The organism is Salinarimonas sp. (genome assembly GCF_040111675.1).
GTDB lineage: Bacteria > Pseudomonadota > Alphaproteobacteria > Rhizobiales > Beijerinckiaceae > Salinarimonas.
In genome coordinates this window covers 1,067,382-1,120,218 of sequence record NZ_CP157794.1, presented here as the reverse complement: position 1 = coordinate 1,120,218, position 52,837 = coordinate 1,067,382, and the positions used below count along the sequence as shown (strand labels likewise).

60 protein-coding genes (1 of these 60 running past the window's edge) are annotated in these 52,837 nt (G+C 72.1%); 27 read left to right on the top strand and 33 right to left on the bottom strand.

The window, feature by feature from the left end; genetic code table 11:
- Positions 1 to 48: 48 nt before the first annotated feature.
- From ABL310_RS05220 to ABL310_RS05205, 4 genes are all read right to left on the bottom strand, one after another.
- Positions 49 to 849 (bottom strand): inositol monophosphatase family protein, encoded by an 801-nt coding sequence (locus tag ABL310_RS05220; protein WP_349370642.1) that lies wholly within the window; start codon positions 847 to 849, stop codon positions 49 to 51.
- 174 nt (positions 850 to 1,023) lie between these two features.
- Entirely contained in the window at positions 1,024 to 1,875 is an 852-nt protein-coding gene (gene speE, locus ABL310_RS05215) for a polyamine aminopropyltransferase (protein ID WP_349370641.1), read from the bottom strand.
- Positions 1,869 to 2,423, bottom strand: a complete 555-nt coding sequence (gene speD / locus ABL310_RS05210; RefSeq protein WP_349370640.1) for an adenosylmethionine decarboxylase — start codon at positions 2,421 to 2,423, stop codon at positions 1,869 to 1,871. The genes speE and speD overlap by 7 nt, the downstream gene beginning before the upstream one ends.
- A gap of 160 nt (positions 2,424 to 2,583) precedes the next feature.
- Complete coding sequence (locus ABL310_RS05205) at positions 2,584 to 3,120, bottom strand: DNA-binding protein (RefSeq protein WP_349370639.1); 537 nt, start codon at positions 3,118 to 3,120, stop codon at positions 2,584 to 2,586.
- A gap of 410 nt (positions 3,121 to 3,530) precedes the next feature.
- Here ABL310_RS05205 and xdhA point away from each other — a divergent pair, with 410 nt between their 5' ends.
- The 4 genes from xdhA to ABL310_RS05185 are packed head-to-tail and all read left to right on the top strand — an operon-like array spanning position 3,531 to position 8,951.
- A complete protein-coding gene (gene xdhA / locus ABL310_RS05200) occupies positions 3,531 to 5,003 on the top strand; it encodes a xanthine dehydrogenase small subunit (protein WP_349370638.1) in 1,473 nt (490 codons plus the stop codon).
- Positions 5,004 to 5,038: 35 nt separating this feature from the next.
- The gene (xdhB, locus tag ABL310_RS05195; protein ID WP_349370637.1) at positions 5,039 to 7,396 is read left to right on the top strand and encodes a xanthine dehydrogenase molybdopterin binding subunit; all 2,358 of its coding nucleotides are present in this window, start codon (positions 5,039 to 5,041) and stop codon (positions 7,394 to 7,396) included.
- On the top strand, positions 7,393 to 8,472 hold the full coding sequence (gene xdhC, locus ABL310_RS05190; protein WP_349370636.1) for a xanthine dehydrogenase accessory protein XdhC: 1,080 nt from the start codon (positions 7,393 to 7,395) through the stop codon (positions 8,470 to 8,472). The genes xdhB and xdhC overlap by 4 nt, the downstream gene beginning before the upstream one ends.
- A complete protein-coding gene (locus ABL310_RS05185; RefSeq protein WP_349370635.1) occupies positions 8,469 to 8,951 on the top strand; it encodes a nucleoside deaminase in 483 nt (160 codons plus the stop codon). Before xdhC ends, ABL310_RS05185 begins: the two co-directional genes overlap by 4 nt.
- A 4-nt stretch (positions 8,952 to 8,955) precedes the next feature.
- Here the strand turns inward: ABL310_RS05185 and ABL310_RS05180 are convergent, their stop codons facing one another.
- Positions 8,956 to 10,155, bottom strand: a complete 1,200-nt coding sequence (locus ABL310_RS05180; RefSeq protein WP_349370634.1) for an MFS transporter — start codon at positions 10,153 to 10,155, stop codon at positions 8,956 to 8,958.
- A 172-nt stretch (positions 10,156 to 10,327) separates the two neighbouring features.
- Between ABL310_RS05180 and ABL310_RS05175 the strand changes: the two genes are divergently transcribed.
- On the top strand, positions 10,328 to 10,750 hold the full coding sequence (locus ABL310_RS05175; protein ID WP_349370633.1) for a universal stress protein: 423 nt from the start codon (positions 10,328 to 10,330) through the stop codon (positions 10,748 to 10,750).
- A 30-nt stretch (positions 10,751 to 10,780) separates the two neighbouring features.
- On the opposite strand, the gene ABL310_RS05170 is transcribed toward ABL310_RS05175, so the two are convergent.
- From ABL310_RS05170 to yihA, 6 genes are all read right to left on the bottom strand, one after another.
- Entirely contained in the window at positions 10,781 to 11,407 is a 627-nt protein-coding gene (locus ABL310_RS05170) for a hypothetical protein (RefSeq protein ID WP_349370632.1), read from the bottom strand.
- Positions 11,408 to 11,465: 58 nt separating this feature from the next.
- The gene (locus ABL310_RS05165; protein WP_349370631.1) at positions 11,466 to 12,440 is read right to left on the bottom strand and encodes an alpha/beta hydrolase; all 975 of its coding nucleotides are present in this window, start codon (positions 12,438 to 12,440) and stop codon (positions 11,466 to 11,468) included.
- Positions 12,437 to 13,189: a pyrimidine 5'-nucleotidase gene (locus ABL310_RS05160; protein ID WP_349370630.1), complete on the bottom strand. Its 753-nt coding sequence runs from the start codon at positions 13,187 to 13,189 to the stop codon at positions 12,437 to 12,439. Before ABL310_RS05160 ends, ABL310_RS05165 begins: the two co-directional genes overlap by 4 nt.
- A gap of 105 nt (positions 13,190 to 13,294) precedes the next feature.
- Positions 13,295 to 14,224 (bottom strand): acetylglutamate kinase, encoded by a 930-nt coding sequence (gene argB / locus ABL310_RS05155; RefSeq protein WP_349370629.1) that lies wholly within the window; start codon positions 14,222 to 14,224, stop codon positions 13,295 to 13,297.
- A gap of 74 nt (positions 14,225 to 14,298) precedes the next feature.
- A complete protein-coding gene (locus ABL310_RS05150) occupies positions 14,299 to 14,658 on the bottom strand; it encodes a DUF423 domain-containing protein (protein ID WP_349370628.1) in 360 nt (119 codons plus the stop codon).
- A gap of 6 nt (positions 14,659 to 14,664) precedes the next feature.
- The gene (gene yihA / locus ABL310_RS05145; protein WP_349370627.1) at positions 14,665 to 15,372 is read right to left on the bottom strand and encodes a ribosome biogenesis GTP-binding protein YihA/YsxC; all 708 of its coding nucleotides are present in this window, start codon (positions 15,370 to 15,372) and stop codon (positions 14,665 to 14,667) included.
- 154 nt (positions 15,373 to 15,526) lie between these two features.
- On the opposite strand from yihA, the gene ABL310_RS05140 reads away from it, so the two are divergent.
- Complete coding sequence (locus tag ABL310_RS05140) at positions 15,527 to 16,627, top strand: AbrB family transcriptional regulator (RefSeq protein ID WP_349370626.1); 1,101 nt, start codon at positions 15,527 to 15,529, stop codon at positions 16,625 to 16,627.
- Positions 16,628 to 16,664: 37 nt separating this feature from the next.
- On the top strand, positions 16,665 to 17,453 hold the full coding sequence (locus ABL310_RS05135; protein ID WP_374730368.1) for an SDR family oxidoreductase: 789 nt from the start codon (positions 16,665 to 16,667) through the stop codon (positions 17,451 to 17,453).
- Here ABL310_RS05135 and pgeF read toward each other — a convergent pair.
- Genes pgeF through lgt form a run of 3 tightly spaced genes read right to left on the bottom strand, consistent with a single transcriptional unit; the run spans position 17,443 to position 20,166 of the window.
- Positions 17,443 to 18,213, bottom strand: coding sequence for a peptidoglycan editing factor PgeF (gene pgeF, locus ABL310_RS05130; RefSeq protein ID WP_349370624.1), 771 nt, complete (start codon positions 18,211 to 18,213; stop codon positions 17,443 to 17,445). The two genes, ABL310_RS05135 and pgeF, sit on opposite strands and share 11 nt — an antisense overlap.
- Positions 18,214 to 18,229: 16 nt before the next feature.
- Positions 18,230 to 19,306 carry an SAM-dependent methyltransferase gene (locus ABL310_RS05125; protein ID WP_349370623.1) on the bottom strand — a complete coding sequence of 359 codons (1,077 nt, stop codon included), beginning with the start codon at positions 19,304 to 19,306 and terminating at the stop codon, positions 18,230 to 18,232.
- Positions 19,303 to 20,166: a prolipoprotein diacylglyceryl transferase gene (gene lgt, locus ABL310_RS05120; RefSeq protein WP_349370622.1), complete on the bottom strand. Its 864-nt coding sequence runs from the start codon at positions 20,164 to 20,166 to the stop codon at positions 19,303 to 19,305. Before lgt ends, ABL310_RS05125 begins: the two co-directional genes overlap by 4 nt.
- A gap of 211 nt (positions 20,167 to 20,377) precedes the next feature.
- Here lgt and ABL310_RS05115 point away from each other — a divergent pair, with 211 nt between their 5' ends.
- The 6 genes from ABL310_RS05115 to ABL310_RS05090 all read left to right on the top strand — a co-directional run bounded on the left by ABL310_RS05115 (position 20,378) and on the right by ABL310_RS05090 (position 26,033).
- Positions 20,378 to 20,641, top strand: coding sequence for an accessory factor UbiK family protein (locus ABL310_RS05115; RefSeq protein WP_349370621.1), 264 nt, complete (start codon positions 20,378 to 20,380; stop codon positions 20,639 to 20,641).
- A 311-nt stretch (positions 20,642 to 20,952) separates the two neighbouring features.
- A complete protein-coding gene (locus tag ABL310_RS05110; protein ID WP_349370620.1) occupies positions 20,953 to 21,456 on the top strand; it encodes a YbjN domain-containing protein in 504 nt (167 codons plus the stop codon).
- A gap of 25 nt (positions 21,457 to 21,481) precedes the next feature.
- Positions 21,482 to 22,309 carry a pyrroline-5-carboxylate reductase gene (gene proC / locus ABL310_RS05105; RefSeq protein ID WP_349370619.1) on the top strand — a complete coding sequence of 276 codons (828 nt, stop codon included), beginning with the start codon at positions 21,482 to 21,484 and terminating at the stop codon, positions 22,307 to 22,309.
- A 104-nt stretch (positions 22,310 to 22,413) separates the two neighbouring features.
- On the top strand, positions 22,414 to 23,649 hold the full coding sequence (locus tag ABL310_RS05100; protein ID WP_349370618.1) for an ABC transporter substrate-binding protein: 1,236 nt from the start codon (positions 22,414 to 22,416) through the stop codon (positions 23,647 to 23,649).
- A gap of 57 nt (positions 23,650 to 23,706) precedes the next feature.
- Positions 23,707 to 25,401: an ABC transporter permease gene (locus tag ABL310_RS05095; RefSeq protein ID WP_349370617.1), complete on the top strand. Its 1,695-nt coding sequence runs from the start codon at positions 23,707 to 23,709 to the stop codon at positions 25,399 to 25,401.
- Positions 25,398 to 26,033, top strand: a complete 636-nt coding sequence (locus tag ABL310_RS05090; RefSeq protein WP_349370616.1) for an ATP-binding cassette domain-containing protein — start codon at positions 25,398 to 25,400, stop codon at positions 26,031 to 26,033. Before ABL310_RS05095 ends, ABL310_RS05090 begins: the two co-directional genes overlap by 4 nt.
- 119 nt (positions 26,034 to 26,152) lie before the next feature.
- Here the strand turns inward: ABL310_RS05090 and ABL310_RS05085 are convergent, their stop codons facing one another.
- Positions 26,153 to 26,707 (bottom strand): exonuclease domain-containing protein, encoded by a 555-nt coding sequence (locus tag ABL310_RS05085; RefSeq protein WP_349370615.1) that lies wholly within the window; start codon positions 26,705 to 26,707, stop codon positions 26,153 to 26,155.
- Positions 26,708 to 26,805: 98 nt separating this feature from the next.
- Positions 26,806 to 27,300, bottom strand: coding sequence for a pyridoxamine 5'-phosphate oxidase family protein (locus ABL310_RS05080; RefSeq protein WP_349370614.1), 495 nt, complete (start codon positions 27,298 to 27,300; stop codon positions 26,806 to 26,808).
- Between the two features lie 147 nt (positions 27,301 to 27,447).
- Here ABL310_RS05080 and ABL310_RS05075 point away from each other — a divergent pair, with 147 nt between their 5' ends.
- Both ABL310_RS05075 and ABL310_RS05070 read left to right on the top strand, forming a co-directional pair.
- Positions 27,448 to 28,578: an Mrp/NBP35 family ATP-binding protein gene (locus ABL310_RS05075; RefSeq protein ID WP_349370613.1), complete on the top strand. Its 1,131-nt coding sequence runs from the start codon at positions 27,448 to 27,450 to the stop codon at positions 28,576 to 28,578.
- Between the two features lie 71 nt (positions 28,579 to 28,649).
- Positions 28,650 to 29,660 carry a hypothetical protein gene (locus ABL310_RS05070; protein WP_349370612.1) on the top strand — a complete coding sequence of 337 codons (1,011 nt, stop codon included), beginning with the start codon at positions 28,650 to 28,652 and terminating at the stop codon, positions 29,658 to 29,660.
- On the opposite strand, the gene ABL310_RS05065 is transcribed toward ABL310_RS05070, so the two are convergent.
- Entirely contained in the window at positions 29,657 to 30,031 is a 375-nt protein-coding gene (locus ABL310_RS05065; protein ID WP_349370611.1) for a hypothetical protein, read from the bottom strand. The genes ABL310_RS05070 and ABL310_RS05065 overlap by 4 nt on opposite strands.
- Before the next feature lie 82 nt (positions 30,032 to 30,113).
- Positions 30,114 to 31,559, bottom strand: a complete 1,446-nt coding sequence (locus tag ABL310_RS05060) for an NAD-dependent succinate-semialdehyde dehydrogenase (protein ID WP_349370610.1) — start codon at positions 31,557 to 31,559, stop codon at positions 30,114 to 30,116.
- Positions 31,560 to 31,750: 191 nt separating this feature from the next.
- Between ABL310_RS05060 and ABL310_RS05055 the strand changes: the two genes are divergently transcribed.
- A complete protein-coding gene (locus ABL310_RS05055) occupies positions 31,751 to 33,352 on the top strand; it encodes a gamma-glutamyltransferase family protein (protein ID WP_349370609.1) in 1,602 nt (533 codons plus the stop codon).
- 126 nt (positions 33,353 to 33,478) lie between these two features.
- On the opposite strand, the gene ABL310_RS05050 is transcribed toward ABL310_RS05055, so the two are convergent.
- The 6 genes from ABL310_RS05050 to ABL310_RS05025 all read right to left on the bottom strand — a co-directional run bounded on the left by ABL310_RS05050 (position 33,479) and on the right by ABL310_RS05025 (position 38,298).
- A complete protein-coding gene (locus tag ABL310_RS05050) occupies positions 33,479 to 33,880 on the bottom strand; it encodes a nitrile hydratase accessory protein (protein ID WP_349370608.1) in 402 nt (133 codons plus the stop codon).
- Positions 33,873 to 34,532 carry a nitrile hydratase subunit beta gene (gene nthB, locus ABL310_RS05045; RefSeq protein ID WP_349370607.1) on the bottom strand — a complete coding sequence of 220 codons (660 nt, stop codon included), beginning with the start codon at positions 34,530 to 34,532 and terminating at the stop codon, positions 33,873 to 33,875. The genes ABL310_RS05050 and nthB overlap by 8 nt, the downstream gene beginning before the upstream one ends.
- On the bottom strand, positions 34,529 to 35,170 hold the full coding sequence (gene nthA, locus ABL310_RS05040; protein ID WP_349370606.1) for a nitrile hydratase subunit alpha: 642 nt from the start codon (positions 35,168 to 35,170) through the stop codon (positions 34,529 to 34,531). Before nthA ends, nthB begins: the two co-directional genes overlap by 4 nt.
- 74 nt (positions 35,171 to 35,244) lie before the next feature.
- A complete protein-coding gene (locus ABL310_RS05035; RefSeq protein ID WP_349370605.1) occupies positions 35,245 to 36,243 on the bottom strand; it encodes a DUF2865 domain-containing protein in 999 nt (332 codons plus the stop codon).
- A 177-nt stretch (positions 36,244 to 36,420) separates the two neighbouring features.
- Positions 36,421 to 37,023 (bottom strand): hypothetical protein, encoded by a 603-nt coding sequence (locus ABL310_RS05030; RefSeq protein ID WP_349370604.1) that lies wholly within the window; start codon positions 37,021 to 37,023, stop codon positions 36,421 to 36,423.
- A 468-nt stretch (positions 37,024 to 37,491) separates the two neighbouring features.
- Complete coding sequence (locus ABL310_RS05025; RefSeq protein ID WP_349370603.1) at positions 37,492 to 38,298, bottom strand: response regulator; 807 nt, start codon at positions 38,296 to 38,298, stop codon at positions 37,492 to 37,494.
- Between the two features lie 169 nt (positions 38,299 to 38,467).
- Between ABL310_RS05025 and ABL310_RS05020 the strand changes: the two genes are divergently transcribed.
- The 3 genes from ABL310_RS05020 to ABL310_RS05010 all read left to right on the top strand — a co-directional run bounded on the left by ABL310_RS05020 (position 38,468) and on the right by ABL310_RS05010 (position 39,621).
- Entirely contained in the window at positions 38,468 to 38,701 is a 234-nt protein-coding gene (locus ABL310_RS05020) for a NepR family anti-sigma factor (RefSeq protein ID WP_349370602.1), read from the top strand.
- A complete protein-coding gene (locus ABL310_RS05015) occupies positions 38,698 to 39,249 on the top strand; it encodes a sigma-70 family RNA polymerase sigma factor (RefSeq protein ID WP_349370601.1) in 552 nt (183 codons plus the stop codon). The genes ABL310_RS05020 and ABL310_RS05015 overlap by 4 nt, the downstream gene beginning before the upstream one ends.
- Positions 39,250 to 39,399: 150 nt before the next feature.
- Positions 39,400 to 39,621: a hypothetical protein gene (locus ABL310_RS05010; protein WP_349370600.1), complete on the top strand. Its 222-nt coding sequence runs from the start codon at positions 39,400 to 39,402 to the stop codon at positions 39,619 to 39,621.
- 5 nt (positions 39,622 to 39,626) lie between these two features.
- Here the strand turns inward: ABL310_RS05010 and ABL310_RS05005 are convergent, their stop codons facing one another.
- Both ABL310_RS05005 and ABL310_RS05000 read right to left on the bottom strand, forming a co-directional pair.
- Positions 39,627 to 40,499, bottom strand: a complete 873-nt coding sequence (locus ABL310_RS05005; protein WP_349370599.1) for an SDR family oxidoreductase — start codon at positions 40,497 to 40,499, stop codon at positions 39,627 to 39,629.
- Complete coding sequence (locus tag ABL310_RS05000) at positions 40,496 to 40,789, bottom strand: hypothetical protein (RefSeq protein WP_349370598.1); 294 nt, start codon at positions 40,787 to 40,789, stop codon at positions 40,496 to 40,498. Before ABL310_RS05000 ends, ABL310_RS05005 begins: the two co-directional genes overlap by 4 nt.
- A gap of 418 nt (positions 40,790 to 41,207) precedes the next feature.
- On the opposite strand from ABL310_RS05000, the gene ABL310_RS04995 reads away from it, so the two are divergent.
- Together ABL310_RS04995 and ABL310_RS04990 are read left to right on the top strand one after the other, a co-directional pair.
- Positions 41,208 to 41,435, top strand: a complete 228-nt coding sequence (locus ABL310_RS04995) for a type II toxin-antitoxin system HicB family antitoxin (protein WP_349370597.1) — start codon at positions 41,208 to 41,210, stop codon at positions 41,433 to 41,435.
- A 6-nt stretch (positions 41,436 to 41,441) separates the two neighbouring features.
- The gene (locus ABL310_RS04990) at positions 41,442 to 41,891 is read left to right on the top strand and encodes a secondary thiamine-phosphate synthase enzyme YjbQ (RefSeq protein ID WP_349370596.1); all 450 of its coding nucleotides are present in this window, start codon (positions 41,442 to 41,444) and stop codon (positions 41,889 to 41,891) included.
- A gap of 71 nt (positions 41,892 to 41,962) precedes the next feature.
- Here ABL310_RS04990 and ABL310_RS04985 read toward each other — a convergent pair whose 3' ends face one another.
- The 4 genes from ABL310_RS04985 to ABL310_RS04970 form a co-directional block, all read right to left on the bottom strand.
- Positions 41,963 to 42,742 (bottom strand): SDR family oxidoreductase, encoded by a 780-nt coding sequence (locus ABL310_RS04985; RefSeq protein WP_349370595.1) that lies wholly within the window; start codon positions 42,740 to 42,742, stop codon positions 41,963 to 41,965.
- 79 nt (positions 42,743 to 42,821) lie between these two features.
- Entirely contained in the window at positions 42,822 to 43,088 is a 267-nt protein-coding gene (locus tag ABL310_RS04980; RefSeq protein WP_349370594.1) for a hypothetical protein, read from the bottom strand.
- A gap of 212 nt (positions 43,089 to 43,300) precedes the next feature.
- Complete coding sequence (locus ABL310_RS04975) at positions 43,301 to 43,516, bottom strand: hypothetical protein (RefSeq protein WP_349370593.1); 216 nt, start codon at positions 43,514 to 43,516, stop codon at positions 43,301 to 43,303.
- A 68-nt stretch (positions 43,517 to 43,584) separates the two neighbouring features.
- The gene (locus ABL310_RS04970) at positions 43,585 to 44,094 is read right to left on the bottom strand and encodes a L,D-transpeptidase (protein ID WP_349370592.1); all 510 of its coding nucleotides are present in this window, start codon (positions 44,092 to 44,094) and stop codon (positions 43,585 to 43,587) included.
- A gap of 214 nt (positions 44,095 to 44,308) precedes the next feature.
- Between ABL310_RS04970 and coaBC the strand changes: the two genes are divergently transcribed.
- The 4 genes from coaBC to cysK all read left to right on the top strand — a co-directional run bounded on the left by coaBC (position 44,309) and on the right by cysK (position 47,604).
- Positions 44,309 to 45,562 (top strand): bifunctional phosphopantothenoylcysteine decarboxylase/phosphopantothenate--cysteine ligase CoaBC, encoded by a 1,254-nt coding sequence (coaBC, locus tag ABL310_RS04965; protein ID WP_349370591.1) that lies wholly within the window; start codon positions 44,309 to 44,311, stop codon positions 45,560 to 45,562.
- Positions 45,532 to 46,011 carry a dUTP diphosphatase gene (gene dut / locus ABL310_RS04960; RefSeq protein ID WP_374730394.1) on the top strand — a complete coding sequence of 160 codons (480 nt, stop codon included), beginning with the start codon at positions 45,532 to 45,534 and terminating at the stop codon, positions 46,009 to 46,011. Before coaBC ends, dut begins: the two co-directional genes overlap by 31 nt.
- A gap of 76 nt (positions 46,012 to 46,087) precedes the next feature.
- A complete protein-coding gene (locus ABL310_RS04955) occupies positions 46,088 to 46,543 on the top strand; it encodes an Rrf2 family transcriptional regulator (protein WP_349370589.1) in 456 nt (151 codons plus the stop codon).
- Positions 46,544 to 46,623: 80 nt separating this feature from the next.
- Positions 46,624 to 47,604 (top strand): cysteine synthase A, encoded by a 981-nt coding sequence (gene cysK, locus ABL310_RS04950; RefSeq protein ID WP_349370588.1) that lies wholly within the window; start codon positions 46,624 to 46,626, stop codon positions 47,602 to 47,604.
- Between the two features lie 37 nt (positions 47,605 to 47,641).
- Here cysK and map read toward each other — a convergent pair whose 3' ends face one another.
- Positions 47,642 to 48,421: a type I methionyl aminopeptidase gene (gene map, locus ABL310_RS04945; RefSeq protein WP_349370587.1), complete on the bottom strand. Its 780-nt coding sequence runs from the start codon at positions 48,419 to 48,421 to the stop codon at positions 47,642 to 47,644.
- 132 nt (positions 48,422 to 48,553) lie between these two features.
- Here map and gltX point away from each other — a divergent pair, with 132 nt between their 5' ends.
- A complete protein-coding gene (gene gltX, locus ABL310_RS04940; protein ID WP_349370586.1) occupies positions 48,554 to 49,909 on the top strand; it encodes a glutamate--tRNA ligase in 1,356 nt (451 codons plus the stop codon).
- A gap of 184 nt (positions 49,910 to 50,093) precedes the next feature.
- Positions 50,094 to 51,716: an AMP-binding protein gene (locus ABL310_RS04935; RefSeq protein WP_349370585.1), complete on the top strand. Its 1,623-nt coding sequence runs from the start codon at positions 50,094 to 50,096 to the stop codon at positions 51,714 to 51,716.
- A gap of 7 nt (positions 51,717 to 51,723) precedes the next feature.
- On the opposite strand, the gene ABL310_RS04930 is transcribed toward ABL310_RS04935, so the two are convergent.
- Both ABL310_RS04930 and ABL310_RS04925 read right to left on the bottom strand, forming a co-directional pair.
- Entirely contained in the window at positions 51,724 to 52,254 is a 531-nt protein-coding gene (locus ABL310_RS04930) for a hypothetical protein (protein ID WP_349370584.1), read from the bottom strand.
- A 383-nt stretch (positions 52,255 to 52,637) separates the two neighbouring features.
- Positions 52,638 to 52,837 carry the 3' end of a LysM peptidoglycan-binding domain-containing protein gene (locus ABL310_RS04925; RefSeq protein ID WP_349370583.1) on the bottom strand. It continues 1,348 nt past the right edge of the window, so 200 of the gene's 1,548 nt are visible here — the last part of the coding sequence; the start codon falls outside the window, past its right edge; its stop codon occupies positions 52,638 to 52,640.

Here is a 52,837-nt window from a genome sequence, read left to right as displayed (position 1 = left end):
CGTCAAGCCGAATACGCGCCTTCCGCGCCGGTGAACTCCCTCTGCGCCTCAGCCCGCCTTCGCCGCGGCGCGCACGATGCGCAGCAGCTCGCGCTGGACCGTCTCGTTTCCGGCGACGACGGACCCCTTCGCCAGCATCTGCTCGCCGCCCTCCGCATCGGCGACGAAGCCGCCCGCCTCGCGCACCAGGATGAGCCCGGCGGCGATGTCGTAGGTGTTCAGGTACCGCTCCCAATAGCCGTCGACGCGCCCCGCCGCCACGGCGGCGAGGTCGAGCGCGGCCGACCCGAAGCGGCGGATGCCGGCGACCTTCGGCATGATCGTCGCGAACTCGCGGAGGAATTCCGGATGGTTGCCATGCCCGAGGAAGGGGATGCCGCAGGCGATCAGGCAGTCGGTCAGGTCGGTGCGCGCCGAGACGCGCAGGCGGCGATTGTTGAGGTAGGCGCCCTGGCCCTTCTCGGCGACGTAGAGCTCGTCCTTGATCGGATCGTAGATCACGCCGGCGACGATCTTGCCGTCGCGCTCGAGGCCGACCGAGATGGCGAACTGGGGGATGCCGTGCAGGAAGTTCGTGGTGCCGTCGAGCGGATCGACGTGCCAGGTGTTCGCCTTGTCCCCGCCCTCGACGACGCCGCCCTCCTCCAGCACGAAGCCATAGCCCGGCCGGGCCTTGGCCAGCGCCTCGCGCAGCGTCGCCTCGGCCTTGCGGTCGGCGGCGGAGACGAAGTCGCTCGGGCCCTTGCGGGACACCTGCAGGTTCTCGACCTCGCCGAAGTCGCGCTTGAGCGTGCGCGCGGCCTTCATCACGGCGTCGACCATCACGGTCATGAGCGGGGTGCGGATCATGGCGTCTCCAGCGCCTCTCGACGGAAAGGCGGTCTCGTCGGCAGTCGTCGCCGGCACGGGGTGAAGGGTCGCGCGAGGGCAAACCACGGTGGGGGCGCGGCGTCAAGCGCGGGGCGTCGAGCGCTGGGCTGCACACCGCCGGCGCCGCGGTCCGCGCGCCTTCGCCGGTCTTCTCTATCCCGAGCTCGCCGAAAAGAGCATCCGCACCTCCGGCGGCAGCGCGAACGCCCCCACATGCACATCGGGCGCGTAGTAGCGCGTCTTCAGCCCCACCGCCTCGTAGCGGGCGCGCAGGGTCGCGAGGTCGCCCGGCGCGAGGTCGGTGTCCGAAGCGAAGCCGAGCGCCATCGGGCCGCCGGTATAGGTCGGCACGTGGGCGAGGTAGAAGGCGGCGTGCGCGAACAGGCCGGAGAACACCCGATGCGCGGCGGCGATCTGCGGGCCCTGGAAGAAGGGCACGCCCGCCTGGGTGACGAGCACGCCGCCGGGCGCGAGGCAGCGCCGGCAATCGCGGTAGAAATCCTCGGTGAAGAGCGCCGCCGCCGGGCCGACGGGGTCGGTCGAATCGACCACGATCACGTCGAAGCGCCGGTCCGTGTCGCGCACGTAGGCGAGCCCGTCGCCGACGACGATCTCGGCGCGGGGATGGTCGAAGGCGTCGGCGCAGACGAAGGGCAGATGCCTGCGCGCCGTCTCGATGACGCGCGCGTCGATCTCGACGAGGGTGACGCGCACGCCCGCGTGGCGCAGCGCCTCGCGCAGGACGCCGCCGTCGCCGCCGCCGATCACGAGCACCTCGCGCACCGAACCGTGCGCGAGGATCGGCGTGTGCGCGATCATCTCATGGTAGACGTGGTGGTCCCGCTCGGTGAGCTGGACCACCCCGTCGAGGGCGAGCACGCGGCCGAAGGAGGCGTTGTCGAAGATCACGAGCTCCCAGAGGTCGGTCTTCTCGTAATGCACGAGCCGATCGACCCGAAAGCTCTGCCCCCAGCCGTCGTGGATCGCCTCCGCGAAGCTCAGCACGAGACCATCCCGCGCTTGTGCTCCGCGAGCTGGATCTGCGCCGGCGCGAACGCCTCGCGCAGCACCTTGATCGCCTCGTGCGGGCGCGCGTCGCCGCACATGAAGATGTCGATCGCGGCGTAGGCGCGCTCGGGCCAGGTGTGGATGGAGATGTGGCTCTCCGCCAGCACCGCGACCCCCGAGATCCCGCCGTTGGGCGTGAAATGGTGGAGGTCGATGTTGAGCAGCGTCGCCCCCGCGGCCTCGGTGGCGCGCCGCAGCGCGTCCTCCACCGCCGGCAGATCGTCGAGACGCGAGGCCTCCCACAGATCCACGATCAGGTGCGTGCCCGCGAAACGCAGGCCGTCCTTCTCGACGAAATGGTCGAGGCTCTCGTCGTGCCGGGTCGCTTCCGGCTCGGTTGCAACCGCCGCAGCGATCGATTGGTTGTCGATCTTGCCCCGCTCCGCGGCGGAATTCCGATCGGTGCTCACCTCTTTGGTTTGAACGCCTGCGTCATGCAGGGTGAAGTTCATCCCCAATTCGGCGAGGCGGGCGTCTTTCAGCATCCCGTACCCCTCCAAGACCAGCAGATGAACCCAGCCAGCTGTCGTGTCGCTTTCGGGTTAGGAGGGGGGTTGTGGCAATTCCGGAGGTGGAGCGCAAGGGCGAGGGGCGGATTTTTCGCCGCGGCGGAGCCGTCGCGCCCGCCGCGGCGCACTCCGGCGGTCAGCCGACGAGACGCTCGAGATCCGCCGCCGGTCGCAGCGGGTAGCGCCGAGCCTGTGCGGCGAGATTCACCTCCAGCGTCGCCGCGGAGACCTCGCGCAGCTCGGCGTGGGTCGACGCGTCGCCCCGCCTTCGCTCGAACCAGGCCAGCACGTCGCTGAGATGCCAGAGCGAGGAGGCGCCCTCGTGTACGGGAAGCGGGAAGTCCCGATGGGCGAGCATGAGCTTGCGCACGTTCTGCCGGGACATGCCCAGCATCTCCGCGACATCGCTCAGCCCGACGAGATCCGGCTGCGCCTCCACGAGGACGGCGTCCGGGATGGCGCGCTTCACGTCCGCCAGCGCCGTCCGGACGGCCTCGACCGCGCTCGGCGCCTGCCGGGCGAACGCGAGAGCGAGGCGGCCGGGCGTCCCGGTCCCGACGAGGGCGTCCGTGCACCCCGCCTCGCCGAGGCGCTCGACCAGCCCATCGGCGTCCGCACCGACCGGAATGCGATAGTTCAGCGTGAAGCCGAATTCCCTGGCGACGTCACTCATCGGATTCCTCCTCGTCGGCGCCCCGCCGTACACAGCCATCGATTACGCGTCGGATCTGGCGTGCGTGCGCCGCCGGGTTACGCGGCGTGCTCCATACGCTGGCGATGCAGAATTCGCCGCACCGGCAATCCTCGTGGTCGAAAGGGCAGTAGATCCTGCCCCAAGCATGGCTGCCGCCCAGCTGAACGCGCCAGCCATTCGCTTCCGCGTATCGCGGTGCGGCCTCGATCTCCTTGTCGGGGTGTCGCCTGCGGCTCATCGACGTCCTCGCGAGGGTGACCATCGCCTGAGGAGCCGCTGGTTGTCAACCGACAACTCTCTCCTCCATCGTCGCACCCCGTTCCCTTCGCCGCGCGGTTCGTTATCCTGTGCGCATGGCAAGTCCGGTCGGCTACGGAGCACAAGCACGCATGAGGGACGCGATCCGGTTCACCAGGAACGGCCAGGTCCGCGAGATCCGCGGCGCGCATCCGCGCACGACGCTGCTCGACTGGCTGCGGCTCTCCGAGCGGCGGACCGGCACGAAGGAGGGCTGCGCGGAGGGCGATTGCGGGGCCTGCACCGTGGCGCTCGGGCGGCTGGTCGACGGGCGCGTCGTCTACGAGCCGGTGAATGCCTGCATCCTGCTCATCGGCCAGTGCGACGGGGCGGACGTCGTCGCCGTGGAGGACATCGCGGCCGACGGGGCGCTGCACCCGGTCCAGGAGGCGATGGTGGCGCATCACGGCTCGCAATGCGGCTTCTGCACGCCGGGCATCGTGATGAGCCTGTTCACGCTCTACGAGGAGGGCGCGCGGCCGGTGGCGCGCGAGGCGGTGAACGACGCGCTCGCGGGGAACCTGTGCCGCTGCACGGGCTACCGCCCGATCGTCGACGCCGCCCTCGACGCCTGCGCGGCGCCGAAGGACCGGCGCTTCGAGACGCATCGGGAAGCGGCCGCCCGCGCGCTGGCGGAGCTCGAGCGGGAGAAGGCGGACCTGTTCGTGGGCGACGAGGGCCGCTTCTTCGCCGCCCCGGCCTCCGAGGAGAGCCTCGCGGCGCTGCTCGCCCGCCATCCCGACGCGACGATCCTCGCCGGCGCCACGGATGTCGGGCTGTGGATCACCAAGGCCCTGATGGAGATCGAGAAGATCGTCTGGCTCGGGCGCGTCGAGAGCCTGCGCGAGGTGCGCGCGACGCCGGAGACGCTGACCCTCGGCGCCATGGTCTCGCACGCGGACGCGAACGAGGCGCTCGCGGCCATCGACCCGGATCTCGGCGAGCTGATGCGGCGCTTCGGCTCGGTGCAGGTGCGCGCCTCGGGGACGGTCGGCGGCAACATCGCCAACGGCTCGCCCATCGGCGACCTGCCGCCGGCGCTGATCGCGCTCGGCGCGACGCTGCATCTCGCGGGCGCCGGGCGCGCGCGCACGCTGCCGCTCGAGGACTTCTTCCTCGCCTACCGCAAGCAGGACCGGGAGCCCGGCGAGTACGTGCGCGCCGTCGAGATCGACAAGCTGCGCAAGCACGACCTCTTCCGCTGCTACAAGGTGACGAAGCGCTTCGACGAGGACATCTCGGCCGTGATGGGCGCCTTCCGCTTCCGGCTCGACGGCCGGCGCATCGCCGCGGCGCGCATCGCCTTCGGCGGCATGGCCGGGACGCCCGCGCGCGCGCCGCTCACCGAGACGGCGCTCGTCGGGCTCGACCTCGACGACGAGCTCGCCTGGGCGCCCGCCCTCGACGCGTTGGCGCGGGACTACCGGCCGATGTCGGATCATCGCGCCTCGGCGGAGTACCGGGCGCTGGTGGCCCGAAACCTGCTCTTCAAGGCGCTGGCGGAGGCCGCGGGCGAGGGCGATACCCGCGTCGCGCCCCGCGTCGGCCTCGCCGCCGCCGAATGACAGACCCCGCGTAGATCGTCGAGAGTAGAGAGAGCATGAATATTCGCCACCAGTTCGACGATTCCGGCCCCGATTCCGAGCCGCTGCGCCACGTGCGCAAGCCGCTGCCGCACGATTCGGCGCGCCGTCACGTCCAGGGCGCGGCGGACTACATCGACGACGTCCGCGAGCCGCAGGGCACGCTCCACGTCGCGATCGGGATGTCGCCGAAGGCGCGCGGGACGATCCGCTCGCTCGACCTCTCCGCCGTGCGCGCGCATCCCGGCGTCGTGCGCGTGCTGACCGCCGCCGACGTGCCCGGCGAGAACGACGTCTCTCCGGCCGCCGGCGACGACCCGATGTTCGCGGAGGATCGCGTGTCCTTCCACGGCCAGGCGCTCTTCGCCGTCTTGGCCGAGACCCGCGACGCGGCGCGCCGGGCGGCGCACGAGGCCGTCGTCGCCATCGACGAGGAGCGCCCGAGCGTCACGATCGAGGACGCGCTCGACCGCGAGGAGACGGTGCTGCCGGATTACGGCTTCGGCCGCGGCGAGGTGGAGCCGGCGCTCGCCGGCGCGCCGCACCGGCTGGACGGCAGCGTCCGCATCGGCGGCCAGGAGCACTTCTATCTCGAGGGCCAGGCCGCGCTCGCCACGCCCGGCGAGGAGGGGGACATCCACGTCCTCTCCTCGACCCAGCACCCGACCGAGGTGCAGCACGTGATCGCCCGGGTGCTCGGCATCCCGGACGCGTTCGTCACCTGCGAGGTGCGGCGCATGGGCGGCGGCTTCGGCGGCAAGGAGAGCCAAGCGACGCAATGGGCCGCCATCGCGGCGCTGGGCGCGCATCTGACGAAGCGCCCCTGCAAGGTGCGGCTCGACCGCGACGACGATTTCGCGCTGACCGGCAAGCGCCACGATTTCCGCTGCGACTTCCGCGTCGGCTTCGACGGCGAGGGCGTGATCGCGGGCCTCGCGGTCACGCACAACGCCCGCTGCGGCTACTCGGCGGACCTGTCCCAGGGCGTCGTCGACCGCACGATGTTCCACTCGGACAACTCGTACTATCTCCCGGCGGTGCGCATCGATACGCGCCGGCTCCTCACCAACACCGTCTCGAACACCGCCTTCCGCGGCTTCGGCGGCCCGCAGGGCATGCTGATGATCGAGCACGTGATGGACCGCATCGCCTGGGCCACCGGCCGCGATCCGCTCGACGTGCGCTACGCCAACCTCTACCGCGCCGGCGGGAACGTCACGCCCTACGGGCAGACGGTGGAGGAGACCGACACGCTGCGCGCGCTCGTCGAGACGCTGGAGCGCACGAGCGAATACCGCACGCGGCGCGCCGGCATCGCCGCCTTCAACGGCCGCTCGAAGATCCTCAAGAAGGGCATCAGCCTCACGCCGGTGAAGTTCGGCATCTCCTTCACCTTGATGCACCTGAACCAGGCGGGCGCGCTCGTCCACGTCTACCAGGACGGCTCGGTCCACCTGAACCACGGCGGCACCGAGATGGGCCAGGGGCTCTACCAGAAGATCGCCCAGGTGGTGGCGGAGGAGTTCGGCATCGCCATCGAGCGGGTGCGCATCACCGCCACCTCGACGGGCAAGGTGCCCAACACCGCGCCGACCGCCGCCTCCTCGGGCACCGACCTCAACGGCATGGCGGCGAAGATCGCCGCGGGGAAGATCAAGGCGCGCATGGCGGCGCGGGCGGCGGAGCGCTTCGGCGTGCCGGCCGAGGAGGTGTCGTTCCGCGACGACCGGGTGTTCGCCGGCAACGAGAGCCTGACCTTCGGCGAGCTGGCGCGCGATTGCGTGATGCACCGCGTCCACCTCTCGGAGGCGGGCTTCTACAAGACGCCGACCATCTCCTGGGACCGGGCGAACGCGACGGGCCGGCCGTTCCTCTATTTCGCCTTCGGCGCGGCCTGCTCGGAGGTGCTCGTCGACACGCTGACCGGCGAATACAAGGTCACGCGCGTCGACATCCTCCACGACGTCGGCAAGTCCATCAACCCGGCGATCGACATCGGCCAGATCGAGGGCGGCTTCGTGCAGGGCATGGGCTGGCTGACGACGGAGGAGCTGGTCTACGACGCCGAGAGCGGCCGGCTGCGCACGCATGCGCCCTCCACCTACAAGATCCCCGTCGCCTCCGACGTGCCGGAGGATTTCCGCGTCGCGCTCTTCCCCAACGCCAACCGCGAGGAGACGATCTACCGCTCGAAGGCGGTGGGCGAGCCGCCGATCATGCTGGCGAACAGCGTGTTCTGCGCGCTCGCCGACGCGGTGCACGCGCTCGCTCCCGGCGGGGCCGTGCCGCTCGACGCGCCGGCGACGCCGGAGGCGGTTCTGCGCGCCTGCGAGGCGCTGCGCGGCAATCCGCTGCCGCCGAGAGCCATCGGGTGACGAGCGCCTATGCCCGCCTCGCCGATCTCGTCGCCGCCCACGGAGCGGCGGCGCTCGTGCGCGTCGCGTCCGTGCAGGGCTCCGCCCCGCGCGAGGCGGGCGCGGCCATGGCGGTGCGGCCGGACGGCGCGTTCCACGGCACGATCGGCGGCGGCGAGCTGGAATGGCGCGCGCTGGCGGAGGCCCGCGCGGCGCTCGCCGAAGGCCGCGGGAGGCTGCGGCGGCTCGACATGCAGCTGGGGCCCGATCTCGGCCAATGCTGCGGCGGGCGCGCGATCGTGACGGTCGAGACCTTCGACGCGCGGGACCTCGCCGACCTGCGGACGATGGCCGAGGCCGCGGCGGAGGGGGTGCCCCTCGCCGCGCGGATGGACGAGGACGGGCGGGTGGCGCGGGCGCCGACATCTCCCCGCAGGGGAGGTGGGCCGCGCGAAGCGCGGACCGGAGGGGACGAGGGGCGGCATCATTCGCCCCCACCCGTCGGCCCTGCGGGCCGCCGACCTCCCCTGCGGGGAGGTATCGAGACCCTTGGCGACGCTCTGACCTGGCTCGAGGAGACCGCTCCCCGCCCCACCCCGCTCCTGCTCTTCGGCGCGGGCCATGTCGGGCGCGCGCTCGTCCTCGCCCTCGCACCCCTGCCCTTCCGCGTACGCTGGATCGACGGGCGCGCAGACGCCTTCCCGGCCCACGTCCCCGCGAACGCGACGGCGGTGCACACCGACGAGCCCGGGCTCGAGATCGCGCAGGCCCCGCCCGGCGCCTTCGTGCTGGTGATGACCCATTCCCACCCGCTCGACCTGGCGCTCACCGCCGGGGCGCTGGCGCGGGCGGACCTCCCCCATGTCGGGCTGATCGGCTCGGCGACGAAGCGCGCGCGCTTCGAGAAGCGCTTCCGCGAGGTGGGCCTCGACGAGGCGCGCATAAACGATCTCGTCTGCCCGATCGGGCTCCCCGGCATCGGGGACAAGGACCCCGCCATCATCGCCGCCGCCACCGCGGCCCAGCTCCTCCAGGCCCGCGAGCGCGCGCTCGCGGCCGCGCCTCCAATGCCCGTTGCAGGACCTTCCGCATCATGACCGACCGCGACGCCGACCGCCGTTTCCTCGCCCGCGCCGTGGCGCTTTCGCGCGCGCACATGGAGAAGGGCGAGGGCGGGCCCTTCGGCGCGGTGATCGTGCGCGACGGGGAGATCCTGGCCGAGGGCTGGAACGAGGTCACCTCGGCGAACGACCCCACCGCCCACGCCGAGGTCTCCGCCATCCGCCGCGCCTGCAAGGCGGTGGGCGATTTCTCGCTTCGCGGGGCGACGCTCTACACGAGCTGCGAGCCCTGCCCGATGTGCCTCGCCTCCGCCTTCTGGGCCCGCGTCGACCGCATCGTCTACGCCAACACCCGCGCGGACGCCGCGGCAATCGGCTTCGACGACGCCTTCATCTACGCCGAGATCCCCAAGGACCCGGGCGAGCGCGCGCTCCCCGCAGAGCACCTGCCGCTGGAGGAGGCCCGGGCGGTGTTCCAGGCGTGGCTCGCGAAGCCGGATCGGGTGGAGTACTAGACCCTCACTCCGCCGGCGCCGCCAGCTTCGGCGCGCGGGCCAGCACCGTCTCCCTCCCCGCCTCCGGATGGCGCGGCACCAGGAAGGCGAGGGTCAGCGATGCGCAGGCGATCCCCGCGCCGATCAGGAAGACGATCGAGGGGTCGGTGAGCCAGATCACGCCGAAGGTCACCGGCATCGCCACCGCGGCGATGTGGTTGATGGTGAAGGCGACGGAGGCGGTGGGGGCGATGTCGGCGGGGTCGCCGATCTTCTGGAAATAGGTCTTCTGCGCGATGGTGAGGGTGAAGAACACGCCGTCGAGCACGAACAGCGCCCCCGCCACCAGCGCAGAGCCGGTGAAGGCGTAGCCGAGGAAGACGACGACGAGCACCACGTTCTCGGCGAGGATCGTCGCGCGCTCGCCGAAGATCCCGATCGCGCGCCCGAGCAGCGGGGCGGCGACGACGTTGATCGCGCAGGTGACGAACAGCAGCTGGGCGAGCGCGCTCACCTCGTAGCCGAAGCGCTCCACCAGCAGGAAGGCGCCGAAGGCCATGAAGATCTGCCGGCGCGCGCCGGACAGGAAGGTGAGCGCGTAGTAGAGCCAGTAGCGCCGCCGCAGCACGATGCCCCGGTTCTGCTTCGTCTCGCCCTCGAAGCGCCGGAAGCCCGCCATGGCGAGGAGGCCGAGCGCCACCGTCGCCCCGCCGGCGATGAGGAACATCGCCTCGTAGGTGGGCGTGATCAGCATGAAGGCGCCGGCGATGCCGCCGTATGCGACGAGCTGGGCGGCGGCGTTGGCGCCGTAGATCTTGCCGATGCCGCCCGGCGCTTCCTTCTTCGTGAGCAGCTGGAGGGAGAGCGCCTGGTTCGCCGTCTCGAAATAGTGGAAGCCCACCGACATGATGGTGGTCGTGAGGATCAGGCCCCAGAAAGACGGCAGGTAGCCCGTCATCGCGACGCCGACGCCGAGCATCAGGATCGAGAGATAGGCGAGCGTCTGCTCGCGCATGATCATGAACAGGAAGGCGGCGGTGAAGGCGAGGAAGCCCGGGATCTCGCGCACCGACTGCAGCACGCCGATCTGGAAGCCGTCGAAGCCCGCCGCCTCCTTGGCGAAGTTGTTGAGCAGCGCCTGCCAGCTCGCGAAGCCGAGCCAGTTCACGAAGGCGAGCGTCATCAGGAAGACGACGGGCGAGGCGAGAAGGCGTCTGTTCGGCACGGGCGGGTTCCGGGACGGCGAACCTGCACCGAACGCCGATTTCGCGCGTTCGTCAAACGGCGAAGCCGCCCGACGCGTCTGCGCGATCCCGCCTTGCGCTCGATCAACGAGGCCGGGGCGCGCCGCGGCTACGCTTCGAACCGATACGAACGAGCGACCCGAGGAGCCCCCGATGTACAAGACGATCCTGGTCCCCGTCGACCTCGCCGAGCCGCAGACCTCGGAGGGCGCGCTCGCCACCGCCGCGCGCCTCGCCGACATGGGCGACGGCACGGTGCGGCTGATCTACGTGCGCCCGCTGATGCCGGTGACCTACATGGAATACGTGCCGGCCTCCTTCGAGGAGGACCAGCAGCGCGAGGCCGAGGAGAAGCTCGGCGACATCGCCGCGAGCGTCTCGCTGCCGAAGGAGCGCGTCTCCGCCGTGGTGCGGCTCGGCTCGATCTATCACGAGGTGCTGCAGGAGGCCGAGGATTGCGGCGCCGACCTCGTCGTGGTCGGCTCGCACCGCCCGACCATGGCGACGTACCTGCTGGGCTCGAACGCCACGCAGATCGTGCGCCACGCCAATTCGTCGGTGCTGGTGGTCCGCTGATCGGCGCCGGGCCGCCTCGGCCCTCGGCCCTCAACCCTTGGGCGCCAGCGTCTCCGGCGGGTCGTCGGGGGCGAAGGCGCGGGGCTTGTTGTGGCGCACCAGCGGCTCGAGCTGCCAGACGCCGACGAGCCCGATCACGGCGGCGGCGATCGCGATCGCCGTCTCGCCGACGAGCCAGACCTGCCAGGCGAAATAGGCGAGCGCCACGACGATCGCGACGGCGAAGACGGAGATCAGCGCCCAGATCGGCCACGGCCGCCCGGCGGCGAAACGCGCCTGCGGCGCCGCCTTGGCGATGCGGCGCAGCAGCTCGCGCAGGAAGCGGCCGTATTCCGCGTCCTGTCGGCGCGCGTCGAACATGGAGCGGAAGGAGATCGACGTGAACACGACCGTTCGCCCGTCGTCGAGCCTCAGCTTCGTGCGCAGGGCGCCGGGGGCGAGGGAGCGCGCCTCGTAGGACAGGCGCACCTCGCTGACGCGCTCGAGCGGCAGGCGGTCGACGCGCCCCATCCGCTCGACCTCGAGCGCCTTGCCCTTGAGGCGGAACGCGACGGGAAAGCCCACCGGGCGCGGCGCCTGCGCATAGGCGAAGGCCTCGCGGGCGGCGGCGTCGGGCAGTGCGGCGTCGGACGGGGCGGGTTCGGGCTTCCGGCTCATGCCGGTTGAATGGCGGGAGACGCGGGGAAACGCAAGGGCGCCGCCGGCGGATCGCGCCTCAGCCGGGCAGCCGGCCCGTCGTCGCGAGCGCGATCAGCGCCTCCATCCAGGCGCCGCGGATCGCGTCGCGCTCCAGGAACAGGCAGTGCTGCGCGTCCGGGTAGGTGATCACCCGCGCGGTCGGGATGCTCTCGGCGACCAGGCCGTGCAGGCCGGACTTGGTGAAGGCGTCCTTGCCCGCGGAGCCGATCAGCACCGGCACGCCGATGCGCGCGAGGCGCTGCGGCTCGACCACGGTGCGGGCCGAGCGGATGAAGCTGCGCCCGAAGCCCCAGGTCGCCCCGCCGACGCGCAGCGGCGGGTTGATCTCGGTCCAGCGGGTGAGGATCGCGGCGCGCTCCGGGTCGGTGGAGAGGAACGGCCGCAGCTGCTCGCGGCGCTTCGCCTGCCCCTCCCACGGCCCCGCGCCGAGCGCGTAGGCCTCGCCGAAGCCGAGCGCATTGACGATCTCGACGACGATCCGCGTCGGGCCCGGCGGCAGCGGCGAGTCGACGCCCACCGCATAGGCCGGCGCCGAGAGCGCGGCCGCGTCGGCGATTCCGGGGACCTCCTCCAGGAAGCGCGTGACGAGCTGGCCGCCCATCGAATGGCCGACGAGGGTGAGCGGCCCCGGCGTCTCGGCGGGTAGAACGATCGTCTCGAGGAAGCGCCGGAGCGCGGCGACATGCGCCTCGAAGCCCCAGGCATGCGCCTTCTCGGGGTCGGCGAGATAGCGGCCCGAGCCGCCCTGGCCCGGCCAGTCCATGGCGAAGACGGCGATCCCGGCGGCGAGCAGGTCGCGGATCGTCTCGAAATAGGCCTCGATGTACTCGGTGAAGCCCGGCAGGATCACCACGGTCGCCCGCGGGGCTTCCGGCGCGACGGCCGCCCAGCGGATCGCGAGTCCGTCGGGGGCGTCGAAGACGTCGAACGCGATCCCCGGCGGCGCGGTGAAGCGCTCCTGCAGGTTCCGCGGGACGACGACGTCCTTCATCCGCCTCGGGCCCCGACCTCGTCGGCGAGGAAGGCGGCGAGGTCGTCGGTGATGTAGTTGATGTGCGGCTCCTCCACCGCCTCCTGCTCGAAGGCGTCGCGAAACGGGTCGACGGTCTTCGGCACGACGAGGGTCGTCGTCATGCCGAGCTCGTGGGGCGCGCGCAGGTTCTTGGCGATGTCCTCGAACATCGCCGCCTTGGCCGGATCGACCGAGAAGCGCGCGAGGAAGATGTCGTAGGCCTCGCGGTTGGGCTTGGGCGTGAAGTTCGCGTCGGCGAGGTCGAACACGTCCTCGAAATGGTCGAGGATGCCGATCTTCGCCGCCACCGCCTCCGCGTGCCTGCGCGAGCCGTTGGTGAGGATGAGCCGGCGACCCGGCAGCCGCTCGATCGCCGCGCCGAGCGCCTCGTTCAGCTCGATGTGGCGGTGGTCGATGTCGTGGACGAAGTCCATGAAGGCGTAGGGGTCGATGTCGTGCTCGGTCATGAGCGCGCGCAGGGTCGTCCCGTACTTGTGGTAGTAGTGCTTCTGCAGCGCCCGCGCCGAGATCCCGTCGATGCCGAACAGGTTCGCCACGAACAGCGTGATGCGGTCGTCGATCTGCGGCCAGACCTGCGCCTCGTGCGAATAGAGCGTGTTGTCGAGATCGAAGATCCACGTCTCGACGTGAGCGAAGCCGCGCGCGTCCGGGGCGACGAAATGGCGATGGCCGGCCTGCGGCGCGGAGGAGGAGGCGATGTGTTTCATGTCCCGACGAAAAAGGGGCCGGTGCGGCCCCTCCTCAATGTAGCGCGGACGGCGGCGTTTTGCGAGGGCGGGGGTTCGCAGAGGTGCGAGGGCCGCGCACCCTCGTCATCCTCGCGTCCGGCGGATCAGCGTGCCCGCGCCGTGGTCGGTGAACAGCTCGAGCAGCACCGCGTGCGGCACCTTGCCGTCGAGGATCACCACCGCCTCGACGCCCTGCTCGATGGCGTAGATGCAGGTCTCGACCTTGGGGATCATGCCCCCGGTGATCGTGCCGTCGGCGATGAGGCGGCGGCAGTCCTCCACCGTCATCTCCGGGATGAGCTGCCTGTTCTTGTCGAGCACGCCCGGCACGTCGGTGAGCAGCAGCAGGCGCTTGGCGTGCATGGCGCCGGCGATGGCGCCCGCGAAGGTGTCGGCGTTGACGTTGTAGGTGTGGCCCTCGTCGCCCACCGCGACGGGCGCCAGGACGGGGATCAGCTCCGACTTCAGCACGGCGTCGAGAACCGCGCGGTTGACGTGATCGGGCTCGCCGACGAAGCCGAGGTCGACCACGCGCTCGATGTTGGAATCCGGATCGACGATGGTGCGCGTCACCTTGCGGGCATGCACCATGTTGCCGTCCTTGCCGCACAGGCCGATGGCCTTGCCCCCCTCGGCCGCGATCCAGCCGACGATCTGCTTGTTGATGGAGCCGGCGAGCACCATCTCGACGATCTCGACGGTCGCCTTGTCGGTGACACGCAAGCCCGCCTGGAACTCGCTCTTGATGCCGAGGCGCTCGAGCATGGAGCCGATCTGCGGCCCGCCGCCGTGCACGACGATGGGCTTGAGGCCCGACTGCTCGAGCAGCACGATGTCCTCGGCGAAATCCTCCGCCGCCGCCTGGTCGCCCATGGCGTGGCCGCCGTACTTGATCACCACGACCTCCTCGTCGTAGCGCTGCATGTGCGGCAGCGCCTGGACGAGGATCTCGGCGCGCTCGAGGGCGGAGGGCGTTGGCTCGGTCATGGCGGCATCTACCTCAGGCTGTGACATCTCGTGTCGGCGTGCGTGTCTAATCTGAAACGGAGATCAAGGGTAGCCCTTTCCTCCGACGGTTTTGCGACGGATCAGCGCCGCAGGAAGGCCGCAACCCCCAATACGATCCACCCGATCATCAGCAGAACGCCGCCGGTGGGCGCGGCGTTGGCGAACATCGCCCGGCCCGCGAGGGCCCGCAGGGCGAGGTCGCCCGAGAACAGGGCGAGCCCCGCCACCAGGACGTAGCCCGCGAGCAGCGCCGCCTTCCGGCCGACATGCCCGCCCAGGACGAGCGCCGCGAGCCCGACCAGCGTCGCGGCGTGGAACAGCAGGAACGAGGCCGAGACCTCCAGCGTGCCCGCGCCCGTCAGGTGCGTCGCCATGGCCGAGAAGGCGACGCCGAGGAGGCCGGCGAGCGCGCCCAGCGCGAGAAGCAGGCGTTCGGCCATGGCGTGTCAGGCCTCCGGCCGGGACGGCGGCGCCGGCAGCGCCACGCCGCGCTCGGCGAGGAGCCGCGCGATGGCCCCACGCAGGTCGGCGACGCCCTCGGCCGTGCGCGAGGAGGTGACGACGATCTCGGGATAGGCCGCGGGGCGGCGCGCGATCTGCTCCCTCGTGCGGGCGATCACGGCGTCGAGCTCGGTCTTCTTCGGGGCGTCCGCCTTGGTGAGCACCACCTGGTAGGACACGGCGGCCTTGTCGAGCATGTCCATGATCTCGGCATCGTTCGGCTTCGGGCCGTGGCGCGCGTCGACCAGCACCAGCACCCGGGCGAGGTTGGCGCGCCCGCGCAGGTAGTCGCGCACGAGCTGCGTCCAGGCCGCGACCTTCTGCTTCGACACGGCCGCGTAGCCGTAGCCCGGCATGTCGACCAGCGTGAACAGGCCGCCGACGTCGAAGAAGATCAGCTGCTGCGTGCGCCCGGGCGTATGCGAGGTGCGCGCCAGCGTGTTGCGCCCGGTGAGCGCGTTGACGAGGCTCGACTTGCCGACGTTGGAGCGCCCGGCGAAGGCGATCTCCAGCCCCTCCATGCCCGGCAGGGAGTCGGACTTGTCCGCCGCGGTGCGGAAGGCCGCCTCGCGCGCGAAGATCTTGCGGCCGGGCTCGGCATAGTCCGGCTCGGCGAGCTCGGGCGCGGGGGAGGTGTCTGGCGTGTCGCTCATGGCGGTGTTGATGGGGGATGCGCGCGCTTCGCGCAAGGGGAGCACGACAGAGGCCATGTCGCTCGGTCAAGGCGGCTGCGCAGAAACGCCCCGTGCCTTTCCCCCGCGGCTCGGGTAGGAGGGAAAATCCACGGGACGGAGAGGAGGCGCGCGGGTGGGAACGTTTCTCGGCGAGCTTCGCGGCGGCTTCGCGAAGATGGCGCCCTCGCGCTTCCCCTACCCGAAGTTCGCCGCCGCCCTCGGGCTCGGGCTCGTCGGCGGATACCTCTTCTACCGCGCGAACCTGCCGCTGCCGTGGATGCTGGGCCCGATGACGGTCTGCACCCTGGCGGCGCTGCTGCGCCTGCCGATCGCGGCGCCCGCCGTGGTGCGCCCGCCGATGTCGGCCGTCATCGGCGTGATGCTCGGCGCCGCCTTCACGCCGGACGTGCTCGGGCGGCTCGACGAATGGGTGATCTCGACGATCGGCCTCGCCTTCTTCGTCGCCGCCGCCGGGCTCGCCTGCGTCGTCTACTTCCGCAAGGTCGCCCGCTTCGACCCGACGACGGCGTATTTCTCCGGCATGCCGGGCGGGCTCGTCGAGATGGTGATCGTCGGCGAGGCCAGGGGCGGGGACGGGCGCACCATCGCGCTGATCCATTCGGCGCGCATCCTCCTCGTGGTGATGACGCTGCCCTTCCTGGTGCAATGGGTCGAGGGCGTCTCGCTGGGCGCGCGCGCCTCCGCCGGCCCCTCGATCTGGGACGCGCCGCTCTCGGCGGAGGTCTGGATCGTCGTCTGCGGCTTCGCCGGCGCGTATCTCGGCCATGTCCTGCGCCTGCCCGCGGCCGTGCTGCTCGGGCCGATGCTGGTGAGCGCGCTCGTCCACGTCACCGGCATCAGCGGCTTCAAGCCGCCGGTGGAGATCGTCGCGGCGGCGCAGGTCGTGCTCGGCGTCACGATCGGCGCGCGCTTCCTCGGCACGCCGCCGCGGGAGATCCTGCGCATCCTCGTGCTCTCGGTGGGCTCCACCGTCATCCTCCTCGCGCTCACCTTCGCCTTCGCGATCGTGGTGGGGCGGGTGATGGGGATCGGGACGGTGCCGCTGATCCTCGCCTATTCGCCGGGCGGCCTCGCCGAGATGAGCCTCGTCGCCATCGCGGTGCAGACGGAGGTGGCCTTCGTCGCGGCCCACCACATCATCCGCATCGTTTTCGTCATGGCCGGCGCCGCGCCGGTCTTCGCGCTGATGGCGCGCATGCGTCGCGGGACGTGAGACGCCGGCCGCGGATCCGGCACGTCCCGGCGCGCGTATGCGCTTCGTGGTTCGCGAAGACGAGGTGGCGACGGTGAAGACGGCGTTGGTGACGGGCGGGGCGAAGCGGATCGGGCGGGCGATGGTGGAGCGCCTCGCGCGCGAGGGGTATCGCGTCGCGATCCATTGCCACGCGTCGGTGGTCGAGGCCGAGCAGCTCGCGCAGGCGATCGGGGGGGCCGGCGGGCGCGCGAGCGTCGTGCAGGCAGATCTCTCCGACGCCGAGGCCGTCGCCGGCATGATCGAGGCGGCGGCGACCGCGCTCGGGCCCCTCGACCTCCTCGTCAACAACGCGAGCGAGTTCGAGGACGATCGGATCGAGACCCTCGATCTCGCCCGCTACCACCGCACGCTCGCCGTCGATCTCACCGCGCCGCTGATCCTGGCGCGCGACTTCGCCGCACAGCTGCCGGCGGAGGCGGAGGGGCTGATCGTCAACGTGCTCGACCAGCGGGTCTGGAAGGAGACGCCGTTGTTCTTCTCCTACCAGATCGCCAAGTCGGCGCTCTGGACCGCGACGCGCACCATGGCGCAGGGCCTCGCGCCGCGCATCCGCGTCAACGCCATCGGGCCGGGCCCCACGCTCGCGAGCCCGCGCCAGGGCGACGCCGATTTCGCCAAGCAGGCGGCGGCGACGCCGCTCGAGCGCTCCTCCTCGCCGGACGAGGTCTGCGCGGCCCTGATGTACTTCCTCGGCGCCCGCAGCGTGACCGGCCAGATGCTGGCGCTGGACGCCGGCCAGCACCTCGCCTGGGAGACGCCGGACGTCGTCGGGATCAGGGAGTGAGCGCGATGGCGGAGACCAGCCGGCCGTAATCCGGCTCGCCGCGATGGGTGGCGCGGCGGTAGGAATAGAACCGCGCCTCCTCCGCGTAGGTGCAGCGCGCGAGGTCGTGCGCGGCGCCGATTCCGGCGCGGGCGAGGCGCGCGCCGATATAGCCCGGCAGGTCGAACTGGAGCTTTCCCTCCCGCGCGCCGGGCGCGAAGAACCGCTCCGCTGCGGGGTCCTCCGCGAGGGCGGCGTCGCGCAGCTCCGCCCCCACCTCGTAGGCGGGCTGCGAGATCGTGGGCCCGAGCACGGCGGCGATCCGCTCGCGCCGCGCGCCGAGGCGCTCCATAGCCGCGACCGTCGCCTCGACCACCCCGCCGAGCGCGCCGCGCCACCCGGCATGGGCCGCGCCGATCACGCCGGCTTCCCCGTCCGCGAACAGGACGGGCCCGCAATCCGCCGTGAGGATGGCGAGCGCGATCCCGGGCCGGTCCGTCGCCATGGCGTCGGCCTTCGGCCGCGCGTCCTGCGCCCACGGCGCCTCGACGACGACGACGTCGGGCGAGTGGATCTGGTGCACGCTCACCAGCGCGTCCGGCGCGACGCCGACGCGCTCGGCCATGCGGGCGCGATTGGCGAGCACCCGCGCCCGGTCGTCGCCGGAGCCGAGCCCGCCGTTGAGGCTCGCGTAGAGCCCCTCGGACGCGCCGCCCTCGCGGGTGAAGAAGGCGTGACGGATGCGCGGGTCGCGCGACAGCGCCTCGGACTGGATGAGCATGCGGTCCTCTTCGTCGTCAGCCGAAACCCGGGCTCGCCGTCAGGCCCGGATGCGTGACGGCCATGGCCTTGAACAGGACGCCCATGTCGTCCTCCCCCTCGCCGGCGAGGCGCTGGAGCGCGCCGCCGATCTCCTCCGCCTGCTTCGCGCTGGCGCGGGCGGCGAGGGCGCGCGCCCGCGCCTCGATCCCGAGCGCCTCGAGGAAGGCGCCCTGCGTCACCGGGCCGTGGACGAGCGCCCCCGCCTCGCGGGCCGCGGCGGCGAGCTGGGCGAAATCGACATGCGCCGTGACGTCCGCCTCGCCGGGATCCTCCAGCGGATCGGCGAAGGCGTGGCGGCGCACCGCCTGGAGCGTGTCGGCGAAGCCGGTGCGGGCGTGTCCGTAATCGATGGCGAGCGCCGCCCCGCCCGCGGCGACGATCCGCCCGGCCAGCGCGCGCATCACCGGAATGCCGGCCGCGGCGATCTCGAGCACCTGCCCCTCCGGCGCGTCGTAGGGGATCGACGGATCGGCGTCGGGCGACAGCCCGAAGGCGAGGCGGTCGTCGGCGTCGAGCCCCACGAGCCGCTCGCGCCAGGCGCCGCGGTCGCGCACCAGCTGGCGCACGGGCAGGGCGTCGAAGAACTCGTTGGCGAGCGCGATCAGCGGCAGGTCCGGCACGGCCTCGAGGCCCGCATGCCACGCGATCCGGCCGTCGGGGACGCCTGCGAGCGTGGCGCGCTGCTTCTCGCGAAGGATCGGGCTCGTCTCGACGAGATGCACCTGCGCCGCGTCGAGGAAGCCGGGCGCCACCCGCGCCGCGCGCAGCGCGTCCGCCATCAGCGTGCCGCGCCCGGGCCCGAGCTCGACGAGGGCGAAGGGCGACGGGCTGCCGAGATCCATCCACGTCTGCGCCGCCCACAGGCCGACGAGCTCGCCGAACATCTGGCTGATCTCGGGCGCGGTGACGAAATCCCCCGCCATCCCGATCGGGTCGCGGGTCATGTAGTAGCCGAGCCTGGGGTGCCCGAGGCAGAGCGCCATGTAGCGCGAGACGGGGATCGGCCCTTCCGCCGCGATCATCGTGCGGATCTCGCGCTCGAGCTCGGTCATGCGGATGGCGCCTCCCTGTCCACGGCCGCGCCGCGCCGGGTTGCGCCGGTGCGGGCGATCAAGACCAGCACGATACCGCCGAGAACGAGCGGAAGCGAGAGCAGCATGCCCATGGTCACGCCGCCCGAGAGCGCATCGACCTCGCGCCCGAACAGGAAGCCGAGCTGAGGGTCCGGCTCGCGGAAGAACTCGGTCGCGATGCGCGCGACGCCGTAGCCGATGCCGAACACGCCCGCGAGAAGGCCCGGCTTGCGGAAGCCGGCGACCGCCACCGCGATCAGCATCACCGCGAACAGGAGAAGCCCCTGCCCCGCCGCCTCGAACAGCTGCGAGGGATAGCGCGGCACGTCGCCCGCATAGGGGAAGACGACGGCGTAGGGAAAGTCCGGCGCCGGGCGGCCCCAGAGCTCGCCGTTGATGAAGTTGGCGATGCGCCCGAAGAACAGGCCGATGGGCGTCACCACGGCGACGAGATCGAGGATCGGCAGGAACGGCAGGCCGCGCGTGCGGGCGAACAGGATCATCGCCACCACGGCGCCGATCAGCCCGCCGTGGAACGCCATGCCTCCGCGCCAGACGGCGAGGATCTCGAGCGGGTTCGCGAGATAGGCCTCGACGTTGTAGAACAGCACGTAGCCGATCCGCCCGCCCAGGATCAGCCCGATCGCCACCCACACGACGAGATCGTCGATCGCGACCGGCGTCGGCCGCTTCACGCCGCCCCACAGCCGGTCCGCCCCCGCGAGCCGCCGCGCGCCCCACCAGCCGAGCGCGAGCCCGGCGATGTAGGCGAGCGCGTACCAGCGGATCGCGATGGGGCCGATCGCGACGGCGACCGGGTCGATGTCGGGGAAGGGCATGCGTCGCTCGCCTGTCTCGCCCGGAGGGGCGCGGGTCCGAATCGGATCGTCGGGACGTGGCGGGTTTCGGCGGGGGCGTCAAGGGTGGGGCGCGGCGTGATCATCGGGTGCCGGCCCCGTTGCGTCCCGCGCCGGCGCGCGCCATGTAACGGAGCGCGGCCATCCAGACGCCGCGCGACACCGAACACGGCGCAGACAAGGACGGCGACCCATGAACCAGAACCGCATTCTCGACGACCTCTCCCGCCTGTTCTCGGACGCGGCCGGCGCCGCCGGCGGCGTGCGGCGCGAGATCGACGCGGTGATGCGCGCCCAGCTGGAGCGCATCGTCAAGGACATGGACGTGGTCTCCCGCGAGGAATACGAGGCGACCCGCGAGATCGCCGTAGCCGCCCGCGAGGAGGCCGAGAAGCTCGCCCTCAAGGTCGCCGACCTCGAGGCGCGCATCGTCAAGCTCACCAGCCGGCCGGATTGAGCGGCCGCGCACCTCCTTCCGCCCCCTGAGTCAAACCGCCGCGCACGCCGTTCCGCTTCGGTGTGGACAAGCGGTGAGCGGACTCTTGTCCGTTCGGGCCGAATCTTCGACGGTCGAACCACTTTGCAAGACGGGAGTCGGGCGCGTTAAAGTCGAGAGCGAGGTGATTCGCGGCCCCCGGGACGGATTCGTCTAGGCGGCGCCGCCGATTCACCGTCGGCATCGGTTTGCGGCTGCGTATTCGCCCTCACTCCTCTCGGCACAGACGACGTCTCGACCCTCTCTCGCGCCCGGGCGCCAAGCGGAACGACATGACCGAACTCCTCCTCATCGACACCGATCGCACCGAGCATCCCCTCGACGTGGTCGAGCGCGTCGCCACCTCGCGCGACTGGACCTTCGACCGCGCCGAGCTCGACGAGATGTCGGTGGCGGTGCGCGGGGCGCAGGCGGACTACCAGGTCGCGTTCACCTGGATCGAGGACGTCGAGGCGCTGCACGTCGCCTGCGCCTTCGACCTGCGGGTGCCCGAGCGCCGGCGCGGCGAGATTCTGCAGCTCGTCTCGATGATCAACGAGCAGCTCTGGGTCGGGCACTTCGATCTGTGGGCCGGCGAGGGCGTCGTCATGTTCCGCCACGCATTGCTGCTCACCGGCGGCGCCGAGCCGCGCCGCGAGCAGTGCGAGATGCTGATGCGCGCCGCGGTCGAGGCCTGCGAGCGGCATTACCAGGCCTTCCAGTTCGTGATCTGGGCCGGCAAGCCCGCGCGCGAGGCCCTCGACAGCGTGCTGTTCGAGACCGAAGGTGAGGCCTGATCGGCTCGTCACCCGGAGGTCCCTCATGCCCGACGTCGGAATGCCCCGCAGCCTCGCCCTGGTCGGCGCGGGCAAGATGGGCGGCGCCATGCTCGAAGGCTGGCTCGACACCGGTCTGCCCGGTCCCGCCGTGAGCGTCTACGACCCGCAGGTCTCCCCCGCCATGACGGCTCTGGCGGAGCGCGCGGGCGTGATCCTCAACCCGCCGGACGAATCCCGCGTCGCGCCCGACGTGCTGGTGCTGGCGATCAAGCCGCAGATGCTGGAGGGCGCCGCGCCGGCGATCCGGCCGCTCGTCGGGGCGGGGACGCTCCTCGTCTCGGTGCTCGCCGGCAAGACGGTCGCGAACCTGCGCACCGCCCTCCCCGAGGCCGGCGCCGTGGTGCGCGCGATGCCGAACCTGCCCGCCTCCATCGGCCGGGGCGCGACCGGGGCCTACGCCAACGAGGCGGTCGACGACGCCCAGCGCGCCGTGGCCGACGCGCTGTTGCGCGCGTCCGGCCTCGTCGAATGGGTCTGCGACGAGGGCCTGATCGACGCCGTCACCGGCGTCTCGGGCTCGGGGCCGGCCTACGTCTTCGCGCTCGTCGAGGCCCTGGCCGAGGCCGGCGTCGCGGCGGGGCTGCCGGCGGACCTCGCCATGCGGCTCGCCCGCGCGACGGTCGTCGGCGCCGGCGCGCTCCTCGGCGAGAGCGATCTCCCCGCCGAGACGCTGCGCAAGAACGTCACCTCTCCGGGCGGCACGACGGCGGCCGGCCTCGCCGTGCTGCAGCGCGACGAGAACGGCCTGCCCGCGCTGATGCGCGAGACGGTCGCGGCGGCGAAGCGGCGCGCGCAGGAGCTGTCCGGCTGACGGCGCGCCGTCGCGCCGCGACGGAAAAAAGCCGCCGCTTTCTTGTAACGTCCGCCGTCTCCGCTCCGTATACTCTCAGAGCGAAACGAGAGAAGGACGTCTCCATGCACCGCGCCCCGTGGCGTCACACCCGCCGGACCGCCGTCGCCGCCGCACTGCTCCTCGCCGCCGCGCCGGCCCTCGCGCAGGGAGCGCCCGAGGTCCGCGACTTCGCCGACATCGCCGAAGCGGCGCAGGGGCAGACGGTCTACTGGAACGCCTGGGGCGGCGATCCCGCGACCAACGACTTCATCGCCTGGGTCGATCGGGAGATGCGCGCTCGGCACGGCGTCTCCGTCGTTCACGTCAAGCTCTCCGACACGGCCGAGGCGGTCACCCGGGTGGTCGCCGAGAAGGCGGCGGGGCGCGACGAGGGCGGCGCGGTGGATCTCGTCTGGATCAACGGGCCGAACTTCCTCGCCATGAAGGACCAGGGTCTGCTCTACGGCCCCTTCGTCGAGGCGCTGCCGAACTTCGCCCTCGTCGACACCCAGGACAAGCCGTCCAACGTCGTCGACTTCACCGTGCCGGTGGAGGGCCTCGCCGCGCCCTGGCGCGTCGCGCAGGTCGCCTACCTGTACGACGCGGAGCGCTCGGACGCGGCCGCCCTGCCCTCCTCCGTCCCCGAGATGGCGGAGTGGGCCGCGGCGAATTCCGGCCGCCTTACTCACCCGACGGCGCGCGATTTCCTCGGCGCGACCTTCCTGAAGCAGGCGCTCTACGAGCTCGCGCCGGACCCGCGCGTGCTGCAGGAGCCCGCGACCGACGCGCTCTACGAGGCCGTGACCGCCCCGCTCTGGTCCTGGTACGACGAGATCCGCCCGCACCTGTGGCGCGCGGGCCGCGAGTTTCCCGAGAGCGGGCCGGCGCAGAACCAGCTCCTCGCCGACGGCGAGATCGACATCGCGATCACCTTCAACCCGGCCGAGGCCGCCGCCGGCGCGATCCAGGGCCGCCTGCCCGAGACGACCCGCGTGTTCTTCCTGGAGGAGGGCACGATCGGCAACACCTCCTTCGTGGCGATCCCCTACAACGCCGCGAACAAGGAGGGCGCGATGGTGGTCTCGAACTTCCTGATGTCGCCCGAGGCCCAGGCCCGCGCCCAGGACCCCGCCCATCTCGGCTCCTTCACCGTCCTCGACCTCGCGCGGCTCTCCGCGGACGAGCGCGCCGCCTTCGACGTCACCGACACCCATCCGGCCATGCCCGCCCCGGAGGAGCTCGTCCGCGTCCTCCCCGAGCCGCACCCCTCCTGGATGACCCGCCTCGTCGAGGACTGGGAGCGCCGGACCGCGAGGTGATGGGGGGCTCGGGAGGCTGTCGCGCACATGGCAGTCGACGCACATGATCGCGTACCCATGACCGCCCGCCCCGATCCCCTGCGCCTCGCGCCGGGCCTCACCCTCGCGCTGTTCCTCGTGCCGATCGGCGCGGGGCTTCTCGGCACGCTCGCGCCGGCCTTCGGCGTCTTTCCGGCGCTCGGCGAGACGCGGCTCTCGCTCGACCCGTGGCGGGACCTCGTCGCCCAGCCGGGCTTTTCGACCTCGCTGCGACTGACGCTGACCACGGGCTTGCTGGCGACCGCCCTCTCCCTCCTCTTCGCCTGCGGCTTCGCCGCGCTGGCCTCGACGCACCCCGGAATCGCGCGCCTCGAGCGCGCCCTCGCGCCGCTCCTGGCCACGCCCCACGTGGCGGTCGCCATCGGCCTCGCCTTCCTGATCGCGTCGTCCGGCTTCTTCGCCCGCGCCGTCTCGCCCTGGCTCACCGGCTGGGAGCGCCCGCCCGCCTTCGCCATCGTGCGCGACCCGGCGGGCCTCTCCTACGTCGCGGGCCTCGCGGTGAAGGAGACGGCCTTCCTCGTCCTGATGGTGCTCGCGGCTCAGGGCCAGGTCCGCGCCGCGCAGGCGCTGGCCGCGGCGCGCGCGCTCGGCTACGCGCCGCTCGCCGCCTGGGCGAAGGTCGTGCTGCCGGCCGTCTACCGGCAGATCCGGCTGCCGGTCTACGCGGTGCTCGCCTTCTCGCTCTCCAACGTCGAGATGGCGCTCGTGCTCGCGCCCGGCACGCCGCCGCCGCTCGCGGTCCTCGCGATGCGCTGGTTCACGAGCTACGACCTCGCGCTCTATCCCGCCGCCGCGGCGGCGGCGACGCTGCAGCTCCTCGTCGTCGTCGCCGGGATCGGGGCGTGGCGCCTCGCCGAGATCGCGGGAAAGCGCCTCCACCGCGCCTGGTGCGCCCGCGGCGCGCGGGCCGGCCTCGCCGGGCCGGCGCTGGCGCTCGGCGGCGCGGGGGCGATCGGGTCGGGCGTCCTGGTGCTGGCCGCCATAGCCGTGATGGCGCTCTGGTCGATCGCCGAGGGCTGGCGCTATCCGGACGCCCTCCCCCCCGCCGTCTCGCTGCGGACCTGGACTCGCGCCGCGCCGACCATGATCGATCTCGTCGGCACCACCGCCCTCGTCGCCGCCGCCGCGACCCTGATCGCGCTCGCCCTCACCCTCGCCTGCCTCGAGAACGAGGCGCGGCGCGACCTGAAGCCCGGCGCCGGCGCGCTCTGGCTGCTCTACCTGCCGCTCCTCGTGCCGCAGATCGCCTTCCTGTTCGGGGCGCAGGTGGCCCTGGTGCGCCTCGACCTCGACGCCACCCTCCTCGCCGTGATCTGGGCGCACCTGCTCTTCGTGCTGCCCTACGTCTTCCTCTCGCTCGCCGACCCCTGGCGCGCCCTCGATCCGCGCTACGCCCGCATCGCCGCGGGGCTCGGGGCGAAGCCGTGGCGCACCTTCTTCGCCGTCAAGCTGCCGATGCTGGCGCGGCCGATCGGAACCGCGTTCGCCGTGGGTTTTTCCGTCTCCGTGGCGCTCTATCTTCCGACGCTCTTCGCCGGCGCGGGACGCATCATGACGCTGACCACCGAAGCCGTGACCCTCTCCTCGGGCGCCGACCGGCGCGTAGTAGGCGTCACCGCCTTCCTCCAGGCGGCGCTGCCGCTCCTCGTCTACGCCGCCGCGCTCGCCGGCCCGGGCCTCCTCGCCGCCCGCCGGGGGAGGGTCGCCGCATGAAGGGCCTCGTCCTCGACGACGTCGCGATCGCGCTCCACGGCCGCCCGCTGGTCGGCCCCCTGTCGCTCGAGGTTCCTCCGGGCGAGGTGGTGACGGTGATGGGACCGTCGGGCTCGGGCAAGTCGACGCTGCTCGCCTTCGTCGGCGGCTTCCTGCCGAAGGTCTTCGCCGCGCGCGGGCGCGTGCTGCTCGACGGGCTCGACGTCACGCACATGCCGCCGGAGAAGCGGGCGGTGGGCATCCTGTTCCAGGACGACCTCTTGTTCCCGCATCTGACGGTAGGCGGCAACCTCGCCTTCGGCTTGCGCGCCGGCGTGCGTGACAAGGCCCGGCGCCGCGCCATCGTCGAGGAGGCGCTCGCCCAGGCCGGCCTCGACGGCTTCGCCGATCGCGACCCGGGGACCCTGTCAGGCGGCCAGCGCGCGCGCGTCGCGCTCATGCGCACGCTGCTCGCCGAGCCGCGCGCGCTTCTCCTCGACGAGCCCTTCGGCAAGCTCGACGCGGCGCTGCGCCAGGAGGTGCGCGCCTTCGTCTTCGCCCGCGCCCGCGCCCGCGGGCTCCCCACCCTGATGGTCACCCACGACGCCGCCGACGCCGACGCCGCCGGCGGGCGCGTGGTCGCGGTGGGGTGACACGCGCGGCGCCCGGGCTCACGCGGCGCGGGACCGGGCCATCGCGCATGCGCACGAGCGCATGCCCCGAAGCGCGCGGACGCTGGTCTCGTCGTCTCGTCGAAAAAGGAACCGCCGGCCTACTGCGCCGCGGTCGCCGACGCGCGCTTGCGGCGCGGGGCCGGCGCGAGGCGCTCGGGCCATTCGTGCGGGAGGATGCCGGTCTCGGCCACGGCGCGGGCGAAGATCGCCTGCGTGACGCGCGCGTCCTCGAGCGCGTCGTGGTGGCGGAACGTCAGCCCGAAGCGCGCGGCCATCTTGGCGAGGCCGTAGCCGGGCAGCCCCGGCCAGGCGCGGCGGGCGACGGAGACGTTGTTGATCCAGATCGCGTCCAGCGCCGGCAGCGCGCAGGCCGCGCAGGCGCGCTCCATCGCGGTCTTGTCGAAACCGCCCTGCTGCACGACGAGGCGGCCCGTCAGGCGCTCGCACAGATCGGCGTGCAGCGCCGCGAAGGACGGCGCACCGGCGACGTCCTCCGGCCGAATGCCGTGGACGCGGATGTTCCAGTGGGAAAAGGCGCAGGCCGGATCGACCAGCGTGACGTGCTCCTCGACGACGACGTCGCCCGAGACGCAGACGATTCCGATCTGGCAGATCGAGCCGCAATCGGAATTCGCCGTCTCCACGTCGAGCACGCAATAATCCACGAATCGCCCCCGGGCTCGCGCTGGCTGGACCGTCTGCCTAGCCTGGGCGGGCCCGGGGAAACAAGGGAGACGCTAGGCCGCAGCCGTCACAGGTCGACCTTCGCCTCGTCGCCCGGGCGGTGGGGCGGCTTGCCGGTCATCGCCGCCTTGGCGTAGCCGTAGGCGTGGAGCATGGTCGAGGACGGCGCGTCCCAGTACTCGCCGTATTCCGGCGTGACCTTGATCAGCGCCAGGTCCGGGTCGTTCTTGCCGTTCGGGAACCAGGTGCGCATCGTCTCCTGCCAGTGCTCGTGGATCACGGCGCGATCGCGCACGATCTCGGCGTGGCCGGAGATCGAGACGTAGTTCTGGTCGTCCGGCTCCGAGAAGGCGAGCCCGACCTTGTGGTCGCGGCCGATCTCGGCGGTCTTGGACGAGTCGAGCCGCGTCATGAACCAGAGATCGCCGTTGGCGTCGGGCTTCTGCGTCCACATCGGGCGCGAGCGCAGCGAGCCGTCGGCCTCCACCGTGGTCATCATCGCCACGCGGATGTCCTTGATCAGGTCGTAGAGCTTCTCGCGGGCCTTCGGGTCGGTATGCATGGAAGTCTCCCGTTCGGGTGTGATCCGTCCCCCGGAAAACGGCTCCCCGCCGCGTTTGGTTCGGTCCCGGTCTTGCGCACCCTTGCGCCGCCGCGCCGCGGGGCCCTACATCAGCGCGACGAGACGAATGCGAGGGAGCGAGACGCCGTGACGACGAGAGAAGAGGTCCTGCAGGCGCTCGCCGCCGTGAAGCTGCCCGCGAGCGGGGAGAGCCTCCTCGCCTCCGGCCGCCTCTCCGACGTGGTGGTCGAGGGCGGGCGGGTGATGTTCTCGATCGCCATCGACCCGACGGAGGCCCAGGCGATGGAGGGCGTGCGAAAGGCGGCCGAGGAGGCCGCGCGCACGGTCGCCCGCGGCGGCACCGTGCTCGCGACGCTCACCGCCGACCGGCCGGTGCCGAAGGGCCCCTCCTCCACGCCGCCGTCCCGCGCGGGCGTCCAGCCCGGCCGGCCGGCGAGCCCGCCGCAGGCGAAGACGCAGGGGATTCCCGGCGTGAAGCACGTCATCGCCGTCGCCTCAGGCAAGGGCGGGGTCGGCAAGTCGACGACGGCCTGCAATCTCGCGCTCGGCCTGCGGGCGCTGGGATTGAGCGTCGGCATCCTCGACGCCGACATCTACGGCCCGTCCATGCCCAAGCTCTTCGGCCTGCACGGCAAGCCCCGTGTGCTCTCGGGCCGCACGCTCGAGCCGCTCGACGGCTACGGCGTCAAGGTGATGTCCATCGGCTTCATGGTCGAGGAAGAGACGCCGATGATCTGGCGCGGGCCGATGGTGATGTCGGCCATCACGCAGATGCTGCGCGAGGTCGCCTGGGGCGAGCTCGACGTGCTCGTCGTCGACATGCCGCCGGGCACCGGTGACGCGCAGCTCACCATGGCGCAGGCGACGCCGCTCGCCGGCGCCGTCATCGTCTCGACGCCGCAGGACCTCGCGCTGATCGACGCGCGGCGCGGCGTCGCCATGTTCAAGCGCACCGAGGTGCCGATCCTCGGGATCGTCGAGAACATGGCGACCTTCGTCTGCCCGCATTGCGGAGAGACGTCGCACATCTTCGGCCATGGCGGGGCGGCCGACGAGGCGGCCAAGCTCGGCGTGCCCTTCCTCGGCGAGGTGCCCCTCAACATGACCATCCGCGAGACGTCGGACGCGGGCCGCCCGGTGACGGCGCTCGACCCGGACGGGCCGCAGGCGATGGTCTATCGCGGCATCGCGGAGAAGGTGTGGGAGGGGCTCGCGGGCGGGCGGGTCCGGGCCGCGCCGAAGATCGTGTGGGAGTGAGGCGATAAACTTCGCTGGCGCGAGGCCACGTCTGGTGTCTTGTCTTGCATCCTGCCTGTCGGGAGGATGCCGTGACGCCCCGATCCGCCGAGGACATCGTCCGCCTGGGACAGAACCCCTACGCCGACCTCAGGGAACTCCTGCTTTACGTCGAGGTGGACGAGCCGGCGTCCGATCCGTTTCGACCGGCGATCAGGACGCGCCACCTTCACGCCGGGCTTCTCGACGACGTGGTCGCTACGGGGTTCGGCGGCATCGAGACGGACCTGATCCGGGCGGAGCGTAACCAGCGCCGGCGCGTCTTCGACCGCGAGCGGGCGCGGGACCCGCGCCGGCCGGTGGTTCTCTGCGAAGGCGATTCCTGGAACCAGCATCCGCTCCTGACGGACATCGTCGATTGGATCGCCAAGGCGGGCTATCTTCCCGACTGCCTGAGCGAAGCCGGCGACCTGCTCTCACGCATGACCGAAGCCGGGGCGGAGCTCGAGGAGGCCCTGTCGCGCGTCGACGACAGCTACGTCGCCTTCGTCTTCTCCGGCGGCGGCAACGACATCCTGGGGACCGAGATCGGCCCGGACGGGCGCAAAACGTCCGTCCTGCGGCGCCTGCTCGCCCCGCCGTCGCCCGGCATGAAGGCCGTGGATTTCGTGAGAACCGGCGAGGTCGATCGGGCGCTCGCGACGGTGCGCGCGCGGTTCGAGACGCTCATCCGGCTCGTGCGAAGCCGGGCGCCGGCCCTGCCGATCGTCCTGCACGGCTACGACCACGCCATTCCCAGCGGCGCCTTCCTCGATCTGCGCTTTCTGTTCCGGGGACGCTGGCTCGCCGATCCGATGCGCGAGCACGGAATCGAATCGCACAGGCTGCAGCGCGAGATCGTCGCCGCGCTGGTGAATCGCTTCTACGAGGAGGTGCTGCTTCCGCTGGCGGGATCCAGCGTCGCCGTCGCCGACCTGCGCGGGACGAACACGAATGTCGGCGGCTGGGCCGACGAGATTCATCCGAGCTCGTGGGGCTTCCAGCCGGTGGCGGAGAAGATCATGGGTCACATCCCGGCCATAGCCCCGACGGCGGTCGTCTAGGCCCGCCGCATCGCGGCGTAGCGCGGCACCGGCTCCGGGCCGTCCTGGCGGTCGACGCGCAGGCGGCGCACGCGCAGCTCGTCGATCGTCAGCGACTGGATGTGGCCCTGGCGCAGGGCCATCCTGTTCACCGCCATGCGATTGATCGCGAGCGCGCCGATGGCGAGCGCGCCGACGGCGCAGGCCCCCACGGCGAACGCGCCGATCGCGGTGGCGCCGACGCTCGCGGCGCCGAGGCGGCGGGTGCGCCGATAGGGGCGCGCGGCGGATGCGGCGTGCTGCACCGCGACCCGGGCGCGGCGGCCGGAGAACCCCTCGTCGACGCGATCGTAAGGGTAGGCGGGGGGACCGTCCTCGTAGCGGCTCGACATGGCTGGCGCTCCTGTGCCTCGTCTCTCGCCACCCCAACGGCGACGCCCCCCGGCGCGTTCGACGGCGCCGGGGGGCGTTTTCTCACAGCCCTTGCTGCGTCACGAACTTCGTCGTGACATAGGCCTCGAGCGCCTCGACGCCGCCCTCCGAGCCGTAGCCCGAATCCTTCATGCCGCCGAAGGGCGTCTCGGGCAGGGCGATGCCGTGGTGGTTGATCGAGACCATGCCGCTCTCGATCCGCGCCCCGAGCGCCGAGGCGCGCTGGGCGGAAGTGGTGTAGGCGTAGGCCGCGAGCCCGTAGGGCAGGCGGTTGGCCTCCTCGAAGGCCTCCTCGTCGCTCGAGAAGCGGCTGATCGAGGCGACCGGCCCGAAGGGCTCCTCGTTCATGATGCGCGCGTCCTTGGGCACGTCGACGAACACGGTCGGCTCGTAGAAATAGCCCTGGTTGCCGATGCGCTTGCCGCCGGTCTTGAGCGTCGCGCCCTTGTCGACGGCGTCCGCCACGAGGCTCTCCATCGCCTCGATGCGCCGCGCATGCGCCAGCGGGCCCATCTTGACCTCCGGATCGAGGCCGTTGCCGACGGCGAGGTTCTTCGAGATGTCGACGAAGCCGTCGACGAAGCGGTCGTAGACGGCCTCGTGCACGAGGAAGCGCGTCGGCGCGATGCAGACCTGGCCGGCGTTGCGGTACTTGTTGGCGGAGAGCACCGAGAGCGCCTTCTGCACGTCGGCGTCCTGGAAGACGATCGCCGGCGCGTGGCCGCCGAGCTCCATGGTCGCGCGCTTCATGTGCGCGCCGGCGAGGGCGGCGAGGTGCTTGCCGACCGCGGTGGAGCCGGTGAAGGAGATCTTGCGGATCACCGGCGAGGGGATGAGGTATTCCGAGATCTCGGCGGGCACGCCGAAGACGAGCTGCAGCGCGTCGCCCGGCACGCCGGCGTCGAGGAAGCAGCGCACCATCTCGGCGCAGGAGGCCGGCGTGTCCTCGGGGCCCTTGAGGATGATCGAGCACCCCACCGAGAGCGCCGCCGCGACCTTGCGGACGGCCTGGTTGATCGGGAAGTTCCAGGGCGTGAAGGCGGCGACGGGGCCCACCGGCTCCTTGATCACCAGCTGGAGCACGTCGCCCGCGCGCGGGGGGATGACCCGGCCGTAATTGCGCCGGCCCTCCTCGGCGAGCCAGTCGCAGGTGTCGGCGGCGCCGTTGGTCTCGATGCGCGCCTCGTAGAGCGGCTTGCCCTGCTCGATCGTCATGATCGTCGCGATCGCCTCGGCGCGCTCGCGCAGCAGGTCGGCGGCCTTGCGCAGGGTCTTGTAGCGGTCGAAGGCGCCGACCTTGCGCCAGGCCTCGAAGCCCCGCGCGGCCGCGGCGAGCGCCTCGTCCAGATCCGCCGTGCCGGCCTTGGGCAGTTCGCCGATGGTTTCGCCGGTCGCCGGGTTGACGACGGGCAGCGTCTCGCCGGAGGCGGCGGGGCGCCAGGCTCCGGCGATCTGGAGGGCGAGCTTCGGATAGGCGACGTCGGGCATGAGCTGTTTCCTCGCGCGTGTGTCTCGGTCTTCGCCGCATGGTCTAGCAAACCCCCTCGCCGGGCGCGAGTGGCGGGGGCGCACAGACGGGCAAACGGGAAGCGCGGATGCGCCGAGGGGCCGCGCTTGTCATATGTTAGGCGCTCTGACACAACGCGAGGCACGTGTCCCTCGCGCGAAGGAGCGCTCTCATGTCCCGTACTTTTCAGACCCCCGGCCGCTCGGCCGTGTACGGGACGCGCGCCATGGTCGCGACCTCGCATCCGGCGGCCTCGCTGCTGGCGGTCGAGACCTTGAAGCGCGGCGGCTCGGCGGCGGACGCGGCGCTCGCGGCCTCGGCCCTGCTCTGCGCGGTCGAGCCGCACATGACCGGCATCGGCGGGGATTGCTTCGCGCTCGTCGCCGCGCCGGGCGAGGCGCCGCGCGCGCTCATGGGATCGGGCCAGGCGCCCGCCGGCGTCGACCGGGAGGAGGCGGTCGCGCGGGGGCTGACGGAGATCGCCGACGACAGCCCGCTCGCGGTCAACGTGCCCGGCGCGGTCGACGCCTGGACGAAGCTGCACGCCGCCTACGGCCGGCTGCCCTTCGCCGAGCTGATGGAGCCCGCCGCGAAGGCGGCCGAGGAGGGCTACGCCGTCGCCCCGCGCGTCGCCTTCGACTGGGCGAGGCACGCGCCCCGCCTCGCGCGCCATGCCGAGACGGCGGCGCTCTTCCTGAAGGACGGCGGGGCCTTGCGCGCCGGCGACGTGCATCGCCAGCCGGCGCTCGCGCGCACGCTGCGCGCCATCGGCCGCGAAGGCCGCGCCGGCTTCTACGAGGGCGCGGTCGCGGAGGAGATCGTCTCCGTGCTGCGCGCCCGCGGCGGCGCGCATACGCTCGACGACCTCGCCGCCTGCGAGGCCGTCTGGGCGGAGCCGATCCGCTCGTCCTTCGCCGGAATCGACGTCGTCGAGACGCCGCCGAACGGCCAGGGCGCGACGGCGCTCCTCATCCTGAAGGCGCTCGAGGGCTGGGACGTCTGGCGGGCGGCGCGCGGGCCGGAGCGGCTGCGGCTCTACGCCGAGGCGACCCGCGCCGCCTATCGCCTGCGCGACCGGGCCGTCACCGACCCGGCCGCGATGACGATCGGCCTCGACCGCTTCCTCGGCGCGGAGGCGGTGGCCTTCGTGCGCGCCGCCGCCGCCGATCCGGGGCCGACGGCCGGCCCCGCGCACGCCGCCCGCGACCTCGGCCGCGTGCCGTGGGAAACCGATACGGTCTACCTGGCGGTGGTCGACGAGGACGGGCTCGTCGTCTCCTTCATCAATTCGCTGTTCCACCCGTTCGGCTCGACGCTGGTGGCGCCGCAGAGCGGCGTGCTGTTCCATTGCCGCGGCGCGAGCTTCTCGCTCGCGGCCGACCATCCGAACGCGCTGGCGCCCGGCAAGCGGACGATGCACACGATCATCCCCGGCCTCGTCGAGAAGGACGGCGCGCCGCTGCTGCCCTTCGGCGTCATGGGCGGGCACTATCAGGCGGCGGGTCACGCGCACCTCATGATCCGCCTGTTCGAGGAGGGCCTCGATCTGCAGGAGGCGATCGACGCGCCGCGCCTGTTCGGCTACGGGACCGCCACCGAGGTCGAGGAGGGGATCGACGCCGAGAACCGCGCCCATCTCGCCGCCCACGGCTGCACCCTCGAGCCCGCCCCCTCCCCCATCGGCGGCGCGCAGGCGATCCTCGTCGATCGCGCTCGCGGCGTCCTCGTCGGCGCCTCCGACCCGCGCAAGGACGGCTGCGCGCTCGGCTGGTGAGGGGCGCGCGGGCGATCCGGGCCGGCGCGGGCTGATCCGCCGAGACGAGCACAGGACGCGCCCCGCCGTCTCCCGGCAGGGAAGGTGGGTCGCGAAGCGGCCCGCAGGGGCGGGTTCGGGGCGGCGTCACCTCCCGAAGAACGGGTCGTTCTCCAGCCAGATCGGCGTGCCGTGCGGGGTCGCCTCGGCCGCACGGCGCCAGGCGTCGGCGCGGGCCGCCACGGCGTCGGGAGCGGCGACGCCCTTGTCGGCGAGGAGCGCCTCGAGCGCGGCGAGCCAGTGGGTGTAGTAGGTCGCGCCGGTATCCGGGTCCCCGGCGGCCTGCGCGGCGCGGATGGCGCGGGAGAGGGCCTGCGCCCACTCGCTCCAGGTGAAGACGCCGCGCTCGTGGAGCGCCACCGTCAGCGCGAAGGCCTGGGCTTCCCAGGGCGCGGCGAAGACCGGGCCGTCCTCGCCCTGCGGGATCGGTGCGACCGACGCCGCCGCGGAGACGACGTCGTCGCAAAGGGGCGCGGATGCCTCAGGCATGGTCGAGATAGCTCTCCCAGGCGTCGATGGAGACCGTCAGCGCCGGGTCGGCGTCGGCGCCCCACAGCTCGGTCCCGGAAAAGCGCACCGTGTAGAGATGCTGCGGCGCCTCGCCTCGCTTGTGGGCATGCGTGTCGGGGAAGACGTGGGCGCCGTGATGGAGCGCGATCTCGCCGACCTTGCCGCGGGCGTAGCGCGGCAGGCGGGTGTGGCCGGCGGGGTTGATCACCTTGGTGCGGACGCGGTCGCCGACGGCGAAGCCCGCCGGCGCGGAGGCCGGGCGCTCCGTCGGCGCGCCCTTGGCCAGCGCCGCGGGAACCGCCTGCGCCGTCAGCACGCGCGCGAGCCGCGCCGGCGGAGCGAGAGCGCGGCCCTGCGCGATCTCTTCCGCCGTGACGAGCCCGTTCGCCAGGAGGAGCCGCTCGAGGCCCCGCGTCCAGATCTCGTAATAGGTCGAGGCGAGATACTCCGCCGGCGGCAGGCTCTCGCGGGCGTGGCGGGACTCGTCGAGCGTCCAGGTGCCCGTCGCGCCCATGGCCAGCGTCAGCCCGAAGGCGCGGCGCTCCCAGGGGGCATGGAAGAGCGGCTCGCCCGCGTCCGGGGCGATCGGCCCGAAGCCGTGCATGCCGCCGAGATCCTGCGCCCCGTTCATCGCGCCGCCTCCGGCGAGAGGGGCAGGCCGACGCCGATCATCGAATCGCGCGTGACGAGGGCGGCGAGCGCCTCCTCGTCGAGGTCTTCCGTGCCCGCCGGCCGCATCGGCACGACGAGATAGCGGATCTCGGCTGTGGAATCCCAGACGCGGATCGCCGTCGTCTCCGGAAGCCGGACGCCGAACTCGGCGAGCACGCCGCGGGGGTCCATCACCGCGCGGGAGCGGTAGGGCGCCGACTTGTACCAGGTCGGCGGCAGGCCGAGCACGGTCCAGGGATAGCAGGAGCACAGCGTGCAGACGACGAGGTGATGCTCGTCGGGGCCGTTGAACACCGCCACCATGTGCTCGCCCTGCCGGCCGGTATAGCCGAGCGAGGCGATCGCCGCCGTGGCGTCCTCGGCCAGGGCCGCTCGGAAAACGGGATCGGCCCAGGCCTTCGCGACCACGCGCGCGCCGTTTCGCGGGCCGACCTCGGTCTCGTAGGTCTCGATCAGGGCGTCGATGGCGGCGGGCTCGACGTAGCCCTTCTCCACGAGAAGGGATTCGAGCGCCTTCACCTTCGCCTCGACGGCCGTCAGGTGGCTGTGGCCGGCATGATCATGGTCGTGATCGTGGTGGTGGTGCTGTTCGTCCATGCGCGCTGATCTCCTCGGCCGGAGACTAGAGGAGGCGCGGGCACGGCGCCAGACGGCGCGGCCTCCCGAACCGCTCAGAGCGAGTCCGGCGCGGGGATCACCTCGGGAGCGACGACGCGCACGCGCTTGCGGCCGATGTGCGTCTCGACCTCGCGCCACTCGCCCTCGTCGATGCCGAAGAACGGGATCGTGGCCGCCGGGCTCTCGACCGTCGGCGCGGGCGTCCCCTCCCCCGCCTCGCCGCGGGGCCGGGAGAGCTCCACCGCGCGCTCGGGCGTGACGATCTCCGCCCCGCCGCCCAGCAGGGTCTCGGCCTGGGCGAGCGCCTCGGACCAGGTCTGGCCCGGCGCACGGCAGGAGCACGCCTCGTCCACCTGCGCGCGATAGGCGAGCGCGTTCGGCAGCGCCATGTAGGGCTGGCCGTCGGCGGAGAAGGACTGCTCGATCTGCGCGCCCTGGGGCTTGTAGAACACGGCGGTCGACGCGTTCGGGCACTGCGCCTGGCACAGCTGCGCCGCCTCGCGGCTGTCGCGCGGGGCCGTGGGCAGCGGGAAGAAATAGCCGTCGCAGGTGCGCACGCACATCGCCTGGCCGGCGACCGCCTGCTGGCCCTCGTAGAAGCCCGGCCCCTCCATGTAGGGCGGCGCCTCGCCGGGCCGGTCGAACAACGCGTCGGCGGGCCAGCCGGGCTGGCTCTGCGGCGTGCAGTACTGCTCGATGGCGGCGATGAGCGCCATGCGGCGCTCGTTGCCGGAGCGCGAGGCTTCCATCAGCAGGCGCTGATAGTTTTCCTCCATCGCGTCGAGCCGTTCCTCGGCCGCCTGGCATTCGGGCGTGGTCGGCGCACCGAAGATGAGGAAGCGGCTGCCGCCGCCGCAGTTCAAGCCCTGGACGTAGCGGCGCATGCGCTCGAGCTCGATGCTCTGGCGCTCGGCGAGGCTGCGGTAGTCGCGCCCGCCGCCCTGCTCGATCGCCGCGAGCTCCGCGCGGTAGCGCTGGCAGGCGTCGCTCTGCGCGGCCGCGCCGCCGGCGAAGGCGACGAGCCCGATGAGAATAGCCGAGAAGCGGGTCAAGCGCCTGTGTCGCATGCGTCCGTCGTGATGAAACCGGGTCGGCCGCCGACGATTCGCCGTCCGCGGCCGCCTCCCTTATAGCGCCTCGCATGGCCGGAAAATGAACGAATCACGGTCGGGAGGGGGCGAGACGGGTGCAATCGCGACGAAATGCCACGCGAGGATGACGGCGCGGCCCTACAAAGCCGCCAGGCACAGGACCGCGCCGGCGCCGTGGCGGGCGCGGGCGAGGGTGCTGACGGCGCTCTCGCAGCCGCTGGCGAGGGGCTCGTCGGCCTCCTCGGGAGCCTCGGTCTCGACGGGCGGAGGGCGCAGCGGGGCGATCTCGAGACGCGGCTCGTCGCCCAGAGGCTCCGCGAGGAGCCGCGGCAGGCGCGCCCCGCGCGCGACCCGCGTCGTTCGCTCCGCCGGATCGTGCAGGACCAGAAGGCGCCCGTCGGCGTCGCGCAGGGCGAGCCGCCCGCCCGGAAGCGCCGTCACCTCGACCGCCTCGCGAGACGGATCGATCGCCCCGCGCAGGCGCGGCAGCGCCGAACGATCGACCAGCGGGTCCGCCTTGGCGAGCGCCGGGACGGATCCCGCCCGCGCCTTAGCGCCTTCGGCCTGCGCATCCTGAGCCTGGGCGCCCTGGGCCGGAATCAGCGCCGTCGGATCCACGCGCTCGAGGGCGCTCGCGATGCGCGCCAAGGCCACGGAGAGGCCGTCGGGCGCAGTGAGCGCGCTCGTGGCCAGGAACGCGGCGAGGTACGTGGCTGTGAGGAGCGCTGCGATCCGCAGCATGCGGGGGCCTCCGGCTCGGCCCGCGAGCGGGCGACGGAACGAGGTGATCGGGAACGCGGATCTCCAAGGCCGAGTTCCCCGCCCTGCCACGCTCGGACGTTTTCTTGCGAGGCCCGGCGAGCGTTGGGCCCGTCGCTCGCATGGCTACGGCCGCGAGCCCGGCGGGCCGCCGCCGGCGCTCGGGACGGAACCGAGCGAACGGCGAAGATTTCGGCGTCGGAACAATTCGCCTGGTCTTTCGTTCGCTTCGTACCTGGCCATCTGGTCCTCCCCGCATTCCCCTTGAACCTGGCCAGAAACTTCGCAGCGGACCGAGCATTCGGTCCGCTTTTTTGTTGGCATACTGTCGTTCTTCTGTCGAAAGCCGCCGTGAAGGAGGAAGCCCTCGAACCGGCGACGGCCCTCGGAACGACGAAGGGCCCTCCCGCGGGAGAGCCCTTCGACCAGTCTCGGCGTCGGCGCGCGCCGTCAGGCGGATGCGCGCTGCGGGCGGCGGCGATGCGCCGATTGCTGGAAGAACAGGGCCTGGCTGATCACGGCCGAGACGTTGGCCGGCTGGAAGGGCTTGGCGATCAGGAAGGCCGGCTCCGGCCGCTCGCCGGTGAGGAAGCGCTCAGGATAGGCGGTGATGAAGATCACCGGCACCTGGAACGTCTCGAGCAGATCGTTGACCGCATCGAGCCCGGACGAGCCGTCGGCGAGCTGGATGTCTGCGAGGATCAGGCCTGGGCGCCGGGAGGTCGCGAGCTTCACCGCCTCGTCGCGCGTTCGGGCGACGCCCGTGACGTTGTGGCCGAGCCCCTCGACCAGCGCCTCGAGATCCATGGCGATCAGGGGCTCGTCCTCGATGATCATGATGTCGGTGACGATGTCGGCGGCGAGCTCGCGGCCGGCCTCTTCCACGAGCGCACGCACCTCCTCGACCGGAACGGCGAGAATGCGCGCCGATTCCTCTTCCGAGAAGCCCTCGAGCGAGGAGAGCAGGAACGCCTGGCGCGGCAACGGCGTGATCTGCCCGAGGCGCGCCTCGGCGGGCATGTCGCGCTCGACGCCCTCGGCGCGGCCGTTCACGGACAGCGAGTTCCAGATGCGGGTGAAGACCCGGAAGAGATCGACCTTGATGGCGCCTTCGCGGTCGATCGTCTCGGGCTCGCTGACGAGAGCCTCGAGCGTCGCCGCGACATACGCGTCGCCCGCCTGCTGGCTGCCGGTGAGCGCCCGCGCGTAACGACGCAAGTACGGCAGGTATTGGACGACGAGCTGAGCTGTCGACATGCGCATCCCCTTAACTGTCGCCATTTCGGCGTTGATCATATGGTGAGGGAACGCCGACCGATCGGAAAGGTTCCTCGTGGGCGCACGAGGCGGTGGAACTTTCTGCCGACACGACGCGTTGACGGGTCCGAGCGCTCGACCTGAAGGCCTCGAGGATGGGGGTAACAAGATGAAAGTCAACAAGGGCACGGGGGTGCACGAGTTGGGGGTGCGTGACGTGCGTGAACCACGCGATCACGAGCCGCATACCGCCGATCCCAAGCTCGACCGCGCCATCCAGGCCCGGATCGGCGACCAGCTGCGCGCCATGTATACCGAGCTGCTCGAGCAGCCGGTGCCGGACCGTTTCCGGGATCTCCTCGAAAAGCTCGACCAAGAAAAAAGCAAGGAGAATTCGCGATGACCCAACCGGAACCGGCGCTGCGCGACGCTCTGCTCGCGGCCGTTCCGAGCTTGCGCGCGTTCGCGATCTCGCTCACCGGTCAGGTCGACCGCGCGGACGATCTCGTCCAGGACACGCTCCTGCGCGCTCTCTCGAACATCGACCGATTCGAGCGGGGTACGAACCTGAACGCCTGGCTGTTCACGATCCTGCGTAATCTGTTTCACTCGGAATACCGCAAGCGCCGCCGCGAGGTCGAGGACGCCGACGGCTCCTACGCCGCGCGCCTCAACGCGCAGCCCGAGCAGGGCGCACGTCTGGACTTCGAGGATTTCCGCGAGGCGCTCTCGACGCTCCCCGCGGACCAGCGCGAGGCTCTGCTGCTGGTGGGCGCCTCCGGCTTCTCCTACGAGGAAGCCGCGAACATCTGCGGCTGCGCCGTGGGGACGATAAAGAGCCGCGTCAACCGCGCGCGCTCGCGGCTCACCCAGATCCTCGCCGTCGAGGACGGCTCCGATCTCGGCGTCGACAACGTCACCCGGGCCGCGCTCCAGGCCGTGAACGGCTGAGAGCCGCCCCGTTCGGAACGACCGAGGCCGCACGGCGATCGCCGTGCGGTTTTTTCGTGTCGAATCGCCCGTGATCGGTTGCGTTTCAGGAAACCCGGATCGGGCAGGATCGTTGGCTCCGGCAATGGAGATCCCGCCAGGAACCAGGCCATGACCCACGATCTGCTCGTTCGCTTCAGCGCCGTCTTCCTCGTCTTCGCGATAATCGCCGGCGCCACCGGCGCGGCGAGCGCCTCGGCCCTGCCGACGGCCCTCGCGACGCTCGCCGGAACCCTCGCGCTCGTGACGCTCGGCCTCGCCGCCGGCCTGCGCGAGCGGCCGCGCCGGCCGGCGAGCGTCCGCGCCCGCCGGCGCGCCGCGAATCGTCGCTGACCGCGTCAGCTGCCGATGGCGTCGCCGCCGTTCGGATGCAGGAACTGGCCGGTGATGTAGGACGAGTCCGCGCAGGCCAGGAACAGGAAGCACGAGGCGACCTCGTTCGGCTGCCCGGCACGTCCCATGGGCGTTTTCGTGCCGAACGTCGCCACGTGCTCGGCCGGGAACGAGGCCGGGATCAAGGGCGTCCAGATCGGGCCCGGAGCGACGCCGTTGACGCGGATGCCCCGCGCCGCGAGCGGCTTCGCGAGCGAGCGCGTCAGCGCCATGATGGCGCCCTTCGTCGCGGAATAGTCGATCAGGTGCGGCGAGCCGCGCACCGCCGTCACCGAGCCGTTGTTCACGATCCGCGCGCCCGAGCCCATGCGCGGCAGGGCCGCCTGGATCATGTAGACGTAGCCGAACAGGTTGGTGCGGAAGGTCCCTTCGAGCTGCTCGGGGGTGATGTCCTCGATCTCGTCCGCCACGTGCTGCTCGGCGGCGTTGTTCACGAGGACGTCGAGGCGCCCGTACGCCTCCACGGTGCGCGCGACGGCGTCGCGGCAGAAGGCGGGATCGCGGACGTCTCCGCGCACGCACAGGCAGCGCCCGCCCTCCGCCTCCACCGCGGCCCGGGTCTCCGCCGCGTCCTCGCTCTCCTCGAGATAGACGATGGCGACGTTCGCGCCCTCGCGGGCGAAGGAGACGGCGGTGGCGCGGCCGATGCCGCTGTCGCCGCCGGTGATCAGGGCGACCTCGCCGGCGAGGCGGCCGGAGCCGGGAAAGCGCGGGGCGTAGTCCGGGCGCGGGGTCATCTCGTGCTCGCGCCCGGGCTGGACCGGCTGGTGCTGGGCGGGCTGGCCGCCCGCGGGCTCGTCCTTGTCGGTATCGCTCATCGTCTCCTCGGGCGGACATGATGGGGATTGGGGTTCGAGGGCCCGCCGGGCAGGTGGTCCGGCGGCATGCGCCGGCCAGGGTCGCGAACGGTCGGATCGTCGAGATCGGGATCGACCTCGTCCTCCTCCGGGGCCGGCGGGACCTCGCCCGGCAGGCGGCCGCCGGGTGGAAGCGGCGGCGGCGGCTCGCCCGGATCTACCGGGACGCGAGACGGGTCCGGCGTGCGGATCCCGGGCATGGCTGCGAGCGGGGGGAAGTCGATGGGGAGGCGCGGATGTGCGAGACGCATGGCCATCCTCCGTGACGCTTTACGTTATGGGGGTAAGCGAGGGGGAGGGGGCGGGGTTCCGTTGTCGGGAGTGGCGGCGCGCCGCGCGCTCTAGCCGCTGTTGACTCTCAAGTTGTATTCTGGTTCGTTGACGACTGAAAAGGCGCGGGCGAACCGCTGGGCCGGCGGGGGCAGTCGTGAATGCAAGGCGAAAGCTGCTCCTCTCCGTCCTGTCGAACCCAAGGGACGTAGGCTTCGGCGATGCCTGCAAGATCGCCCGGTGGCTCGGGTTCGTTCGGGCCGGAGGAAAGGGCTCTCACGTCGTGTATGCTCGACGGGGCGAGCCGATCGTGCTGAATTTTCAGAATCGCGGCGGCCGCATCGCGCCTTACCAGGCCCGGCAGCTGGCCGAGATGATCGAACGTTACGGAGATCGGAAATGATCGAGATCCGAGGATATCCGATCCAGGTCTTCTGGAGTGACGAAGACGAGGCGTTCGTCGCCGTCGCGCCGGACTTGCCGGGGTGCTCGGCGGTCGGAGACACGCGCCACGATGCGGCGCGCGAGATCGAGGACGCGATCGAGGCATGGCTCCAGGCCGCGCGCACAATTGGCAATCCGGTTCCCCAGCCCGGGACTGGCGGGCGCATCGTAGCCGGCTCGTGAGGGCCGATGCGCGCGACCATCATCCACGACGGGCCCGTCGCCCGGCAGGCGACGGCCCGGCTCCTGGTCGAGACGCGGGGGCAGGGCTTCGTCGAGATCACCCGCCAGGCGCGCGAGGCGCTCGCCGCGTGCGGGATCGCGCAGGGGCTGATGACGGCCTTCTGCCGTCACACCTCGGCCTCGCTCGCCATCCAGGAGAACGCCGATCCGGACGTGCCGCGCGATCTCGTCGACACCCTCGACCGGCTGGCGCCGCGGAATGCCGGCTACCGGCACGGGTCGGAGGGGCCCGACGACATGCCGGCCCACATCCGCAGCATGCTCACCGGAGCGTCCGTGGCGATCCCCGTCGTCGACGGCGCCCTGGCGCTCGGGACCTGGCAGGGGCTCTACCTCGTCGAGCACCGCGACCGGCCCCACCGGCGCGAGGTGCTCCTCGTCGTGCAGGGGGCGTGAGGCGGGGGCTCGCTCCGGGACTCCCCTCTCCACGAGGGAGAGGGGAGAGTACGGCGGCGTCGGCGCGCCGGTCACACGCTGCGCACGGCGCCGCCGTCGACGCGGATGAGGCCGCCGGTCATGTAGCTCGCGCGCTCGGAGGCGAGGAAGGTCACCACGTCGGCGAATTCCCGCGTGTCGCCGTAGCGGCCGGCGGGGATGGCGGCGAGCGCCGCCTTCTCGATCTCCTCGACGCTCTTGCCCTGGCGCTTGGCGTTGGCGGCGTCGAGCTCGCCGGTGCGGTCGGTGCGGATGCGCCCGGGGAGCACGATGTTGAGGGTCACGCCGTCCTTGGCGACCTCGGAGGCGAGCGTCTTCGACCAGCCGACGAGCGCCGAGCGCAGCGTGTTCGACATGGCGAGGTTCGGGATCGGCTGGATCACGCCCGAGGACGCGATCGTGAGGATGCGCCCGAAGCCGCGTTGGCGCATGCCCGGCAGCGCCAGCGCCGCGAGGCGCAGGACCGGCTTCACCATCGCCTCGAAATACGGCGTCCAGTCCTCCTGCGGCACCTCGGCGGCCGTCTTCGCGGGCGGGCCGCCCGTATTGGCGACGAGGATGTCGACCCCGCCCATGGCGCTTTCGGCGGCGGCGTAGATCTCGTCGGTCCGGGTGGTGAGATCGGCGGCGTAGGCGTGGGCCTTGCCGCCGGCGGCCACGATCGCCTCCGCGGCCGCCTTCAGCTTGTCCTCGCTGCGCGCGGTCATGAACACCTCGGCGCCCTCGCGGGCCAGCGCCTCGGCGCAGGCGCGCCCGAGGCCGCGGCTCGAGGAGAGAACGAGGGCGCGCTTGCCAGAAAGCCCGAGATCCATGGCGTGATCCTTCCCGTGATCGTGTGCGTCGGGCTTTCGTCTAGCACCGCGACGCCGCCGCGCGAAGCAGCAGCAGCGCTCAGGCGGGATGGGACGGGCGGCGCGGCGGGGGGATCTCGTCCCCGGGTTCTGGAGCAACGTCCGGAACCTTGTCGAGCACGACGGCGGCCGCGCCCATGTCGGCGCGGGCGGCTCGATCCCGCATCATCTTGAGGCCGCGACGATGGCCGAGGCCTTCGGCGATGAAGGCGACCATCATCTGGTTGATCGACACCCCGTCCTCTGCGGCGGCGGCGCGCGCCTGCTCCATGATGTGATCGGGGACGCGAAGGGGATAGGAGCTCATCGTGGCGACCTTTCGTGCAGTTTCGCGAGAAACGCGCCGGCTTTGCAGACAGCGAGACCGAACGCGGCGACGGCGGAATGCCGGAATCCCAGGTCCTCCGTCACGATCGTTCCGGCTCCGGCCGCAAGCGCGCATTCGATGTAGAGATCGTCCTTGGGGTCGTTGAGGAACGGCCTGAACCGAAACTTCGGCGACGCGGGAACGGCTCTGGCCTAAAGTCCGTCGAGCAACGTATCGATGTCGTCGCGCGTAATCGGCGAGTGCGGCCCGAGAATGCCGTCACGCTTCAGGACGTCCTCGTACTCCAGGACCACAGCCGGGGATGCCGCGAACGGAATGTCGCTCAGCATTCCCCTCAGGATCACGTGCGACGCGCCATTCCGGGAGCGGAGGCCGCGCAGGACGACGTTTGCGTCGACGACGATCATACTGTTAGGATAATATCGCATATGATATCAGTCAAGGTGGCTGGCGCATCTCGTATCCACCGCCCTCCTCACCGCGTCATCACCACCGGCGTCCCCACCCGCACCCTCCGGAAGAGATCGACGATGTCCTCGTTGCGCATGCGGATGCAGCCGTAGCTGGCGGCGCGGCCGATGGAGGCGCGCATGGTGCGCGTGGTGCCGTGGATGGCGGTGAGGCCGTCGTCGAGGGTGAGCGCGGCCTCGCCCATCGGGTTGTTCGGCGCCCCGCCGGGGATGAGGTCCGGCAGATGCGGCAGGTCGCGGCGGACGTCCGGCGGGGGCGTCCAGGCCGGGCGCACGTGCTTGCCGTCGATGCGCCGCCAGCCGGTCCACATCTTGTCCGGCCGCGGCACGGCGACCCGGTAGCGGATGGCGGTGCCGTCGCCGAGGTCGAGATAGAGCGCGCGCTCGGACGCGCGCACCACGATCGTCCCCGCCGGCACGCCGGCCTCGAACGCCACGCGCTCGCGCGCCTGGAGCGGCGCGGGCGCGAACGCGAACCAGGCGGCGAGCACGAGGATCGCCGTCAAGCGCTGCATGGGAAGCCTCCCCGGTTGTCGTCGGGGCGTTCTCGCGCGGGGAGCGTCGCCGATCTCTCGACAGACGTGGTTGAGAGAGGCTCAATCGCCGGGGATGGCGGACATCCGGTTTACCGCATCGCTCGAATTGCGCGGATATCGGCGGCCCGGTGCGTTCCGCGTTTCGGCGAGAGCGTGCTAGAGACGTGTCGCGACAGTCGTAACGGACAACCGAATGACCCTCGAGCGCACCCGCATCCTGCTCGTCATCGGCGGCGGCATCGCCGCCTACAAGGCGCTCGACCTGATTCGGCGGCTGCGCGAGCGGGGCGCCTCGGTGCGGTGCGTCCTCACCGCCGGCGCGCAGCGCTTCGTGACGCCGCTCGCCGCCGCGGCGCTCTCGGGCGACAAGGCCTACACGGACCTGTTCGACCGGGACGACGAGGCCGATATCGGCCACATCCGGCTCGCCCGCGACGCCGACGCGATCGTGGTCGCGCCGGCGACGGCGAACCTGATGGCGCGCATGGCGCACGGCCATGCCGACGATCTCGCCTCCACCGTGCTGCTCGCCACCACGCTCCCGATCCTGATCGCGCCGGCGATGAACGTGCGCATGTGGCTCCACCCCGCGACGCAGCGCAACCGCGCGACGCTGGAGGCCGACGGCGTCGCCGTCGTCGGGCCGAACGAGGGCGCCATGGCGGAGGCCGAATGGGGACCCGGCCGGCTCGCCGAGCCCACCGAGATCGCGGACGCGCTGGAGCGGCTCCTCGCGACCCGCGCCGCCGCCGACGGGGAGACGGCGCCCGGCCCGCTCGCCGGCCGGCACGTCCTCGTCACCTCCGGGCCGACGCACGAGCCCATCGACCCGGTGCGCTACATCGCCAACCGCTCCTCCGGCAAGCAGGGTCACGCCATCGCCGCCGCCGCGGCGGCCGCCGGCGCGCGGGTGACGCTCGTCTCCGGGCCGGTGACCATCCCCGATCCGCCCGGCGTCACGGTGGTGAAGGTCGAGAGCGCCCGCGCGATGCTCGCCGCCGTGGAGGCGGCGCTGCCGGCAGACGTCGCGATCTTCGCCGCCGCCGTGGCCGACTGGCGCGCCGCCGAGACGAAGCCGTCGAAAATGAAGAAGGACGGCGGGCCCCCGCCACCGCTGGCGCTCGCCGCCAATCCCGACATCCTCGCCGCCGTGGCGCACAGGAGCGAGGGCCGCCCTCCCCTCGTGGTCGGCTTCGCCGCGGAGACGCACGACGTCGTCGCCTACGCCCGCGCCAAGCTCGCGCGCAAGGGCTGCGACCTGATCGTCGCCAACGACGTGTCCGAGGCCGGCGGCGGCGTGATGGGCGGGGACCACAACGCCGTCCACCTCGTCTCCCCGGAAGGGGTGGAGGACTGGCCGCGGGCCGCCAAGGACGATATCGCCCGCCGCCTGGTCGACCGGCTTTCCACGATGCTATCCCGGAAAAACGCAGGAAAACCCACGTGACCGCGACGATTCGCGTCAAGCACTTGCCGCATGGTCAAGGACTTTCGCTTCCGAAATACGAGACCGAGGGCGCCGCGGGGCTCGACCTCTGCGCGGCTATCAGTCATAATACGTACTTAGATTTGGAGATTCTCGGAAGGGCGCTGGTCCCGACCGGGCTGGCCCTGGCCCTGCCGCGAGGCTACGAGGCGCAGGTCCGGCCCCGGTCGGGCCTCGCGGCGAAGCACGGGGTCACGGTGCTCAATTCCCCGGGCACCGTCGACAGCGATTATCGCGGCGAGGTCATGGTTCTTCTCGTCAATCTCGGCGATGCGCCGTTCCGTGTCGAACGCGGGATGCGCATCGCGCAGCTCGTCGTCGCTCCGGTCACGCACGCGACCCTGGTCGAGGTAGCGGAGCTGGAGGATACGCCGCGCGCCGGGGGAGGGTTCGGTTCGACCGGGATCTGAGCGCGAGCGACGACGTGAGGAAACGCGAGCGGCCGCAAGCCGCGCAGAGTGTTCTTGATCGGGGGTTCATGACGTCATGATTTTGCTGTCTCGTCGGTCTCTGCTCGCCATCGCCGCGGTGGTGGACATCGCGCTGCACGCCCGGCCGTCGCCGGTCGCCGCGAAGATCCTGGCGCAGCGCCACAATCTGCCGCCCCGCCATCTCGAGACCGTGCTCCAGGCGCTGGTGCGCTTCGGCATCCTCAAGGGCGTGCGCGGACCCCGCGGCGGCTACGAGCTCGCGCGGGAGCGCCGTCGCGTCACCGCGGGCGACATCGTGCGCGCGGCGATGAGCGTCACCGGCGAGGACGGCCTGCCGCCGCTGCCGGAGAGCCAGCTCGTCGACGTCGTCGTCGGCCCCGTGGTCAAGAGCGCGGGCGAGGCATTTCTCGGCGAGCTCGACGCCATCACGGTCGAGGACCTCTGCGCGCGGGCCGAGAAGATGAGCGCCGCGGACGGCCCGAGCGACGACGCCCTCGATTTCGCGATTTGACGCGTGAAATAAAACAAACTAGCGACAAAGGGTGTGAATTGCGCTAGAAGGGGGCCAGTTCGAAACCAGGGAGGCTTCTCTTGGCCGACACCCCTCGCACCGACGAGACGCCGCGCACCCACGGGCGCGGCCGCGTCTACGACTCGATCACCCAGACGATCGGCGACACGCCGCTCGTTCGTCTCGCGCGCCTGCCGCAGGAGCGCGGCGTCGACGCCGAGATCCTGCTCAAGCTCGAGTTCTTCAACCCGATCGCCTCGGTCAAGGACCGCATCGGCGTCTCGATGATCGAGGATCTCGAGGCGCAGGGCCGCATCCGGCCGGGCGCGACGCTGATCGAGCCGACCTCCGGCAATACCGGCATCGCGCTCGCCTTCGTCGCCGCGGCGCGCGGCTATCGGCTGATCCTGGTGATGCCCGAGACGATGTCGCTCGAGCGGCGCAAGATGCTCGCCTTCCTCGGCGCCGAGCTCGAGCTCACCCCCGGACCGCAGGGCATGAAGGGCGCCGTCGCCCGCGCCAAGGAGCTGGCGGAGGAGATCCCCGGCTCCGTCATCCCGCAGCAATTCTCCAACCCGGCGAACCCCTACATCCACCGCGTCACCACGGCCGAGGAGATCTGGAACGACACCCACGGCGAGGTGGACGTGCTGGTCTCGGCGGTGGGCACCGGCGGCTCGATCACGGGCGTCGGCAAGGTGCTCAAGGCGCGCAAGCCCGACGTGAAGGTGATCGCGGTCGAGCCCGAGGACAGCCCGGTCCTCTCCGGCGGCCAGCCCGGCCCGCACAAGATCCAGGGCATCGGCGCGGGCTTCGTGCCGGACATCCTCGATCGCGGCCTGATCGACGAGGTGGTGACGGTGGGCAACCAGACCGCCTTCGACACGTCCCGGGCGCTCGCCCGCGCCGAGGGCATTCCCGGCGGCATCTCGACGGGCGCCAACGTCGCGGCCGCCCTCGAGATCGGCGCGCGCCCGGAGATGAAGGGCAAGAAGATCGTCACGATCGCCTGCTCCTTCGCCGAGCGCTACATCTCCAGCGCCCTGTTCGAGGGGCTCTGAGCCCGACGGCGACGCGCCGCCGCCGCGGCGCGTCGCCTCACGCGATGCGCGTGAAGATCTCGACGCCGTCCTCCGTCACGCCCACCGAATGCTCGAACTGGGCCGAGAGGGAGCGGTCGCGGGTGACGGTGGTCCAGCCATCGGAGAGGGTCTTCACCTCGGCGCGGCCGGCGTTGAGCATGGGCTCGACGGTGAAGAACATGCCGGGCTCGAGCCGCACGCCGCGGCCGGGCAGGCCGTAGGACAGCACTTCCGGCGGCGCGTGGAAGGCGCGCCCGAGCCCGTGTCCGCAGAACTCGCGCACCACCGTGTAGCCCTTGGCCTTCGCCACGGCCTCGATCGCCGCGCCGACGTCGCCGAGCGTGGCGCCGGGGCGGATCTCGGCGATCCCGGCCATCATCGCCGCGTGGGCCGCCGCGATCAGCCGCCTCGCCTTCGCCGAGGGCTCGCCCACCGAGAACATCCGGCTCGTGTCGCCGTGCCAGCCCTCCAGGATCGGCGTGACGTCGATGTTGAGGATGTCGCCCTCGGCGAGGCGCTTGTCGTCGGGCACGCCGTGGGTGACGACGTGGTTCACCGAGATGCAGGTGGCGTGGCGATAGCCGTGGAAGCCGATCGTCGCCGGCACGGCGCCGTGGTCGCGCATGAAGGTCTCGCACAGACGGTCGAGCTCCCCCGTGGCGACGCCCGGCCGCACGTGCGGCGCGATGAAGTCCAGCGTCGCCGCGGCGAGCCGCCCGGCCTTGCGCATGCCCTCGAAATCTTCCGGCCCGTGCAGGGGAATGCCCCGCGGGCGCCGCTCGCCCCGCTCGTCCATGATCTCTCCCGTCCGCGGCCACCCTAGCACGGGCCTCGCGCGAAGTGTCTCCCGCCCGGCGACGCAGCCCGGCGCATCGTCGCGTCCACCGACCGGATTCCACTCGGTGGGATGATGCGCTAGAAGCGCCGCATGACCGCACCCTCCGTGACGCCACCCGTCCTGCGCTTCGCGCCCTCGCCGACCGGGCTCCTGCACATCGGCAACGCCCGCACGGCGCTCTTCAACGCGCTCCTCGCGCGGCGCGAGGGCGGGACCTTCGTCCTGCGCCTCGACGATACCGACCGCGAGCGGTCCCGGGAGGAATACGCGCGAGCCATCCGCGCGGACCTCGCCTGGCTCGGCATCCCGCCGGACGGGGAGGTGCGCCAGTCCGACCGCGTCGCTCTCCACGACGCGGCCGCCGACCGCCTGCGCGATATGGGGCTTCTCTACGCCTGCTACGAGTCCCCCGACGAGCTGGAATACCGCAGGAAACGCCAGCTCGCCCGCGGCCTGCCCCCGATCTACGATCGCGCCGCGCTCGCCCTCTCGGCGGAGGACCGCGCGACGCTCGAGGCGGAGGGGCGCCGGCCGCATTGGCGCTTCAAGCTCGACCACCGCACGGTCGGCTGGACGGATCTCGTGCGCGGCCCGGTGACGGTGGACTGCGCCTCGCTCTCCGATCCGGTGCTGGTGCGCGGGGACGGGTCGTATCTCTACACGCTGCCTTCCGTCGTCGACGACGCCGATCTCGGCATCACCCACGTGATCCGCGGCGAGGACCACGTCACCAACACGGCGGTGCAGATCCAGATCTTCGAGGCTTTGGGCGCCGCCGCGCCGGCCTTCGGCCACCACAACCTCCTCACCACGGCCTCGGGCGAGGGCCTGTCGAAGCGCCTCGGGCATCTCTCGCTGACGGGCCTGCGCGAGGCCGGGCTCGAGCCGCTCGCGGTGGCGGCGCTCGCGACGCTGGTGGGAACCTCGGAGGCGGTCCGGCCGGTCGCGTCGCTGGACGAGCTGGCGGGCCTCCTCGACCTGTCCCACGTCTCGCGCGCACCGGCGAAGTTCGACGAGAGCGAGCTGACGGCGCTGAACGCCCGGCTCGTGCACGAGCTGCCCTACGCGGCGGTGGGGGACCGGCTCGCGGCGATGGGCGTCGGCGGCGGGGCGGCGTTCTGGGAGGCGGTGCGCGGCAATCTCGAGACGGTCGATCAGGCCCGCGACTGGTGGGGCGTCGTCGCGGGTCCCGTCACGCCCGCGATCGAGGACCCCGCCTTCTGCGCGGAGGCCGCGGCGGCCCTCCCGCCGGAGCCCTGGGACGGCGCGACCTGGAAGGCCTGGACGGACGCGGTGAAGGCGCGCACCGGCGCCAAGGGCAAGGCCCTGTTCATGCCTCTGCGCAAGGCCCTCACCGGCCGCGACCACGGCCCCGAGCTCGCCGCGCTGCTCCCGCTGATCGGCCGCGAGGCCGCGCGGCGTCGGCTCGCGGGGGAGCCCGCCTGACGCCGCCCCTCCCGCGCGCCATCCCCATCCGCCCCTCCGGGCCGCTCGCACGGCCCACCTCCCCTGCCGGGGAACGGCGGGGAGGCGTTCCATGCCCTGGCGCCTCTGCACGACACGCGCCCGCCTTGGCGCGGCGCCGCGGGCTCTGCTACACGTCGTGTCCCCATTCGGAGGCGCGAACGCGATGCTGGGCGAGGCCCGCGACTACGACACCCTCATGGCCGGGTTCCGCTGGGCCGTGCCCGAGCGCTACAATATCGGCGTCGACGTGTGCGACCGCTGGGCGGCGGCCGATCCGGACCGGCCGGCGGTCCTCGAGGTCGGCGCCTCGGGCGCCGTCGAGGCCTGGACCTACGGCCGCCTGCGGGAGGCCTCGAACCGCCTCGCCAACGCGCTCGCCGCCCGCGGCGTGCGCCGGGGCGACCGGGTGGCGATCCTGCTGCCACAGACGGCGGCGGTGCCGATCGCGCACATCGCCGTCTACAAGCTCGGCGCGATCGCGGTGCCGCTCGCGGTCATGTTCGGCGTCGATGCCCTGGGCTATCGCCTCGGCGACGCCGGGGCGAAGGCGCTGATCACGACGGGGGCGGGCGTGGAGAAGACCGCCGCGCTCGACCTGCCGGACCTCGCCGCCGTGCTCTGCGTCGACGGGGCGTGGTCGGGACCGGGACGGCCGGCGGAGGATCTCCACGCCGCCCTCGCCGCCGCGAGCCCCGACCATACGCCGCGCGACACCCGCGCCGACGACCCGGCGATGATGATCTACACGTCCGGCACCACGGGCCAGCCCAAGGGCGCGCTGCACGCCCATCGCGTCCTGCTCGGGCACCTGCCCGGCGTGCAGATGCACCACGAGTTCCTGCCGCGGCCCGGCGACCGGCTGTGGACGCCGGCGGATTGGGCCTGGGCCGGGGGGCTGCTCAACGTGCTCCTGCCGGGCCTGCATTTCGGCGTGCCCGTCGTCGCGCGCAAGTTCGACAAGTTCGACCCCGACGAAGCCTGGCGGCTCATGGCCGAGCAGAAGATCGCCAACGCCTTCATCCCGCCCACGGCGCTGCGCATGCTGCGCGCCGGCGGCGATCCGCGCGGGCGCTACGACCTCGCGCTGCGCACGATCGGGTCCGGCGGCGAGGCGCTCGGCGCGGAGACCTTCGCCTGGGGCCGCGAGGCGCTGGGGCTGACGATCAACGAGTTCTACGGCCAGACGGAGTGTAACCTGGTGGTCTCCTCCTGCGCCGCCATCGGCGTCGCCGAGGCCGGCGCCATCGGCAAGCCGGTGCCCGGCCATACGGTCGGCGTGATCCGCGAGGACGGGAGCCTCTGCGAGCCCGAGGAGCCGGGGCAGATCGCCGTGCGCCGCCCGGACCCGGTGATGTTCCTGGAATACTGGAACCGCCCGGAGGCGACGCAGCACAAGTTCGTCGGCGACTGGATGACGACGGGCGACCAGGGCGTGGTCGACGCCGCCGGCTACGTCCGCTTCGTCGGGCGCGACGACGACGTCATCACCTCGGCGGGCTACCGCATCGGCCCCACCGAGATCGAGGATTGCCTCCTGCGCCACCCGGCGGTGTCGCTCGCCGCCGTCGTCGGCAAGCCGGATGCGGTGCGCACGGAGATCGTCAAGGCCTTCGTCGTGCCGCGGGAGGGCGTCGAGCCGTCGGACGCGCTGGCGGAGGACATCAAGGGCTTCGTCCGCACGCGGCTCTCCGCGCATCAATATCCGCGCGAGATCGCCTTCCGCGACAACCTGCCGCTGACGACGACCGGCAAGGTCATCCGCCGCCTGCTGCGCCAGGAGGCGTGAGGCGGGCTCACGAGCGGGCCGAGGCGGAGCGCGGCGCGTCGGGCTCGGGCGCGGCGGTCGGGGTGCGCGCGGCCAGCAGCGGCGCCCAGTCGCGCACCGCGATGCGCAGGCCCGCGCGCTCGAGCCGCCCGCCCATGTCCCGCGCCAGCGAGGAGACGGTCGGGTTCAGCCGCACCGCGAGCGAGCGCGCCGCCCGGCCGGCCACGACGGTGTCCTCCTCCTTGCAGGCGGCGATGAGGGTCAGCGTGGCGCATTCGTGGCCGGACGCCTGGCGCGCGCCGATGCCGTTCATTTCCCAATCGCCGTGCGGCCAGCTGGCGTCGGTGCGCTGGTTGCGCAGGGCGAAGCCGAGCAGCAGCGCGTCGGAGACCACCGCGCGCGCCGTGGTGGCGTCGGTGGCCCGGGTGAGGCGCGCCTCGAGGGCGTCGATCACGGCGACGTCGTAGGACGCCTCGAAATCGCCCAGCGCGCGGAAGATGTCGACAACGAGCGCCATGCGCGGGCTGAGCAGGACGTCGATCGATCCGTGTGCGGTCATCGTCTCGACTTTCGCAGAAAGGGCGACCGCAGCGTCGCTGTCGCGTCGATCGGCCGCCGCGCCAAGTCCTTGCCGAGCAAGCCCTCTTCGAGGTCGCCGGCGGCGGTGTCGCGAGGCCAACGCCCCCCGTTGCGAGGGGGTTCCTGGGGCCGCCGTGCGGCGGCGCGGCGCGCCTGCCGGCGGCGCCGTGGCGTCCTGTGGAGGAAAATCGAAAAAAAGTCGCGACTGCGGAACCGACCGCGAGAACGCGCGTTGGGGGAACAACCGGCTCATTCTGCCCCCACGGGCCGGCACCTCGGGCGCGGACGCTTCACGGCGGCCGCGCCTTTTTCTTGGCGGCGCTCGCTCGGCCGCGTCCGGCGCCGCGCGTGCCGCTTCCGGCCCTACCGCGCCGCGGCGTCTTCCGCCTCGTCCCCGTCCAGCGCCGGGAGCACGAAGACCTGGCCCGGATAGATCAGGTCCGGGTTGCGGATCTGCTCCTGGTTGGCGTCGAAGATCACCGTGTACCGGATGCCCTCGCCGTAGATCCGGCGCGAGATGCGCCAGAGGCTGTCGCCGCGGCTGACCAGCGCGGTGTTGATCT

What these genes read in the sequence shown, in the direction of transcription:
- ABL310_RS05205 (WP_349370639.1), bottom strand. Translation starts at nt 3,120, where the DNA reads ATGAGTGACGTCGCCAGGGAATTCGGCTTCACGCTGAACTATCGCATT.
- ABL310_RS05150 (WP_349370628.1), bottom strand. Translation starts at nt 14,658, where the DNA reads ATGGCCGAACGCCTGCTTCTCGCGCTGGGCGCGCTCGCCGGCCTCCTC.
- argB (WP_349370629.1), bottom strand. Translation starts at nt 14,224, where the DNA reads ATGTCACAGCCTGAGGTAGATGCCGCCATGACCGAGCCAACGCCCTCC.
- ABL310_RS05030 (WP_349370604.1), bottom strand. Translation starts at nt 37,023, where the DNA reads ATGCTGCGGATCGCAGCGCTCCTCACAGCCACGTACCTCGCCGCGTTC.
- ABL310_RS04930 (WP_349370584.1), bottom strand. Translation starts at nt 52,254, where the DNA reads ATGACCGCACACGGATCGATCGACGTCCTGCTCAGCCCGCGCATGGCG.
- ABL310_RS05110 (WP_349370620.1), top strand. Translation starts at nt 20,953, where the DNA reads ATGACCGAACTCCTCCTCATCGACACCGATCGCACCGAGCATCCCCTC.
- nthB (WP_349370607.1), bottom strand. Translation starts at nt 34,532, where the DNA reads ATGAACGGGGCGCAGGATCTCGGCGGCATGCACGGCTTCGGGCCGATC.
- ABL310_RS05055 (WP_349370609.1), top strand. Translation starts at nt 31,751, where the DNA reads ATGTCCCGTACTTTTCAGACCCCCGGCCGCTCGGCCGTGTACGGGACG.
- speD (WP_349370640.1), bottom strand. Translation starts at nt 2,423, where the DNA reads ATGCTGAAAGACGCCCGCCTCGCCGAATTGGGGATGAACTTCACCCTG.
- ABL310_RS05050 (WP_349370608.1), bottom strand. Translation starts at nt 33,880, where the DNA reads ATGCCTGAGGCATCCGCGCCCCTTTGCGACGACGTCGTCTCCGCGGCG.
- ABL310_RS05100 (WP_349370618.1), top strand. Translation starts at nt 22,414, where the DNA reads ATGCACCGCGCCCCGTGGCGTCACACCCGCCGGACCGCCGTCGCCGCC.
- yihA (WP_349370627.1), bottom strand. Translation starts at nt 15,372, where the DNA reads ATGAGCGACACGCCAGACACCTCCCCCGCGCCCGAGCTCGCCGAGCCG.
- ABL310_RS05125 (WP_349370623.1), bottom strand. Translation starts at nt 19,306, where the DNA reads ATGACCGAGCTCGAGCGCGAGATCCGCACGATGATCGCGGCGGAAGGG.
- ABL310_RS05185 (WP_349370635.1), top strand. Translation starts at nt 8,469, where the DNA reads ATGACCGACCGCGACGCCGACCGCCGTTTCCTCGCCCGCGCCGTGGCG.
- coaBC (WP_349370591.1), top strand. Translation starts at nt 44,309, where the DNA reads ATGACCCTCGAGCGCACCCGCATCCTGCTCGTCATCGGCGGCGGCATC.
- ABL310_RS05135 (WP_374730368.1), top strand. Translation starts at nt 16,665, where the DNA reads ATGCGCTTCGTGGTTCGCGAAGACGAGGTGGCGACGGTGAAGACGGCG.
- ABL310_RS05000 (WP_349370598.1), bottom strand. Translation starts at nt 40,789, where the DNA reads ATGCGTCTCGCACATCCGCGCCTCCCCATCGACTTCCCCCCGCTCGCA.
- ABL310_RS05220 (WP_349370642.1), bottom strand. Translation starts at nt 849, where the DNA reads ATGATCCGCACCCCGCTCATGACCGTGATGGTCGACGCCGTGATGAAG.
- ABL310_RS05015 (WP_349370601.1), top strand. Translation starts at nt 38,698, where the DNA reads ATGACCCAACCGGAACCGGCGCTGCGCGACGCTCTGCTCGCGGCCGTT.
- lgt (WP_349370622.1), bottom strand. Translation starts at nt 20,166, where the DNA reads ATGCCCTTCCCCGACATCGACCCGGTCGCCGTCGCGATCGGCCCCATC.
- map (WP_349370587.1), bottom strand. Translation starts at nt 48,421, where the DNA reads ATGGACGAGCGGGGCGAGCGGCGCCCGCGGGGCATTCCCCTGCACGGG.
- ABL310_RS05080 (WP_349370614.1), bottom strand. Translation starts at nt 27,300, where the DNA reads ATGCATACCGACCCGAAGGCCCGCGAGAAGCTCTACGACCTGATCAAG.
- ABL310_RS04990 (WP_349370596.1), top strand. Translation starts at nt 41,442, where the DNA reads ATGCGCGCGACCATCATCCACGACGGGCCCGTCGCCCGGCAGGCGACG.
- gltX (WP_349370586.1), top strand. Translation starts at nt 48,554, where the DNA reads ATGACCGCACCCTCCGTGACGCCACCCGTCCTGCGCTTCGCGCCCTCG.
- xdhA (WP_349370638.1), top strand. Translation starts at nt 3,531, where the DNA reads ATGAGGGACGCGATCCGGTTCACCAGGAACGGCCAGGTCCGCGAGATC.
- proC (WP_349370619.1), top strand. Translation starts at nt 21,482, where the DNA reads ATGCCCGACGTCGGAATGCCCCGCAGCCTCGCCCTGGTCGGCGCGGGC.
- ABL310_RS05160 (WP_349370630.1), bottom strand. Translation starts at nt 13,189, where the DNA reads ATGAAACACATCGCCTCCTCCTCCGCGCCGCAGGCCGGCCATCGCCAT.
- ABL310_RS05060 (WP_349370610.1), bottom strand. Translation starts at nt 31,559, where the DNA reads ATGCCCGACGTCGCCTATCCGAAGCTCGCCCTCCAGATCGCCGGAGCC.
- xdhB (WP_349370637.1), top strand. Translation starts at nt 5,039, where the DNA reads ATGAATATTCGCCACCAGTTCGACGATTCCGGCCCCGATTCCGAGCCG.
- nthA (WP_349370606.1), bottom strand. Translation starts at nt 35,170, where the DNA reads ATGGACGAACAGCACCACCACCACGATCACGACCATGATCATGCCGGC.
- ABL310_RS05165 (WP_349370631.1), bottom strand. Translation starts at nt 12,440, where the DNA reads ATGAAGGACGTCGTCGTCCCGCGGAACCTGCAGGAGCGCTTCACCGCG.
- ABL310_RS05065 (WP_349370611.1), bottom strand. Translation starts at nt 30,031, where the DNA reads ATGTCGAGCCGCTACGAGGACGGTCCCCCCGCCTACCCTTACGATCGC.
- ABL310_RS04985 (WP_349370595.1), bottom strand. Translation starts at nt 42,742, where the DNA reads ATGGATCTCGGGCTTTCTGGCAAGCGCGCCCTCGTTCTCTCCTCGAGC.
- ABL310_RS04995 (WP_349370597.1), top strand. Translation starts at nt 41,208, where the DNA reads ATGATCGAGATCCGAGGATATCCGATCCAGGTCTTCTGGAGTGACGAA.
- ABL310_RS05005 (WP_349370599.1), bottom strand. Translation starts at nt 40,499, where the DNA reads ATGAGCGATACCGACAAGGACGAGCCCGCGGGCGGCCAGCCCGCCCAG.
- ABL310_RS05115 (WP_349370621.1), top strand. Translation starts at nt 20,378, where the DNA reads ATGAACCAGAACCGCATTCTCGACGACCTCTCCCGCCTGTTCTCGGAC.
- ABL310_RS05020 (WP_349370602.1), top strand. Translation starts at nt 38,468, where the DNA reads ATGAAAGTCAACAAGGGCACGGGGGTGCACGAGTTGGGGGTGCGTGAC.
- pgeF (WP_349370624.1), bottom strand. Translation starts at nt 18,213, where the DNA reads ATGCTCATCCAGTCCGAGGCGCTGTCGCGCGACCCGCGCATCCGTCAC.
- ABL310_RS05095 (WP_349370617.1), top strand. Translation starts at nt 23,707, where the DNA reads ATGACCGCCCGCCCCGATCCCCTGCGCCTCGCGCCGGGCCTCACCCTC.
- ABL310_RS04975 (WP_349370593.1), bottom strand. Translation starts at nt 43,516, where the DNA reads ATGATCGTCGTCGACGCAAACGTCGTCCTGCGCGGCCTCCGCTCCCGG.
- ABL310_RS04980 (WP_349370594.1), bottom strand. Translation starts at nt 43,088, where the DNA reads ATGAGCTCCTATCCCCTTCGCGTCCCCGATCACATCATGGAGCAGGCG.
- ABL310_RS05025 (WP_349370603.1), bottom strand. Translation starts at nt 38,298, where the DNA reads ATGTCGACAGCTCAGCTCGTCGTCCAATACCTGCCGTACTTGCGTCGT.
- ABL310_RS05090 (WP_349370616.1), top strand. Translation starts at nt 25,398, where the DNA reads ATGAAGGGCCTCGTCCTCGACGACGTCGCGATCGCGCTCCACGGCCGC.
- ABL310_RS05175 (WP_349370633.1), top strand. Translation starts at nt 10,328, where the DNA reads ATGTACAAGACGATCCTGGTCCCCGTCGACCTCGCCGAGCCGCAGACC.
- ABL310_RS04935 (WP_349370585.1), top strand. Translation starts at nt 50,094, where the DNA reads ATGCTGGGCGAGGCCCGCGACTACGACACCCTCATGGCCGGGTTCCGC.
- ABL310_RS05010 (WP_349370600.1), top strand. Translation starts at nt 39,400, where the DNA reads ATGACCCACGATCTGCTCGTTCGCTTCAGCGCCGTCTTCCTCGTCTTC.
- ABL310_RS04970 (WP_349370592.1), bottom strand. Translation starts at nt 44,094, where the DNA reads ATGCAGCGCTTGACGGCGATCCTCGTGCTCGCCGCCTGGTTCGCGTTC.
- ABL310_RS04955 (WP_349370589.1), top strand. Translation starts at nt 46,088, where the DNA reads ATGATTTTGCTGTCTCGTCGGTCTCTGCTCGCCATCGCCGCGGTGGTG.
- ABL310_RS05170 (WP_349370632.1), bottom strand. Translation starts at nt 11,407, where the DNA reads ATGAGCCGGAAGCCCGAACCCGCCCCGTCCGACGCCGCACTGCCCGAC.